46 protein-coding genes (1 of these 46 running past the window's edge) are annotated in these 57,671 nt (G+C 69.6%); 17 read left to right on the top strand and 29 right to left on the bottom strand.

All coding sequences use genetic code 11. The features are described 5' to 3' along the window. Positions 1–76 precede the first annotated feature (76 nt). The 7 genes from IPG61_05470 to IPG61_05440 all read right to left on the bottom strand — a co-directional run bounded on the left by IPG61_05470 (position 77) and on the right by IPG61_05440 (position 5,331). Complete coding sequence (locus IPG61_05470; GenBank protein ID MBK6733527.1) at positions 77–640, bottom strand: DUF4287 domain-containing protein; 564 nt, start codon at positions 638–640, stop codon at positions 77–79. Between the two features lie 16 nt (positions 641–656). Then, positions 657–1,184, bottom strand: a complete 528-nt coding sequence (locus tag IPG61_05465) for an SRPBCC domain-containing protein (GenBank protein ID MBK6733526.1) — start codon at positions 1,182–1,184, stop codon at positions 657–659. Further along, complete coding sequence (locus tag IPG61_05460; GenBank protein MBK6733525.1) at positions 1,168–1,500, bottom strand: helix-turn-helix transcriptional regulator; 333 nt, start codon at positions 1,498–1,500, stop codon at positions 1,168–1,170. Before IPG61_05460 ends, IPG61_05465 begins: the two co-directional genes overlap by 17 nt. A gap of 74 nt (positions 1,501–1,574) precedes the next feature. Beyond that, positions 1,575–2,645 (bottom strand): dihydroorotase, encoded by a 1,071-nt coding sequence (pyrC, locus tag IPG61_05455; protein ID MBK6733524.1) that lies wholly within the window; start codon positions 2,643–2,645, stop codon positions 1,575–1,577. Next, a complete protein-coding gene (locus IPG61_05450) occupies positions 2,642–3,946 on the bottom strand; it encodes a molybdopterin molybdotransferase MoeA (protein ID MBK6733523.1) in 1,305 nt (434 codons plus the stop codon). The genes pyrC and IPG61_05450 overlap by 4 nt, the downstream gene beginning before the upstream one ends. Before the next feature lie 44 nt (positions 3,947–3,990). Then, positions 3,991–5,079: a GTP 3',8-cyclase MoaA gene (gene moaA, locus IPG61_05445; protein ID MBK6733522.1), complete on the bottom strand. Its 1,089-nt coding sequence runs from the start codon at positions 5,077–5,079 to the stop codon at positions 3,991–3,993. Between the two features lie 3 nt (positions 5,080–5,082). Next, complete coding sequence (locus IPG61_05440) at positions 5,083–5,331, bottom strand: hypothetical protein (GenBank protein MBK6733521.1); 249 nt, start codon at positions 5,329–5,331, stop codon at positions 5,083–5,085. On the opposite strand from IPG61_05440, the gene IPG61_05435 reads away from it, so the two are divergent. From IPG61_05435 to IPG61_05425, 3 genes are all read left to right on the top strand, one after another. Then, a complete protein-coding gene (locus IPG61_05435; GenBank protein MBK6733520.1) occupies positions 5,305–5,973 on the top strand; it encodes an inorganic pyrophosphatase in 669 nt (222 codons plus the stop codon). The two genes, IPG61_05440 and IPG61_05435, sit on opposite strands and share 27 nt — an antisense overlap. Positions 5,974–5,976: 3 nt before the next feature. Further along, positions 5,977–6,717 carry a class I SAM-dependent methyltransferase gene (locus tag IPG61_05430; GenBank protein ID MBK6733519.1) on the top strand — a complete coding sequence of 247 codons (741 nt, stop codon included), beginning with the start codon at positions 5,977–5,979 and terminating at the stop codon, positions 6,715–6,717. Positions 6,718–6,871: 154 nt separating this feature from the next. Further along, positions 6,872–8,842 carry a methyl-accepting chemotaxis protein gene (locus tag IPG61_05425; GenBank protein MBK6733518.1) on the top strand — a complete coding sequence of 657 codons (1,971 nt, stop codon included), beginning with the start codon at positions 6,872–6,874 and terminating at the stop codon, positions 8,840–8,842. A 6-nt stretch (positions 8,843–8,848) separates the two neighbouring features. Here the strand turns inward: IPG61_05425 and IPG61_05420 are convergent, their stop codons facing one another. Then, on the bottom strand, positions 8,849–9,346 hold the full coding sequence (locus IPG61_05420) for a hypothetical protein (GenBank protein MBK6733517.1): 498 nt from the start codon (positions 9,344–9,346) through the stop codon (positions 8,849–8,851). Positions 9,347–9,661: 315 nt separating this feature from the next. On the opposite strand from IPG61_05420, the gene acs reads away from it, so the two are divergent. The 3 genes from acs (at position 9,662) to IPG61_05405 (ending at position 14,276) form a co-directional block, all read left to right on the top strand. Next, on the top strand, positions 9,662–11,626 hold the full coding sequence (gene acs / locus IPG61_05415; GenBank protein ID MBK6733516.1) for an acetate--CoA ligase: 1,965 nt from the start codon (positions 9,662–9,664) through the stop codon (positions 11,624–11,626). Between the two features lie 3 nt (positions 11,627–11,629). After that, entirely contained in the window at positions 11,630–12,139 is a 510-nt protein-coding gene (locus IPG61_05410) for a DUF523 domain-containing protein (protein ID MBK6733515.1), read from the top strand. Between the two features lie 103 nt (positions 12,140–12,242). Continuing rightward, positions 12,243–14,276, top strand: coding sequence for a hypothetical protein (locus IPG61_05405; protein ID MBK6733514.1), 2,034 nt, complete (start codon positions 12,243–12,245; stop codon positions 14,274–14,276). 27 nt (positions 14,277–14,303) lie between these two features. Here the strand turns inward: IPG61_05405 and IPG61_05400 are convergent, their stop codons facing one another. Next, on the bottom strand, positions 14,304–15,779 hold the full coding sequence (locus IPG61_05400; protein MBK6733513.1) for a glycosyltransferase family 39 protein: 1,476 nt from the start codon (positions 15,777–15,779) through the stop codon (positions 14,304–14,306). A 236-nt stretch (positions 15,780–16,015) separates the two neighbouring features. On the opposite strand from IPG61_05400, the gene IPG61_05395 reads away from it, so the two are divergent. Then, positions 16,016–17,872, top strand: coding sequence for a glycosyltransferase family 2 protein (locus tag IPG61_05395; protein MBK6733512.1), 1,857 nt, complete (start codon positions 16,016–16,018; stop codon positions 17,870–17,872). 78 nt (positions 17,873–17,950) lie between these two features. Here IPG61_05395 and IPG61_05390 read toward each other — a convergent pair whose 3' ends face one another. From IPG61_05390 to IPG61_05345, 10 genes are all read right to left on the bottom strand, one after another. Beyond that, positions 17,951–19,849: a family 16 glycosylhydrolase gene (locus tag IPG61_05390; protein MBK6733511.1), complete on the bottom strand. Its 1,899-nt coding sequence runs from the start codon at positions 19,847–19,849 to the stop codon at positions 17,951–17,953. A gap of 138 nt (positions 19,850–19,987) precedes the next feature. Beyond that, a complete protein-coding gene (locus IPG61_05385) occupies positions 19,988–20,233 on the bottom strand; it encodes a hypothetical protein (GenBank protein ID MBK6733510.1) in 246 nt (81 codons plus the stop codon). A gap of 27 nt (positions 20,234–20,260) precedes the next feature. Next, positions 20,261–21,718, bottom strand: coding sequence for a cytochrome c oxidase accessory protein CcoG (gene ccoG / locus IPG61_05380; GenBank protein MBK6733509.1), 1,458 nt, complete (start codon positions 21,716–21,718; stop codon positions 20,261–20,263). A gap of 127 nt (positions 21,719–21,845) precedes the next feature. Continuing rightward, complete coding sequence (locus tag IPG61_05375; protein ID MBK6733508.1) at positions 21,846–22,442, bottom strand: c-type cytochrome; 597 nt, start codon at positions 22,440–22,442, stop codon at positions 21,846–21,848. Further along, the gene (locus tag IPG61_05370) at positions 22,443–22,646 is read right to left on the bottom strand and encodes a hypothetical protein (GenBank protein ID MBK6733507.1); all 204 of its coding nucleotides are present in this window, start codon (positions 22,644–22,646) and stop codon (positions 22,443–22,445) included. A gap of 10 nt (positions 22,647–22,656) precedes the next feature. After that, positions 22,657–25,116, bottom strand: a complete 2,460-nt coding sequence (gene ccoN, locus IPG61_05365) for a cytochrome-c oxidase, cbb3-type subunit I (protein MBK6733506.1) — start codon at positions 25,114–25,116, stop codon at positions 22,657–22,659. Positions 25,117–25,192: 76 nt separating this feature from the next. Further along, entirely contained in the window at positions 25,193–25,447 is a 255-nt protein-coding gene (gene ccoS / locus IPG61_05360; protein MBK6733505.1) for a cbb3-type cytochrome oxidase assembly protein CcoS, read from the bottom strand. Next, the gene (locus IPG61_05355) at positions 25,438–27,882 is read right to left on the bottom strand and encodes a heavy metal translocating P-type ATPase metal-binding domain-containing protein (GenBank protein ID MBK6733504.1); all 2,445 of its coding nucleotides are present in this window, start codon (positions 27,880–27,882) and stop codon (positions 25,438–25,440) included. Before IPG61_05355 ends, ccoS begins: the two co-directional genes overlap by 10 nt. A gap of 121 nt (positions 27,883–28,003) precedes the next feature. After that, positions 28,004–29,182 carry a hypothetical protein gene (locus IPG61_05350; protein ID MBK6733503.1) on the bottom strand — a complete coding sequence of 393 codons (1,179 nt, stop codon included), beginning with the start codon at positions 29,180–29,182 and terminating at the stop codon, positions 28,004–28,006. A gap of 246 nt (positions 29,183–29,428) precedes the next feature. Continuing rightward, positions 29,429–30,181, bottom strand: a complete 753-nt coding sequence (locus IPG61_05345) for a sulfite exporter TauE/SafE family protein (protein MBK6733502.1) — start codon at positions 30,179–30,181, stop codon at positions 29,429–29,431. An 85-nt stretch (positions 30,182–30,266) separates the two neighbouring features. Here IPG61_05345 and IPG61_05340 point away from each other — a divergent pair, with 85 nt between their 5' ends. The 3 genes from IPG61_05340 to IPG61_05330 all read left to right on the top strand — a co-directional run bounded on the left by IPG61_05340 (position 30,267) and on the right by IPG61_05330 (position 34,301). Beyond that, positions 30,267–32,378: a glycosyltransferase family 39 protein gene (locus IPG61_05340; GenBank protein MBK6733501.1), complete on the top strand. Its 2,112-nt coding sequence runs from the start codon at positions 30,267–30,269 to the stop codon at positions 32,376–32,378. A gap of 501 nt (positions 32,379–32,879) precedes the next feature. After that, the gene (ispH, locus tag IPG61_05335) at positions 32,880–33,833 is read left to right on the top strand and encodes a 4-hydroxy-3-methylbut-2-enyl diphosphate reductase (GenBank protein MBK6733500.1); all 954 of its coding nucleotides are present in this window, start codon (positions 32,880–32,882) and stop codon (positions 33,831–33,833) included. 132 nt (positions 33,834–33,965) lie between these two features. Continuing rightward, positions 33,966–34,301, top strand: coding sequence for a winged helix-turn-helix transcriptional regulator (locus tag IPG61_05330; GenBank protein MBK6733499.1), 336 nt, complete (start codon positions 33,966–33,968; stop codon positions 34,299–34,301). 29 nt (positions 34,302–34,330) lie between these two features. Here IPG61_05330 and IPG61_05325 read toward each other — a convergent pair whose 3' ends face one another. The 5 genes from IPG61_05325 to IPG61_05305 all read right to left on the bottom strand — a co-directional run bounded on the left by IPG61_05325 (position 34,331) and on the right by IPG61_05305 (position 43,136). After that, the gene (locus tag IPG61_05325) at positions 34,331–37,870 is read right to left on the bottom strand and encodes an AAA family ATPase (protein MBK6733498.1); all 3,540 of its coding nucleotides are present in this window, start codon (positions 37,868–37,870) and stop codon (positions 34,331–34,333) included. Continuing rightward, positions 37,851–39,194 carry a metallophosphoesterase gene (locus tag IPG61_05320; protein ID MBK6733497.1) on the bottom strand — a complete coding sequence of 448 codons (1,344 nt, stop codon included), beginning with the start codon at positions 39,192–39,194 and terminating at the stop codon, positions 37,851–37,853. The genes IPG61_05325 and IPG61_05320 overlap by 20 nt, the downstream gene beginning before the upstream one ends. Before the next feature lie 132 nt (positions 39,195–39,326). Next, a complete protein-coding gene (locus tag IPG61_05315) occupies positions 39,327–40,208 on the bottom strand; it encodes an HDOD domain-containing protein (GenBank protein ID MBK6733496.1) in 882 nt (293 codons plus the stop codon). Positions 40,209–40,303: 95 nt separating this feature from the next. Further along, positions 40,304–41,359: a selenide, water dikinase SelD gene (selD, locus tag IPG61_05310; protein ID MBK6733495.1), complete on the bottom strand. Its 1,056-nt coding sequence runs from the start codon at positions 41,357–41,359 to the stop codon at positions 40,304–40,306. A 61-nt stretch (positions 41,360–41,420) separates the two neighbouring features. Then, the gene (locus tag IPG61_05305; GenBank protein MBK6733494.1) at positions 41,421–43,136 is read right to left on the bottom strand and encodes a glutamine--tRNA ligase/YqeY domain fusion protein; all 1,716 of its coding nucleotides are present in this window, start codon (positions 43,134–43,136) and stop codon (positions 41,421–41,423) included. Positions 43,137–43,383: 247 nt separating this feature from the next. On the opposite strand from IPG61_05305, the gene IPG61_05300 reads away from it, so the two are divergent. The 6 genes from IPG61_05300 to IPG61_05275 all read left to right on the top strand — a co-directional run bounded on the left by IPG61_05300 (position 43,384) and on the right by IPG61_05275 (position 51,877). Further along, positions 43,384–44,253: a hypothetical protein gene (locus tag IPG61_05300; protein ID MBK6733493.1), complete on the top strand. Its 870-nt coding sequence runs from the start codon at positions 43,384–43,386 to the stop codon at positions 44,251–44,253. A 100-nt stretch (positions 44,254–44,353) separates the two neighbouring features. Continuing rightward, positions 44,354–46,063 (top strand): hypothetical protein, encoded by a 1,710-nt coding sequence (locus IPG61_05295; protein ID MBK6733492.1) that lies wholly within the window; start codon positions 44,354–44,356, stop codon positions 46,061–46,063. A gap of 151 nt (positions 46,064–46,214) precedes the next feature. Then, a complete protein-coding gene (locus IPG61_05290) occupies positions 46,215–48,014 on the top strand; it encodes a hypothetical protein (protein ID MBK6733491.1) in 1,800 nt (599 codons plus the stop codon). After that, positions 48,014–49,621, top strand: a complete 1,608-nt coding sequence (locus IPG61_05285) for a hypothetical protein (GenBank protein ID MBK6733490.1) — start codon at positions 48,014–48,016, stop codon at positions 49,619–49,621. The genes IPG61_05290 and IPG61_05285 overlap by 1 nt, the downstream gene beginning before the upstream one ends. Positions 49,622–49,636: 15 nt before the next feature. Continuing rightward, the gene (locus tag IPG61_05280; protein ID MBK6733489.1) at positions 49,637–51,022 is read left to right on the top strand and encodes an NAD(P)-binding domain-containing protein; all 1,386 of its coding nucleotides are present in this window, start codon (positions 49,637–49,639) and stop codon (positions 51,020–51,022) included. 57 nt (positions 51,023–51,079) lie between these two features. Continuing rightward, the gene (locus IPG61_05275; GenBank protein ID MBK6733488.1) at positions 51,080–51,877 is read left to right on the top strand and encodes an enoyl-CoA hydratase/isomerase family protein; all 798 of its coding nucleotides are present in this window, start codon (positions 51,080–51,082) and stop codon (positions 51,875–51,877) included. Between the two features lie 28 nt (positions 51,878–51,905). Here IPG61_05275 and IPG61_05270 read toward each other — a convergent pair whose 3' ends face one another. The 5 genes from IPG61_05270 to IPG61_05250 form a co-directional block, all read right to left on the bottom strand. Continuing rightward, entirely contained in the window at positions 51,906–53,198 is a 1,293-nt protein-coding gene (locus tag IPG61_05270) for a BamA/TamA family outer membrane protein (GenBank protein MBK6733487.1), read from the bottom strand. Positions 53,199–53,256: 58 nt separating this feature from the next. Continuing rightward, positions 53,257–53,952, bottom strand: a complete 696-nt coding sequence (locus IPG61_05265) for a hypothetical protein (GenBank protein MBK6733486.1) — start codon at positions 53,950–53,952, stop codon at positions 53,257–53,259. Next, on the bottom strand, positions 53,949–54,512 hold the full coding sequence (locus tag IPG61_05260) for a hypothetical protein (protein ID MBK6733485.1): 564 nt from the start codon (positions 54,510–54,512) through the stop codon (positions 53,949–53,951). The genes IPG61_05265 and IPG61_05260 overlap by 4 nt, the downstream gene beginning before the upstream one ends. Positions 54,513–54,770: 258 nt before the next feature. Continuing rightward, positions 54,771–55,685: a fumarylacetoacetate hydrolase family protein gene (locus IPG61_05255; GenBank protein ID MBK6733484.1), complete on the bottom strand. Its 915-nt coding sequence runs from the start codon at positions 55,683–55,685 to the stop codon at positions 54,771–54,773. 141 nt (positions 55,686–55,826) lie between these two features. Further along, the gene (locus IPG61_05250) at positions 55,827–56,249 is read right to left on the bottom strand and encodes an Hsp20/alpha crystallin family protein (protein ID MBK6733483.1); all 423 of its coding nucleotides are present in this window, start codon (positions 56,247–56,249) and stop codon (positions 55,827–55,829) included. Between the two features lie 315 nt (positions 56,250–56,564). On the opposite strand from IPG61_05250, the gene IPG61_05245 reads away from it, so the two are divergent. Beyond that, on the top strand, positions 56,565–57,671 hold the 5' portion of the coding sequence (locus IPG61_05245; protein MBK6733482.1) for a hypothetical protein. 531 nt of this gene lie beyond the right edge of the window; only the first 1,107 of its 1,638 coding nucleotides appear in the window; it begins with the start codon at positions 56,565–56,567; the stop codon falls past the right edge of the window.

The raw sequence follows: 57,671 nt of genomic DNA, 5'->3' as shown, positions 1-57,671 counted from the left end.
GGCGCCAGGTGATGGGACGCAGGCGCGGCCCCGAGGTTACACCGGGGCCGCCGCCTCGCCCAGACCGATCACCGGGTTAGGCCGACCCGTAGGCCTTCTTCAGCCACGCCACCAGTTCCTTGTCGACGTCGCCCGGCTTCTCGAGCCGCACGCGATGGCTGACCATCGCGTTGAAGCTGCCGGCCGCCTCCAGGCGCGGCCCGGCCGGCTCACCCTTCAGGCAGAGGCCGACGTCGACACGCGTCTTCGTCGTCGGCTGCACCAGCGCGAACTGTTTGGAGCGGCGCAGCGAAACATACGTCTTCTTCGGCGAGACCTCGACGTCGCCGCCGAAGGCCCGCACGGCCTTCTCGATCGCGGTCCAGACCGGCAGCAGCGCCTGCTTCTCGCCGGCGAACATGGCGGCCACCAGGTCGTCGCCGCCGGGGGCGGGGCCGTCGCCCTGCAGTGCGGTCGCCGCGATGAGGTTGGCGTAGCCGTGGCCCACGCCGTGGTCGGCCTTGAGCATCGCCACGATCAGGCCATGCTTGGCCAGGCCGCTCTTCGCCACGAGCGACACCCACTCGGGCAGCGTGCGGCCGGTCTTCTCCTTGAGGTTGGCGATCATGGTCGCCATCGCGTCGTCAGGCGATTTGGCCATCTCGGTTACCTCCCGCTCAGGAAATGCGGCCGTCGAGCGGCCAGTGTTCGCTGCGGCTGCGCTTGGGCGACGTGAAGGCGGTGGCGCTCATCATCGCCAGCATCAGGCGCTGCTTCAGGGTGGGGCGGCCGGATTCGCACAGCGCCTTCAGCGTGGCGCCGATGAACTCGCTGCCCTGCTTCATGTACTTCTCGCTCTTGGTGCCGGCAGTGATGCCTTCCGAGGTGAGCGTGAACTGCACGGCGCCGTCCACCTCGACCAGCTCGTAGGTCACGCGACAGGGCGCGTCGTCCAGCGAGGTGAACTTGAAGGTGTGGCTGAAGCGGTGTGGCGGGGCGAACTCGAGCACCTCGCCGACCACTCCGGTGAACTTGCCGTCGGGCGTGCGCATGCGGATGGGGGCGCCCGGGCCCAGCGTCGTCGTGTGCATGACCGAGCCGAAGAAGAACGGCAGCGGCTCGCCGGTGCGGGTCAGGGCGTCCCACACCTTGCGGATGGGGGCATTGATGGTGATGCGGTACACCTGTTTAACGTTCGCGGTCATGTTCGGCTTCCTCCTCCTCGACCTGGAACTTGATGTCGTTGACGTGGGCGGCCCAGAAGCGGCTGTACTGCGTCGTCCAGCGGTCGTAGACCAGCTGGACCGGCGCCGCATTGAAATACATCTCGCGCAGGCGGCCGTTCTTCTGCGAGATCACCAGGTCGGCGTCACGCAGGATGCGCAGGTGCTTCATCACCGCGACCCGACTCATCGGGAAGTACTTGGCGACGTCGTTCACGCTGCACCCGGGCATGCTGATGAGGATGTCGAGCATCCTGCGTCGGGCCGGGTGGGCCAGGGCCGTGAAGACGGCGTCCATGGAGTCGGGTTTCATAGGTAACCAAAAGGTTACATGAAAACGGGAATCATGTCAATGGTCGAAATCAGGCCCGTTCAGCCCTGGAGCGGGTGCCCGGCGGCCGGGTGCAGGACCGACCAGTCCAGGGTGGTGCCTGCGCCCAGGGGCACGAGGTCGCCGGCTTCCCCGGCTGGGACCACGGCGGGCACCGGGTTGGGGCGGCGCACGAGGGTCAGCGTGCCGCGGTTGAAGGGCAGGTCATAGAAGATGGGACCGTGCCTGCCGGCGAACCCTTCCAGGCGGTCGAGGGCACCGGCCTGCTCGAAGGCGGTGGCGTAGAGTTCGATGGCTGCCGGCGCACTGAAGATCCCGGCACATCCGCAGGCCGTTTCCTTGGTGGCCCGCACGTGGGGCGCACTGTCGGTGCCGAGGAAGAACTTGGGCGAGCCGCCGGTGGCCGCTGCCAGCAGGGCCAGGCGGTGCTCTTCGCGCTTGAGCACGGGCAGGCAGTAGAAGTGCGGGTTGAGCCCGCCCTGGAACATGGCGCCGCGGTTCAGAAGCAGGTGGTGGGCGGTGATGGTGGCGGCGAGCGTGGGCGGGCCCTGCTTCACGAACTGGACACCCTGCTTCGTCGTGACGTGCTCGAGCACGACCTTGAGGTCCGGCACCTCGTCGAGCAGCGGGCGCAGGTGCCGCTCGATGAAGACCGCCTCGCGGTCGAAGACGTCGACGGCCGGGTCGGTGACCTCGCCGTGCACCAGCAACGGCAGGCCGCAACCGGCAAGCGCCTCGAAGACCGGCAGCGCGCGCTTGAGGTCGGTGAGCCCCGCATCGGAGTTGGTCGTGGCGCCGGCCGGATACAGCTTCGCGGCGACCACGAAGCCCTCGAACTTCGCGCGCTCGATCTCGGCCGGCTTCGTGGCGTCGGTCAGGTACAGCGTCATCAGGGGCGTGAAGTCGATGTCGGGCTCGAGGGCGTCGAGGATGCGGTCGTAGTAGGCCGACGCGGCCGCCGCCGTCGTCACCGGCGGCTTCAGGTTCGGCATCACCACCGCGCGTCCGAAATGGCGCGCCGTGTGGTGCAGCACCGCGCCCATCAACGCGCCGTCGCGCAGGTGCAGGTGCCAGTCGTCAGGCCGCGTGATGGTCAGGGAATCGATCTTCATCTCTCGAACCACTCCAGCCTGTGCAGGGGAACCGACGTTCCTTCCGGCAGCGATGCCGTGCCGGGCGGCAACACGACCAGCCCCTGCGCGCGGGCCAGTCCGCTGAGCATATGCGAACCCTGGCCTGCTTCGGGGACGGCCCGTACGCTGCCGGCAGTGTCCGTCTCGAGCCGGGCCCGCAGCCAGGTCTCGCGTTCACCGGTGGGGGCGGCTGCTGACGCCAGCGTAGCGTTGCCATCGGCTGCGCCGGGTCCGGCTGCCGCATCCAAAGGGGCGCCGCACAAACGCCGCACGGCCGGGCGCACGAGCAGCTCGAAGGAAACCAGAGCCGAGACCGGGTTGCCCGGCAGGCCGAACACGGGCGTTCCCGCCGGCGCCAGGCCAAACCAGTTGGGCAGGCCCGGGCGGATGGCGACACGGCCGAAGAGTTCGTTGATGCCGAGCTGCGCCCGCACCGCCGGCACGTGGTCGTGGTCGCCCACCGAGGCGCCGCCCACCGTCACCACGAGGTCGGCGCCGCGCAGGCCCTGCGCCAGGGCGCGCCGGAGCGCCGTCGGGTCGTCGGGCACGCGCACATGGCGCACCGCTCGCGCGCCGGCGGCCCGCAGCGCGGCGCAGATCGCCGGGCCGTTCGCGTCGATGACCTGCGCGCGCCCGGGCTTGACGCCGGGCTCCACCAGTTCGTCGCCCATCGTGATCACCAGCGCCGCGGGGCGACCGCCGACCTTCACGGCGGCGCGCCCGAGTTGCGCCAGCAGCCCGAGCACCGGCGGCGTCACGACGCAGCCGGACGGCAACAGCACATCACCCCGCCGGTATTCCTCGCCCACGCGACGCAGGTTGGCGCCGGCGCGCGTCGGTGCGCGGAACACGGCTGTCTCGCCCTCGGCGCCGACGACTTCCTGCACCACCACGGCCTCGGCGCCGCCGGGCAGCGGCGAGCCCGTGAAGACACGGATCGTCGCGCCCGGCTTCAGCAACTGCCGCCGCGCCGTGCCGGCCGGCAGCGAGCCGGCCACGCGCAGGGACACCGGCCGTGCGGCCGTGGCGCCGGCCAGGTCGGCCACGTGCACGGCCCAGCCGTCCATTGCCGACTGCTCGAAGCGGGGCGAATGCGAACGCGCACGCGCGGGCTCGGCCAGGTACGCGCCGAGGGCGCGGTCGAGCGGCACCGTCTCGGCGGGCAGCGGCAGCACGTGGCGCAGGACCAGGCCAAGGGCTTCGGCATAGGGCACGGGCTGGCCGGCCGGCGCGGTGGAAGTCGGGGCGGGGGGCGATACGCGTGACGTCTCGCTGGACACGGCGGGCAGATCCCTTCTCCGGGCGGCAGCGCGGCCGGGGCCGGTCAGCCGCCGATGTTGACCATGCTCTCGAGATTGTGCCGCCGGTGCTCGGTCTCGGCGGCCACGCCATCGGCCAGGCGCCCGGCCACTGCGCGACGGACCGTGGCCACCAGCGCGTCGTCGTCGGCGCCGGCGCGCATCAGCGGGCGCAGGAACGCCGACGGACGTCCGTAGAGACAGGTGCGCAGGCGGCCCCGCGCGTCGATGCGCAGGCGTCGGCACGTGCCGCAGAACGTGCGGCTGTGCCCCTCGATGATCCCGATGCGCCCGACATGGCCGGGCACGCGGAACAGTTTCTCCACGGCGCCCGGGCGCACCGGCTCGGGCTCGACCTGTTCCCTGACGGACAGGCGCGCCAGGATCTCCGGACCGGAGATGCCCGGACCGCTCAGCCGGCCCTCGCCGAGGAACGGCATCGGCTCGATGAAGCGCACGGTCATCGCGCGCTCACGCGTGAGCTCGACGAAATCATCCAGTTCATGGTCGTTCCAGCCCGGCAGCACCACCATGTTCAGCTTGAGGCCCAGGCCCCGCGCCAGCACCAGGTCGATGGCCGAGCGTGCGCGCTCGAAGCCTTCGCGACGCGTGATCGCCGTCCAGGTTCCCTGGTCCAGCGAGTCGAGGCTGAGGTTCACGCGCTTCAGCCCCGCGTCGATAAGGCCGTCCAGGTGCTCCACCAGCAGCAGGCCGTTGGTGGTCAGCAGCACTTCGGGCGACGACGGCAGCGCGCGCAGGGCCGCGATCAGCGAGACGACGCCCCGGCGTACCAGCGGCTCGCCACCGGTGATGCGGAAGCTGCGCACGCCGAGGCCCGCGAACAGGGCGCCGACACGGATCAATTCTTCGATGGAGAGGATTTCGTCGCGCTCGCCCAGGGCCACGCCGGCCGCAGGCATGCAATAGCGGCAGCGCAGGTTGCAGCGGTCGGTGACCGCCAGGCGCAGGTAGTCGAGGCGGCGACCCTGCGGATCGACCAGCGGGCCGTTCGGCGCCGGGCCCACGGTGGCGAACGCCGCCGGTCCCGGAGCCGGCAGGGCGGCGGCAGGATGGGCGGCGGGACGGGCGCCGTGGGCTTCTGGTCCTGCGGACATGGGTCAACCTCGGGCGGCGCCGGCCGATGACTGTCGGTCGGACGCCAGGCCACTGGTGGCACGGGCTTCGACAAGAAAACATGAAACCGGGCCGCTGTCCATGATGGCAAGGGCCGGGCGCAGGTCGCGGTTCTCATCCGCACGGATCGGCAGTATCTTGAACGGCGGAATCGCCCGCGGCACCTGGCCGGCCGCACCCCGGAAACCCAATGGCGGGAGCCTCGCATGGAAGTCGATATCGAACTGCTGCATCACCTGTTCCGCGCGCACCCCTGGCATGGCGTGGCCATAGGGGACGAGGCGCCCGAGCGTGTGACGGCGTATGTCGAGATCGTGCCCACCGACACGGTGAAGTACGAGCTCGACAAGCCCACCGGACTGCTGAAGGTGGACCGGCCCCAGAAGTTCTCGAACGTGTACCCGACGCTCTACGGCCTGTTGCCGCAGACCTATTGCGGCCCGAAGGTGGCTGAATACTGCATGCAGCAGGCGTCACGCAAGGGCATCGTCGGCGACGGCGATCCGCTGGACATCTGCATCCTGGCCGAGAAGACGATCACGCACGGCGACATCCTACTGACGGTGACGCCCATCGGCGGGCTGCGCATGATCGACGGCAACGAGGCCGACGACAAGATCATCGCCGTGCTGGGCACCGACGCCATCTACGGTCACCTGCGCGACATCTACGAGTGCCCGGCTTCCATGGTCGAGCGCCTGCGCCACTACTTCCTGACCTACAAGGACGCGCCGGGCGCGCGGCGCAGCGAGACCGAGATCACGCACATCTACGGCCGGGCGGAAGCGCACGAGGTCATCGAGCGGAGCCAGGCCGACTACACCGCGAAGTTCGGCCCGCTGAAGGGCCTGTTCGAGCAGCTGCGCTCGCGCTGAAGCATGGCCTTCAAGGACCACTTCTCGCGCCAGGCTGCCGACTACGCCGCGTTCCGTCCGGCGTACCCGGACGCCCTCTACGACTGGCTGGCCGTGCAGGCGCCGGCCACGCGGCTGGCCTGGGATGCGGGCTGCGGCAGCGGCCAGGCCTCGGTCGGGCTGGCCGTCCGGTTCGAACGCGTCGAGGCCAGCGACCCCAGCGCCGACCAGATCGCCCGCGCCACCGCCCATCCCGGGGTCCGTTACCATGTCGCCGCCGAGACGCTGCCGGCGCTGGCGGACCGTTCGGTCGACCTGCTCACCGTGGCCCAGGCCTGGCACTGGTTCGATCGCGCAGCCTACCTGGCCGAGGCGCGCCGCGTGGCGGTGCCGGGCGCCGTGCTCGCTGTCTGGACGTACAACCTGCACCGCGTGACCGAAGAAGTGGACGCGGTCGTCGATGCGCTCTATGCCGAACTGGACCCCTGGTGGCCGCCCGAGCGGCGTCACGTGGAGGACGGCTACGCCCGCCTGGCGCCACCGGGCGATGAGGTGCCCGCCCCGGCCTTCGCGATGACCGCCGCGTGGAACCTCGGCCACCTGCTCGGCTATCTCGCCAGCTGGTCGGCGGTCGCCGCCTGCCGGGCGGACACCGGGTGCGACCCGCTGGCCGGGTACGAACCGCAATTGCGGAGCGCCTGGGGCGAGGCCCGCGCCCGGCGTCCCGTCTCCTGGCCGCTGACCGTCCGCGCCGTCAGGCTCTGACGGGCCGGTCGACCTGCCCGATCCTGCCAGGGCAACCCATAGTGCTCAGATATCTTATTTGCAAACTATTCATCAAGATCTTCCCCGTAGTGCCGACGAATATCCCGTCGTCCATCCAACTCGCCCACGCCCGTACCGATTGTGGGAGTACAACATGTTCAGGGGTATGACCCTTCGCGGCCGCACGCTGGGCACCGGCCTGGCCCTGCTGTTGGTGCCATTGGCGATCATTTTCGGGGTCGTCGTCATCTCGCAGATGCAGATGCGCGAGGCCACCTCAGCCGAGGTACGCAAGCTCGCCATCCAGGACCTCGACCACCTGGTGCAGGGCATCGAGGCGATGTGCCTCACGCAACAGGCCGTGCTCGAGGATGCGGTGATCGATGGATTGTCGGTCACGCGCGCCGCACTGGCACGCGCAGGGGCGCCGGCATTGGGCAGCGAAACCGTGTCGTGGTCGGCGGTGAACCAGTTCACGAAGGCGACGTCCACGATCGATCTTCCGCGCCTGATGGCGGGCGAAACGTGGCTCGGCCAGAACGCCGATATCGCCGCACCCAGCCCGGTCGTGGACGAGGTGCGCGACCTCGTCGGAGGCACCGCAACCATCTTCCAGCGCATGAACGACGGCGGCGACATGCTGCGCGTGTGCACCAACGTGCAGACCAAGGACGGAAAGCGCGCGATCGGCAAGTTCATCCCGGCGACGAACTCCGACGGCCAGCCCAATCCCGTGCTGAAGTCGGTGCTCGCGGGCCAGGTCTACCGCGGCCGCGCCTTCGTGGTCGACCGCTGGTACGTCACCGCCTACGAGCCGATCCGCGACGCCGCCGGCGGCATCGTCGGCATGTCCTACTTCGGCGTGCCGCTGGAGAGCGCAACGGCCCTGCGGCAGTCGATCATGGACGTGAAGGTCGGGCAGACCGGCTACGTCTACGTGCTCGACGGCAAGGGCAACTACGTCGTCTCCAAGGACGGCAAGCGCGACGGCGAGAGCCTCTGGGAAGCCAAGGATGCCAACGGCACGACGTTCATCCAGGAGATCGTGACCAAGGCGAAGGCGCTGCCGGACGGCCAGGTCGGGGAGCAGATCTATCCCTGGCTGAACAAGGGAGACGAGGACGCGCGCAATAAGATCGCCCGCTTCGTCTACTTCGAGCCCTGGGACTGGGTCATCGGCGCCGGTGCCTACCTTGACGAGTTCGGCGCGGCCGAAGTGGCCGTGGCCTCCTATTCGCAGCGCACCCTGGTGATGATCGGCATCGCCAGTCTCGTGTCGCTGCTGATGGCCGGCGCCGTGTGGTTCCTGGTCTCCCGTCGCATCGCGCGGCAGGTCGGGCACGTGGCCGACACGCTCAGCACGGCATCGGCGCAGGTGGGCCTCTCGTCGGGTGAAGTGGCCACGAGCAGCCAGTCACTGGCCGAAGGCGCCAACCAGCAGGCCGCGTCACTGCAGGAAGTGAACGCGGCCATGGCGCAGATCCTGTCCACCACCCGGACCAATGCCGAGAGCGCCGACCGTACGAACGGACTGGCCGGAACGGCGGCCGACGCGGCCGGACGCGGCGTCGAGGCGATGCGGAACCTCGGGCGCGTGATGGGCGACATCAAGTCGTCCAGCGACGAAACGGCGCGCATCCTCAAGACGATCGACGAGATCGCCTTCCAGACCAACCTGCTGGCGCTCAATGCGGCGGTCGAAGCGGCGCGGGCCGGCGATGCCGGCCGCGGCTTCGCGGTCGTGGCCGAGGAAGTGCGCAACCTGGCCCAGCGCAGCGCCGAGGCCGCCCGCAGCACCGACAGCCTCATCCAGAAGGCACGCCAGAGCTCGGACCAGGGCGTTGTCGCCACCGGCGACGTGGGCGGCATCCTCGAGGAGATCGCCACCGGCGTCACCTCGGTGCGTGAACTGGTGGCCCAGGTAGCAGCCTCCAGCCGCCAGCAGGCGCAGGGCGTGGGCGAGATCACTGCCGCCATGACGCGGCTGGACCATGTCACCCAGGGAACGGCCGCCAGCGCCGAGGAATCGGCAGCGGCCGGGCAGGATCTGCAGGCCCAGTCGCGCGCGGTGGCGGAAGCGGTGGATGAGCTCCGACTGCTTACCGAGGGGGCGAACCGCAGCTGACGCGGGCTAGAAGAAGTCGCGTTGTTCCGGATCGGCGGCGTCGGCAGGCTCACTGCCGGCGCCGTCTGCATTGACGGCCTCGTCGGCGTTCCCGGTCACGGCGGCCGCGGGCTCCTCATCGACGACCGGCGGCGCCAGGATGCGCCCGAGAACCAGCCCGCCCAGCAACCCGTACACCCAGCCGGCGGCCGCGCCGGCGGCCATCAGGCGCGGCGCGCGCTCCAGGGCCACGCCCGTGAGCATGAGCCCGGTGCCCAGGCCGGCCAGCGAGAATACCGCCATCGCCGCCAGCGGATGCCGTGACCGGACCACGCCCCAGCCCCCCGCCGCCATCACCAGCGCCGCGAACGGGATGTAGCGGCTGAGGTAGTAGCCCAGCGCCAGACGACTGCCGTAGCCGGCCATCTGCAGGCCCATCGGCAGCACGCTCAGGCACAGGCTCGCGCCGGCGAGGGCGCCCAGGGACACGCCCAGGGCGTAGCGGGCAACGGGGGATCGCAGCATCGACTGGTACCAGCTCCTGGGATGCGGGACGGCGGGGGCGCCCGACCGGTGGTTCCTTCCCGGCCGCCGGGGCGAGCGGCAGGCACCGGCATGATGCCCGGCCCGGTCCGACATGGCAAGCCCGGGACGGTCCCTGGTGCCGGGAAGGCCCGGCCTGCCGCCGGGGAACAGTCGCCGGGCGCAGGGGCCTTGTTCTGCGCGGACAACAATGGTATGACTTCCCCGGGCGATGCCCCGATGCCACCACGTCCCGCCGCCGGGCACCCTTGCCGGTCGGCGGCCGATCCCGCGCGCACCCCCCAGGAGGGCCGGACCATGGCCGACGACAACAAGAGCGAAGTCTACGGGCCGAATCCCGATGTTGCCGCCACGTCCTACATCGGCAGCATGGCCGAGTACCAGCGGCTGTACCGGCTGTCGCTGGATGACCCGGAGACGTTCTGGGGCAAGCAGGCCGAGACCCTCTCGTGGTTCGTGCCGCCGCGGATGGTGTTCGACCACGACTATGAGAACGTCGACTTCAGCTGGTACCTGGGGGGGCGCCTGAACGCCTGCTACAACTGCGTCGACCGCCACCTGAACACGCTCGGCGACAAGACGGCCATCATCTGGGTGAAGGACGAGCCGGGCCAGTACGAGCACATCACCTATCGGCAGCTCAAGCACCAGGTGGCGCGCGTGGCCAACGTGCTGAAGGCCCACGGTGTGAACAAGGGCGATCGCGTGGCGATCTACATGCCGATGGTGCCCGAGCTGGCCTATACGATGCTGGCCTGCGCGCGCATCGGCGCCGTGCACTCGATCATCTTCGGCGGCTTCAGCGCCGACGCCATCCGCGACCGCATCCTCGACGCCCAGTGCCATGTTGTGGTCACGGCCAACGAGGGCCTGCGCGGCGGCAAGGTGGTCAAGCTGAAGGAGACGGTCGATCGCGCCGTCGACGGGCTGGAGACGGTGCGCACCGTGCTGGTGGCCCGTCGCACCGACCATGCGTCGCCCATGCGCGCGGGTCGCGACTTCTGGCTGGACGAGGAGATGAAGAAGCAGCGCTCGACCTGCACCGTCGAGTGGATCGGCGCCGAGGACCCGCTGTTCATCCTCTACACCTCGGGGTCGACCGGCAAGCCCAAGGGCGTGCTGCATACTACGGGCGGCTACATGGTCTATGCGTCGATGACGCATCGCATGGTCTTCAACTACCGCCCGGGCGACATCTACTTCTGCGCGGCGGACATCGGCTGGATCACGGGACACTCCTACATCATCTACGGGCCGCTGGCCAACGGCGCCACGACCGTCATGTTCGAGTCCATTCCGACGTATCCCGATGCCGGGCGCTACTGGCAGATCGTCGATGACCTGAAGGTCAACATCTTCTACACGGCGCCCACGGCGCTGCGCGCCATCGCCCGCGAAGGCGACGCGTTCCTGGCGAAGTCTTCCCGCGAGTCGCTGAGGGTGCTGGGCACCGTGGGTGAGCCCATCAACCCGGACACCTGGAAGTGGTACTGGGACAAGGTGGGCAAGAAGCGCTGCTGCGTGGTGGACACGTGGTGGCAGACCGAGACCGGCGGCATCATGATCACGCCGCTGCCGGGCATCACGCCGCTGAAGCCGGGTTCTGCCACGCTGCCGTTCTTCGGCGTCAAGCCGGTGCTGATGGACGCCGACGGCCAGATCCTCGAGGGCAACGGCGTCACGGGCAACCTCTGCATCGAGCGCACCTGGCCCGGCCAGGCCCGCACGGTCTGGGGCGACCACCAGCGCTTCCATGACACGTACTTCACCCAGTATCCCGGCTACTACTTCACCGGCGACGGCTGCCGGCGCGACGAGGACGGCTACTACTGGATCACCGGCCGCGTCGACGACGTCATCAATGTCAGCGGACATCGCCTCGGCACCGCCGAGGTGGAGAGCGCGCTCGTGGCGCACGAGGCGGTCGCCGAAGCCGCGGTGGTCGGGTTCCCGCACGAGATCAAGGGCCAGGGCATCTTCTCGTACGTGATCCTCAGCGCCGACGCGGCCAGCGGTTCGGGCAGCGAACTGGTGGGCGCGCTGAAGGAGCAGGTGAGGCACGTCATCGGCCCCATTGCGACCCCGGATGCCATCCTGATCGTGCCGGGGCTGCCGAAGACGCGCTCGGGCAAGATCATGCGGCGCATCCTGCGCAAGATCGCGGCCGGCGAGTACACCGGCCTCGGCGACGTGACGACGCTGGCCGACCCCGGCGTGGTCGACCAGTTGATCGAGGCGCACAAGAAGCTGCCGAAGGCCTGAGCGATGACACCGGCGCCGACGACGCTCCGCATCGCCGTCAGCGCCTGCCTGCTGGGCGAGCCCGTCCGCTACGACGGCCAGGAGAAGACCTGTGCCGCCGTGCGCGACGGGCTCGCTGCGTTGGCGGAACTGGTGCCGCTGTGCCCGGAGGTCGGCGCCGGCATGCCGGTGCCGCGCGAGCCGGTCGACCTGCACGGTGATGCCATCGCGCCCCGGATGATCGGCGGCGTGACCGGCGAGGACTGGACCGAACGCACCCTGGCCTGGATCGAGGCGGCGCTCGATCGCTGCGAGTCGCTGGGCGTGTCGGGATTCGTGCTGAAGGCGCGCTCGCCCAGCTGCGGCGTGGGCACGGCGTTGCTATACGCGGTGCCCGGCGCCGAGCCGACGCGCACCGACGGCCTGCTGGCGGCGACGATCCGCCGGCGCTTCCCGCACCTGCCGCTGGTCGAGGACGAAGGGCTGGATGCGGCGGCGTTCGTTCGTCGCGCGGCGCGGCACGCGCGGGGCTGAGCGAGGTTGCGCCGGTGGCGGAGTTGCGCCGGCGCAAGAGCCGTCGATAACCGTCCGTGGTTCCCGAAGCAGCCGGTGCCACAGGTGCCCGAGGTGGAAACCCATGCGCTACCCGATCCTCGCTCGAGTTCCGGCCGCAATCCTCGCTGCCGGCCTCTCGCTGGCCAGCGCCACAGCGCACGCCGACGATGCCACGGACTACCGCTACTACGTGGCCACCCTCGCCGCAGCCGACGCCGGCCTGCAGTTGCATGACGTGGCGGCGGCGAAGCATTGGCTCGAAGAGGCGCCGCCTGCGCATCGCGGCTGGGAGTGGAACTACCTTCGCGCGGCGCTCGATCGCAGCGCCGCGGCCTTCAACGCCCATCAGGCACCCGTCACCGACCTGTCGCCCAGTCCGGACGGAAAGCTCCTCGCTTCCTGTGGCGGCACCGACGTCATCCTCTGGGATGCGGCCACCGGGTCGCGGGTGGCGCTGTTGTCAGGGCACACGCGCGCCACCTGGAATGCGCGCTTCTCGCCGGACGGGAGCCGGATCGCGTCCGTCGGCTCGGACGGCACCCTGCGCCTGTGGGATGTCGCTACGGCCCTCGAGGCCAGGCGCATTGCCGGTATCGGGCAGGGCGTGGCGGCGGTCGCCTGGAGCCCGGACGGAACGCAGGTGGCGACCGTCTCCTGGAAGCGCAGCGATGAACGCGGCGTGTGGGGAGTCGTCGACATCTGGGATGCGGCCACCGGCGCGAATCGGCGCCATCTCGAGCACGGCGTCAAGCCCATCGGTTCGGTCAACTTCACGCCGGACGGGAGCCGACTGTGGATCGGCACCTGGGACTACGACGTCGCGGCCTATGACACCGCCACCTGGGAGCAGGTCTTCCGGAAGTTCCCGCCCGAGGATCCAGCCTACAAGCGGGTCAACGAATGTCGCCCCAGCGCGGACGGCACGCGCCTGGCCGTGGCGCACGACGACGGCGCCGTGCGGATCCATGACACGACAACCGGTGCATTGCTGCACACCTTGCACCAACAGGCCGAAGGTGCCCGGCTGCCGCAGAACGATGTCGTCTGGCTTCCCGGCGGCCATCGCGTGGCCACCGTCTCGAAGGACCTGACGTTGCGGATCTGGGACGCGGACACGGGCGAGCACTTGTCGGCCTGGCATGGTCATGAGCAGACAGTGACGGCGTTGGCCGTGACGCCCGACGGCAGTACGCTCTTCAGCGGCGACGCCGGCGGAGTCGTCCGCCGTTGGGACCTGGCAGCGCTCGCCGCCGTGCATTCCCGCTGGTCGTTGCCGGGCACCGGCTACGCGATCGCCGTCAGTGCCGACGGCTGGCATGCGGCGTCGACCGGTTGGGGCGGCTGGATCGCCATCATCGATCCGGCAACCGGCAGCACGGTGACGCAGTGGGACGGGCACGGCGAGTCCGGTGTACGCGCTGCCTGGAGTCCGGGAGACAGCCTGTTGGCCACGACCGGCAACGACGGCCTGGTCCGCGTCTGGGACCTGCGATCCACGCCGCCGCGGATGATTCGGGAGCACAGGGTGGACACGCAGAGCACGGCCGTCGACTTCAGCGCCGACGGTCGCTGGCTGGCCTCGCCGGCGAAGGGGCCGGTGCTTCGGGTCTGGTCGACACGCGATGGCTCCGACCTCGCCGCCCTGGCCGACAGTTCATCATTCAGCGATGCGGTTTGGCACCCGATGTTGCCGCTGCTGGCGGCGTGCGGCGACGACGGCGTGGTGAGGGTGTGGGAACCGTCGACTGGCGCTCTGGTGGCGCGACTCGAAGGCCATGGCGACGGCAGCCTGCGCGCGGCGTTCTCGCAAGACGGCACGCGACTGGCCGCGGCGTCGAACAGCGGGCTGGTCCGGGTGTGGGCGACGGGATCCTGGCGCCTGGAAAGGGAGATGAGCGTGGCCAACGGCGGCCAGATCGCCGTGGCCTTCTCGCCCGACGGCCGTCGCCTGGCCACCGCCGGCTCGGACGGTCACGTCCACCTGTGGGATCCGGCCACCGGTGCGCACCTGCTGAAGGCGCCGTGTCCCGGAACGCCGTACGATCTGGCCTGGTCGAACGATGGAAAACGTCTGCTGGTGGTTCCGCTGGACGGGACGATCAGGGTCTTTGAATAGCGACCCGACCCGCGACCGTGGAACCGGTCAGCGCTTTACGCGGTACACAACGGTATTGTCCCCGACGCGCTCGTAGAAGCAGGTGTGCACCAGCTCGAGCTTGTCGGCCAGCTCCGGCGCCAGCGGGCTGACCAGCAGCCCATCGAGCCCCGGCAGGTACTGGCGCACGGTCTGGACGTTCACGACGAGGTAGTCGACGTCCTGGTTCCGGGCCCACAGCGCGTATTCCAGCGCATTCCCCAGTTCGGGGTACTTCAGGAACCGCGTTCCGGCCCAGAAGGCCGCATACGGTTTGTAGTCGGCGACCAGTGATTCCCGCGTGGTCGGGCGGCGCAGCCACAGCCCCGCATCCTTCAAGCCGTAGTAGGCCTCGGTGTTGCGCCGGATCAGGGGCGCATCATCGATCGCGGCCACCGCCAGCCCGCTCGCCACCAGCACGGCCAGCGCGATGGTCGGCGCGACCCGCGGCGTGCTCGTTCCGCGTGCGCCACCGGCCGCGTTCCGCCGCGCCACCAGGTCCACCAGCGATCGCGCCCCCAGGCCCGCGCCCAGCAGCAGCACCGGCAGGTACGGCAGCCAGAACCGCACCACCATCGGGTTGATGACCAGCGGCACCGATGCCAGCGGCAGCAGCAGCCAGGCCCAGGCCCCGCGATGTCGCACGATGCCGTACGCCGCCAGCAGCGCCAGCGGCACGCCGAGCTGTCCCGTCAGCAACGGCGCCAGCTTGGCGAGGTTCGCGCCGATCAGGCCCGCGTAGTCCAGTCCCGGATGCGCGTCCACGCTCTGCGTCAGCGCCACGGTCTTGCTGCTGATGTCCCAGGCGCCGCCGGCCACGCGCAGGAAGACCAGGTAGGGGATCACGAGGACGGCGTGCCCGATCACCAGCCGCCAGGGCACGCGACGATCCGCGCGCCAGCGCCACGCGATGAGTCCCAGGCTGGCCAGCGCCGACTCGGGCCGCACCAGGTAGGTGAACCCGAGCACCAGCGCGGCAGGCAGGTCGCGCCTGCGCTCCAGCAGCAGCCAGCCGCCCAGCAGTCCGCACATGTAGGCCGGGTCCGAGAGGTCGCTCTTGGCCAGCACCACGTACTGCGGCAGCAGCGCCACCAGCACAGCTCCCGCCAGCGACAGGGCGAAGCCCAGCCGCCTCCGCAGCAGGAGCCACGTCAACCAAACGGACAACACGCCGAGCACCACGTTGGCGATGTGCGCGGCCGTCAGCATCGACTGCGGGTCGTCGGCCGGCAGGAAGCGCAGCGGCAGCGCCACCAGCAGCGGCCAACCGGGCGGGAAGCAGCTGTAGACGAGCTGGCCCCGGAAGCAGAGCTGCCAGGACTGGTCAAGGTACTGCGTGCCGTCGACGGTGGGGAACTCGTTGTGGGCGGCCGCCCACCAGCGCACGACCAGCGCGACCAGCAGCACGCCGGCCACGGCGGCAGCGTGCACCCGGCTCCGCGCACCGTCGGTCATGGCGATCAGGGACGGTTGCGCGCGATTCATGGCCGCCGGGATTCCGATCGAAGGATGAACGGGGCGATGCGGGGCGCGGGACGCAGCCCGCCCGCGATGCGGCCAACCCTAGCATCGACCGCCGGCACGGGCAAGCCGCCCGCGCGCCGCCATGGGCGGCGTGAATGCCCCGGCAGGTTCTGCCTCGCACCGGTCGCGGTCCACCGCTTGCACGGCGGAAGCAGGCGCCGAACCCATTCCGGCCATCGCTGATCAGGAGAGCCGACATGACCGCTCCCGGGCCGCTGCTGTCCGTCGTTATCGTTTGTCGTAACCAGTTGAATTCGCTGAAGTTCACTATGGCCACGCTCCGGGACCAGGCGCCTGCCGCGGCCCACGAGATCATTGTCATCGACCAGGGTTCCACCGACGGCAGCGCCCAGTTTCTGTCCAAGCTGGCCGATAATCCCCGGCTGCGCCTGGTCAATGACGACACCGACGAGGGCCGGTCGGCCGCGCGCAACCGCGGTGCGCGCGCCTCGCGTGGCCGTTTCATCGTCTTTCTGGATCCCGGCATGGTGCTCGGCCCCCACTGGGCCGAAGCGCTGGTCGACACGCTGGAGAAGGACCCGCTGGTCGGCGCCACCGCCGGCAAGGTCATCCTGCAGGACGGTCGCATCGACCACGCGGGCCTGGCCGTGATCCGCTGGGACCAGCCGCGACGCCCGCGCCTGTCGGGCCGCAGCCTGCACGCCGGGCGCCAGGCCGACTTCGGCGCGTCGTTGCGCCCCCTGGCGGTGCAGGGGCTGTCCGGCGAGGCGATCTGCGTGCGCGCCTCGGCGTTCTTCGCCGTGGGCGGCTTCGATGAGGGCATGGGGCGCGAGTTCGCGCGACCCAAGCCCATGGCCGAGGGCGAACCTGCCGGCCTGGACCTCTGCCTGCGCCTGGGCGCGCGCGGCTGGCTGTGCGTGTACCGCCCCGAGACGGTGATGACGCGCCTGCGCGCGGCCGAGAATGATCCCGACGCCGATGCGCGGCGCTATGAACTGACGACGAACGACGACCAGGTGCTGCTCACGGCGACCTGGCTCGGCCGCGCACGTCCCGACTTCGTGGCCCCGGCCGCCGGCGGCGCCGTGGCGCAGGACAACGGCGGCATCCGCCCCTGGGTGGAGCCGGGCATCGCGTTCGCCTACGGCGACTACCACCACGGCCGCAGCCCCGGTTCGCCGGTCAGCGGCGTGCTGGCGCCCGTGGCCAGCGTCATCGTGCCCACCTGCAACGCGCTGGACTACACGCGGCTGTGCGTGGAGTCGCTGCTGACGAACACCGACGTGCGCCACGAGCTCATCTTCGTCGACAACGGCAGCACCGACGGCACGCCCGAGTACCTGCAGGGGCTGGCCCGCGACCACAAGCGCGTTCGCGTGATCCTCAACGGCGACAACCTCGGCTTCGCGCGCGGCTGTAACCTGGGCCTGGCTGCGGCGCACGGCCGGCACCTGGTGCTGCTCAACAGCGACACCGTGGTCACCGGCGACTGGCTCGAGCGCCTGCTCCAGGTGGCCGAGGCGAACCCGCGCGCCGGCCTCGTGGGCCCGGTCACGAACAACATTTCCGGCCTGCAGAAGCTGGATTCGGTGGGCTACGACGAGGAGAGCCTGGCGGGGCTGGGCGAGTTCGCCGCTGCCGAGGCTTCGCGTCACGACGGCGAGATCGAGCGGACACTGCGCCTGACGGGCATGTGCCTGCTGATCAAGCGCGAGTTGCTGGCGCGCATCGGCGGGCTGGACGAGATCTTCGGGCTGGGCAACTACGAGGACAACGACTACTGCCTGCGCGCCCACCTGTCCGGCTACGAGTGCCTGGTCGCGCGCGGCGTCTTCATCCATCATTTCGGCAGCCGCAGTTTCGCCGCCGCGGGCATCGACTACCTGGCGCAGATCCGCCGGCAGTGGTCGGTCTTCAAGGCGAAGTGGGGGATCCCGGCCGAGACGCCCTTCAACGGCAACGTGGAGATGGGCGCGCTGCTCGCGGGGGGCTTCGATCCGGAGCGGCACTTCCAGCCGTTGCCGGCCGAGCCGGCAGCGGGAACCGGAGTGGGCGGATTGGCCGCCGAGCCCGCCGCCTGCGGCCAGTCCTGAGCCGCGCGCGTCCGTGAACGAACACGGGCCCGTGCCGCGCCGTCAGCGTGGCCCGGGCCCGTGGTGTCTTACGCGCGCCTACTTCAGCAGCGTCATCCGCCGGGTCTCGGAGTATCCCGCCGCATCGAGCCGGTAGAAGTACACGCCCGCCGCCATGACCTGGCCCGCTTCATCGCGACCGTTCCAGACGACCTCGTGGCGGCCGCTGCCGGTCATCTCGCCGGCCACCAGTGTCCTCACCAGTCGGCCGGACAGGTCGTGGATCGCCAGGCGCACCGCCGCCGGCTCCGGCAGGTCGAAGCTGATCGTCGTGGACGGGTTGAACGGGTTCGGATGGCACGGGTGCAGCGCGTAGCCCGCAGGCTGCAGGCCGGGCTGCACCGCCGAGGCGCCGCTGGCGAACTCGAACCAGTTGAGGTTGAAGCCCGCGGCCGTCGGTACGAACCGCATCACCTGCGTGCCGGCCTGCAGGAACACCGATTTCGAGATGGTGGTCCACGTCTGCCAGCCGGTCGTGTTGGGGACGCTGATGCTGCCCGTCTTGTCGACGCCGTTGAACTCGAGGCGGAATGCGCCGCCGCCCTGCAGCGACGAGACGCGGGCCCGGATGGTGTAGCCGCCGGCCGTCGGGGCCGTGACCGTGTACTCCATCCACTCGCCGGGATTGGTCCAGCCCGTGTTGTAGCCGCCGCCGGTGTCCGAACAGGCTTCGATGTCGACGCCCTCGGCCGGGCGGTACTGCCCGCCGTTGTTGGTGGCGTCGACGTCAAGGTAGGCGATGCCGGTCCCGCCCACGTCGTAGTCCTCGGCCTGGATCCGGCTCGGCAAGATGATCGGATTGCCCGTGTAGGCAGCCTGGCCGCAGCCTGCGCCGACCGTCACGTCGACCGCGGCGCTGCCGCTGCCGCCCAGGTTGTCGACAGCGCGGACGCCGAGCGCGTAGCAGCCCGCGGCAACGGAGGTCCAGGTGTATTCGTAGGGCGCGGTCGCATCGGTGCCGAGCAGCGTCGCGCCGTTATAGAATTCGACCAGGTCCACCGTGCCATCGGCATCACTTGCCGTGGCGGTGATGGTGATGTCGCCGGCCGGAAGCGTGGCGGCGGGCGCCGGCGCGGTGATCGTGACCACCGGTTCGGCGTTCAGGATGTCCTCGTAGACCCGGACATAATCGATGAGGTACTGCTGGGGCAGGCTCGCGGTGACGCAGGCCGAGCTGGTGCAGCCGGTGTACCAGCCGCCGACCGCGGCGTTCAGGATGATGTAGAACGGCTGGTCGAACGGGGCGCGCGCATTGCCCGGAACCGCGTTCGAGTACCACTGCGCGCTGGTGCGCGTCATGAACAGGACGCCGTCCACATACCAGCGGATCGTGTCGGGTTCCCACTCGACGGCGTAGACATGGAAGGCGTCGGCGAAGTTGGCGCCGCCCAGCGAGTACGACGAACTCGTGGATGTATTCGCGGGATAGGTGCCGCCGTAGTGCAGCGCACCGCCGACCGAGGTGGTGCCGTTCGCGGACTCCATGATGTCGATCTCGCCGCTCGACGCCCAGCCTCCGTAGACGTTGTCCTGCGGCATCATCCAGAAGGCCGGCCACATGCCGCCGCCGGTGGGCAGCTTTGCGCGCATCTCGACGCGCCCGTACAGGAACGAATGCTTGTCCCGCGTGTGGACCTTGCCCGAGGTGAAGGCGGAGCCGCCGTACGACTCGGCGCGGGTGGTCAGGACGAGGTTGCCGCCGGTGACGGCCACATTCTGGGAGCGGTAGTACTGCAGCTCGTTGTTGCCCCAGCCGCACAGGTCGGGACAGCCGTTGCCGATATCCGGCGTCCAGTTCGCGGCGTCCAGGCTGGTGCCGTTGAACTCGTCCGCCCAGACGAGCGACCACGAGGCGACCGCGCGGGTCGTCGCGCCGGCCATGGCGAGGATCGCCAGGGCTGTCACGCAAAGCAGGGTGCTGAGGCTGTGGCGTGTCACGCGGTGGTCCTCCGGCGCTGGCGCTGGCGGCTGGATCCCGGCCGCCGGGGTTGGGAGCCCAGCCCTTTGCGGGGCAGGCCCGTGCGCCACATATCATACACTATGTTCGGTTAGCGAACAAAGACAATATCGAAATGACTAAAAACCGGTCTGAAAGGTGCGCGGGGCAACCTCGCGGGCCGAGCCATCCAACGTCTTGTCCCACCGCCACATGGCGGCCTGCGAGGACGGCGTGCCGCCCCGGGACTTGCGGGGCGTCTTCGGCTTGACGATCTCCGGCTTGTTCACCTCGGCGATGATCACCGTCGCCACGCTGGCCCCGATCAGGCAGGCCAGGAACAGCACCACCCAGATCCACGGGTTGTCGTACAGCCACTTCCGCATGCCCCGTCCTTCGCGTTCCGGCGCGGCTCAGGGCCCGCGGAAGCGCACCAAGATGTCCTGGGTGATGCCGCCGATGGAATCCGTCACCGTGAACGCGAACTCCTGCGACTCCGTGTAGCTCGTCATCGGCATCGATACGAACACCGTCAACTGGCGGTCGGCCAGCGCCGGCAGCGCGATGCGGTCCTGGGGGATGATGTACTCCACGCCGGCATGTCCCGCCAGCGTGCCCGGCGAGGCGCCCAGGCGGTACACCCGTTCCGAGTCGGTCTTGTTCTGCAGGTGCAGCGTGTAGAGGTTGCGGATCACGCCGTTCTCGATCGTGAACGGCAGGCCCTGCGACCGCATCACCGTCACCTGGAACGATTCGCGCGAGGTTGCGCGCATCACGAACAGCGTCACCAGTACCGCGATGATGGCGCCGTACAGGAAGAACCGCGGCCGCAGCAGCCGCGACATGCCGGTCTCGAACCCGCGCGACGAGTCGAACCGCACCAGGCCCCGCGGCTTGCCGATCTTGTCCATGATCTCGTCACAGGCGTCGATGCAGTTCGTGCAGCCGATGCACTCCATCTGCAGCCCGTTGCGGATGTCGATGCCGGTCGGGCAGACGTCCACGCAGCGGCGGCAGTCGATGCAGTCGCCGCCCGAGTCCACGCCGTGGCTGCGCGGCTCGCCGCGCTTCTGGTCGTAGCCGATGATGATGGTATCGAAGTCCACCAGCGTCGACTGCAGGCGCCCGTAGGGGCAGATGATCAGGCACGTCTGTTCGCGGAACCAGCTGTAGTCGAAGTACAGCAGCCCGGTCCAGAACAGCGACCAGATGAGCGCCGTGGTGTTCCCTTCGAAGAACGGGATGATGCCGGCCATCGTCCGCGTCGGGATGAAGTAGCACATGAAGGCGATCGCGAAGTTCCAGCTCAGGAAGAGGAACACGGCGTGCTTGACCGTCTTGCGCCAGATCGCATCGGCGCCGCCCTGCTTGTTGCGCTTCATCCGCGTGGCCCGATCGCCCTCGAGAAGGCGCTCGATGGGACGGTACACACCTTCCATGAACACGGTCTGCGGGCAGGCGAAGCCGCACCACACACGACCGAACAGCGACGTGGCCACGAACAGGCCGATGCCCCCGCCGATCAGCACGAAGAAGAACAGGTGGAAGTCCTGGTTCGTGAACGTGGCGCCCATCAGGTACGCCGAACGCTGCGGGATGTCGATCAGCACCATCGGGTGCCCGCCGATCGTGATCCACGGCGCCGCCAGGTAGATGGCGATGAGGAAGTAGTAGATGATGTACTTGCGCACGGTCCAGCGGCCGCGCACGTCGGCGACCTGCAGGAAGTTGCGCGACCCGTCGGCGTTGATCGAATAGACGCTGTTGAGGTCGGGCTGCCGCTTCTTCGAGCGCCGGCCGGCGGCGTCGCCGCCGGTGGTGTCGGCGGGCTGCGGTGCGTCCGTGCCGCGGGAGTTGTCCTGGTCACTCATCGTTCCGTCCTTCCCCGGCGGGCCCTCGCCCCAGGCGATGTCCGAGCCGGTTCCTGTCCTTTTGCGCAAAGTAAGAGGGCGGCCGCTGAAAAGCGACCGCCCTCCTCGCGGGCCCGATGGGGCCCGTTCAGAACTGGCAAGGCTGGCCTTCGGGGGCCTTGCCCGGCACGTTCGTGCCGCGGATGGTCATCACGTATGCCACCACCGCCTGCACGCGCGACGGTCCCAGCTGGTTCTGCCAGGCGGGCATGCCCTTGGCGGGCACGCCGTCGGTCACGGTCTTGAGCATGGCCATCGGCTCGCAGCCGTGGATCCAGACGCCGTCCGTCAGGTTCGGGCCGACCAGGCCCTGCCCCTTGTCCAGATGGCAGGCCACGCAGTGCTTCACGAAGATGTCGCGGCCCTCGGTAGTCTTCGACGCGGTCTGGCTCATCATGACCAGGAAGTTGTTGTCGACGCCCTGGGCCGCGGCCCGCGCCAATTGCAGTTCCTGGGCCTTCTGCATCGTCGTCTCGAATTTCTCGACCGACAGCGGCTTCAGGCTGAGCGTGTGGAACACGAGCCAGTAGGCGAGGGCGAAGACGATCGACCCCCACATGATCCACATCCACCAGTTCGGCAACCGGTTGTCGAACTCCTTGATGCCGTCGTACTCGTGGGCCATGACCGTGTCCTGCTGGTAGTCGGCACGGTTGTCGCGAGTGTTGTCGTGGTTGTCGCTCATTTAGCCGGCCCTCCCGTTGGCATGGGCTTCGATAGTTTCCTCGTTGTCGCCGAACGGCAGCGCCGCCAATTCCGAGACGCGTCCCCGGTCGCGCAGGCCCAGGAAAACAAAGGCCAGCACCCCGACGAAGAACGCAACGCTGATCAGCAGCCCGACCAGGGGCCACACCAGCAGCGTGCTGCGCGAGAAGAACTCCTGGAACATCCCGATCCCCCTACTGACCGGCCGGCGTCGTCGCCAGCGCGGTCACTGTCGTATCCGCCGGTGCGGTCGCGGGCGCCGGCGCGGGCGCCGGGACCGGCGGTGCCGGCGGCGCCGGCTCCAGCGGCTGCGGGCCACGACCCAGGCGCTGCAGGTAGGCGATGACCGCCGCCATCTCGCTGTCGGGAGACAGGGTCACGCTCTTGGCCGCCAGGTCGGCGGTGATGAGCCGGGCCTGGCTCGCGTAGCGCTGCTCGGCCAGGGCCAGGTCCTGCTCGGTGTACGGCACGCCCAGCTTGGCCTGCACCGACATGCGATGCTTCACCGTCGCGGGGTTCACCGTCGCCGTCTTGAAGTGCTTGTACGTCGGCATGTTCGAGGCCGGCGACGTCGACCGCGGGTCGGACAGGTGCAGGTAGTGCCACAGGTTGTCGTACTTGCCGCCGACGCGCGCCAGGTCCAGGCCCGTGCGCTTGCTGCCCCACTGGAAGGGATGGTCGAGCAGCGACTCTTCCAGGCGCGAGTATTCGCCGTAGCGCAGCACCTCGTGCCGGAACGGGCGGATCATCTGGCTGTGGCAGGTGTAGCAGCCCTCGCGGATGTAGATGTCGCGGCCGGCCAGCTCCAGCGGACTGTACGGCTTCTGCACCCACTTGGCCGTCTCGGCCAGGGTCGGGTCCGCGGCGATCATCTGCTCGGTGATGTTCAGCGGCACCTTGTTGCTGGCCATGACCGTCGGGATGATCTCGACCGCGCCGCCGACCAGGATCGCCAGCAGGGCCATGATCGTGAACACCAGCGCGTTGCGCTCGACCAGCCCGTACCAGTAGCCCCAGCGCTTCTGCTGCAGGCCGTAGGAGATGATCATCGCCACGCTGATGACGATCAGGAGCGCCAGCACCACCGGGCTCAGCATGGTGCCCGAGGCGCCGAACCAGACCGACAGCACGATCAGGCCGATCATGAACATCATCGGGGCGCTGGTCAGCAGCTGCCAGGCGCCGACATTGTCGCCGGCGGGCCGCCGGGCGGGCACCTGCACGCTGACGGTGACCGGCTTGCCCTGGCGGGCGGTCATGATCAGGTTCCAGACCAGCAGGAACGAACCCAGGAAGAACAGCACGCCGCCCATCAGGCGCGTGTGGTACATGGCCGTGCTGTTCGAGAGGCCCTCGATGAAGTCCGGGTACTTCAGGAAGCCTTCGGCGTCCAGCGCGCGCCAGAACAGGCCCTGGCTCACGCCGCTGACCCACATCGAGACGACATACATCAGGATGCCGATGGTGCCGATCCAGAAATGCAGCTCGGCCAGCTTGTTGCTGTAGAGCTTCGTCCCGTACAGGCGCGGCACCAGCCAGTAGAGGATGCCGAACGTCATGAACGAGTTCCAGCCCAGCGCACCGCCGTGCACGTGGCCGATGATCCAGTCGGTGTAATGGCCCAGCGCGCTGACGCTCTTGATCGACAGCAGCGGACCCTCGAACGTCGACATGCCGTAGAAGGTGACGGCGACGACGAAGAACTTGATCACGGGATCGGTGCGCAGCTTGTCCCAGGCGCCGCGCAGCGTGAGCAGGCCGTTGAGCATGCCGCCCCAGGACGGCGCCCACAGCATGATCGAGAAGACCATGCCGAGGGACTGCGCCCAGTCGGGCAGCGCCGTGTAGAGCAGGTGGTGCGGGCCGGCCCAGATGTAGAGGAAGATCAGCGACCAGAAGTGCACGACCGACAGGCGGTACGAGTACACGGGGCGCTCGGCGGCCTTCACCATGAAGTAGTACATCAGGCCCAGGGGCGGCGTAGTCAGGAAGAAGGCCACGGCGTTATGGCCGTACCACCACTGCACCAGCGCGTCCTGCACGCCGCCGAAGATCGGGTAGCTGTGCGTCAGGCTGGTCGGCAGCTGCAGGTTGTTGACGATGTAGAGCACGGCGATGGTGACGATCGTCGAGATGTAGAACCAGATCGCCACGTAGAGGTTCTTCTCGTTCCGGATCGCCAGCGTCCAGAAGAAGTTCACGGCGAAGATGACCCAGACCACGACGACCATCAGGTCGATGGGCCAGATCAGCTCGGCGTACTCCTTGCCCTGGGTGAGCCCGAGCGGGTACGAGAGCGCGGCGCAGACGATGATGAGCTGCCAGCCCCAGAAGTTGGCCCAGCTGAGCATGTCGTTGGCCATGCGCGTCTTCAGCAGCCGCTGCGTTGAATAGTAGATGCCGGCGAACATGCCGTTGCCGACGAACGCGAAGATCGCGGCGTTCGTGTGCAGCGGGCGCAGGCGCCCGAAGCTCAACCACTCCAGGCCGAAGTTGGCCTGCCAGAACGAGAGCTGAGCGGCGACGATCACACCCAGCAGGAAGGCGACGACGCCCCAGACCACGGTGATGGTCGAGAAAGCTCGCACGATCGCATCATCGTAGACGACCGTCTTCATCTGCGTGTTCGTGGCGTCCAGATTCGAGGCTGCCATGTGGAGCACCTTCCTCCTTCTTCGCGTGCGGCAATCGGATCACTGCGGGGTGCGCGCAGCGCGCGCCGAATGCGACCTACGCCGGCGGCGTCGGCGCGCGTTCATCCCCGGCAGCATTGGAACCCAATCGGTCCAATTTGTCATCCCCATTCCGGGGGTCAACTTCTTTCGTCCTGTTGTCTTGTTTCGATCCGTCATCATCGGCCAGCGGAAGGATCGACAGACGTTCTTCGTGGTCGAAGTCGCCGTCGCGCAGTCTCGTGAAAAAGAAAATGAGACCCGCTATCACTAGCGAGAGGCTGAAGAAGACGAGAACGATAATCACATCCATGATGAACCTCGCGACACCCGCACCGCCGTCAACGTCACGACGGCGAGCGAACTGGCGGGCATGAAGATGGCCGCGGCCACGGGCGTGACCAGGCCGGCGGCGCAGCAGGCCACCGCCACGACGTTGTAGACGATGGCGATGACGAGGTTGTCGCGCACCACGCGGCGCAGGCGGCGGGCTTCCCACAGCGAGCGGCCGATGGCGGCGATGCCGTCACCGAGGAAGAAGAAGTCGGCCTTGCCGGGCAGCACGGGGCGGTCGACCGCCGGCGTGGCGGCGCACCAGGCGGCGGCGAAGCTGGGCGAGTCGTTCAGGCCGTCGCCCACCATCAACGTGTCGTGGTTGTCGAGCGCCCGGACGCGCGCCGCCTTCGCCTCGGGGTCGAGGTCGCCCTCGGCGCGGTCAGCGGGCAACCCCAGCGCGGCGGCGGCGCGATCAACCTTCACCTGGGCGTCACCGCTGAGCAGGTACAATTCATAGCCGGCGCGCTTCAGCGCCGCGATCTCGCCGGCAGCGTCGGCCTTGAACTCCTCGGCCGGCGCCAGCGTCGCCAGTGCCTGTTTGTCGCGTGAGAATACGGTCACGCCGCCGGCACCCTCGCTGCGAGCATTGTCGGCTCCGCCGGCTGCGAATGCCGGGCGCCCCAGGCGCCAGGTGCCGTCGTCGAGGCTCAGCTCCAGCCCCTGGCCTGCCACCTCGCGCAGCGTCTCGGCGTCCTCGCCCGTGAACGTCGCCTCGCCGTCGGCAACCGGGCCGAGCGCGGCCGCCACGCAGACGCTGACGGGATGGTTGCTGCGCGCGGTCATGTGGCGCAGCACCGCGCGGTCACGCGCGCCGAGGGCCGCCAGCGCCGCCGCGCCGGCCTCGTCGAGCACCAGGCGCCCCATCGTCAGCGTGCCCGTCTTGTCGAGCAGGATGCGCCGCACGGCCAGCGCCTTCTCGAGGAACGACGGCTTGCGCACGAACACGCCGGCGCGGCGCAGGCGATGGAGCGTCAACTCCTCGGCCAGCGGCGTGGCCAGGCCCAGCGCGCAGGGACAGGTCACCACCAGGATGGCAATGGTCACTTCCAGCGCGCGCGCCACGTCGCGTCCCACCCACAGCGCGAAGCCGCCGGCGGCCGCGACCAGCACGGCGGCCACGTACCAGCCGGCGATGCGGTGCCACCACTGCGGGCGGAACTGTTCGTCGGCAATGGAGGTGGTGCGCAGCAGGTCGTTCAGGCGGCTGTCGGCGAAGGCCTCGGCGGCCGCGACGGCGAACCCCTGCGAGCTGGCGTTGAAGGCGCCGGCGGGAATCGCCTCGCCGGGCTGGAACGTGACCTGGCCCGACTCGCCGGTGATCCAGTCGAGCGCGGCCTCGGTCGGCCGCCGCAACAGCAGGCCGCGCACCGGCAGCAGGTCGCCCGGCGCGATCCACAACTCGTCGCCGAGGGTGATCATGGCCGCGCCGACGGCCTCGAGGCGCCCGGCGCGCACGCGCTTGACGGTCAGGTTCTCGGCGCCGCTCGACTCCAGCAGCGAATTGCGGTTGCGCTCGAGGATGTGCTCCTGCGCCCAGCGTCCCACCAGCATCAGGGCGATGAACGCGCAAAGGCTGTCGAAGTAGGTGGCTTCCATGCCGCCGGTCACCCAGGTGTAGACCGAACCGGCGTAGGCCAGCGTCATGCCCAGGGCGATGGGTACGTCGAGGTGCAGCACGCCGCGTCGCAGGCCGGCCAGCGCGCCGCGATAAAAGACACCGCCGGCGGCGACGAGCGAGATGGTCGCCATGCCGAAGCTGAGCCAGCCGAAGAAGGTGTAGAGCAGGCCTTGGTCGAGGCCGAGGTAGACGCTGACGCTGAACATCATCACGTTCATGGCCATGGCGATGGCGATCGCCATGCGCATGATGAGCGACCGCGAATGTCGCTGCACGCCCTTGCGCGCCGGTCCCAGCCGGTAGCCGAATCGTTCCAGTTCGGCAAGGAACGCCTTCAGGTCGCCGCGCGCGGTGTCCCAGGCCATCTCGACCTTGCCGAGGGCCGGATTCAACCGCACCTGCACGCCGGCCGGCTGGCGCCGGAACAGCTCCTCGATCAGCCACACGCAGGCTGCGCAGTGCACACCCTGGATGTCGAGGTCCAGGCGCAGGACGCTGTCGCCGGGCGCGGCGGCGGCACGTTCCTCGACGATGCGGTCGAGCCAGGCAAAGCTATCCGCCCGCAGCGAGGCGGCCGGGGCCAGCGTCGACGGCTTCAGGTCGTAGAAGCGCTCGAGGCTTGCCGCGTGGATCAGTTCCCAGACGCCGGCGCAGCCGCGGCAGCAGAAGGGTCCTTCGGCGGGTTTCCAGTGGCGGCCGAGGGCGTTGCCGCAGTGCAGGCAACGGCCGGAACGCGCAGCGCGTGTCCAGTCCTCCGACCAATCGGCGGGCAGGTCGACAGGTTCCGTCTTCATGGTCGCGCCGCGAGGCTCCGGGTTCGGAAAAGCCACCGTCGCGCAAGGAGTTGCGCAGTCAGGACAGGGGTGGTCCTGTCCATATTAGGCCGCGCCGCCGAAGGGGTCAACCGTGGCGGGATCAGGGACCGACCGGGTTGTCGGGATACGGCCCGTGCCGCGAAGGGTACCGGCCGGGCTCGGGCCCGTCGCCGTCGTCCTTCGCGTGGCACTTGTTGCACAGCGAGCGCTGGCCGCCCACGAAGCTGTACCCGCAATAGCGGTTGGCGATGTCCTGCGCCGAGGCGCCGCCGTCGCCCGCGCGGGGGTGCGAGTCGGCGGCCGGGAAGGTGGCCCCGAAATCCCAGCGCCCGGCGTCGGCGAACGGCGAGGCGTGCGCACGGTGGCAGCTCAGGCACATCACCTGGTCGGCGCTCGTGGGGCCGGTCGTCATGTGGGCGGGGTCGACGGTCTCCAGGTCGATGGCCACGGCTTCGAACGGCACCAGGCCGGAGTACGAGGTGGCCGCGTTGCCGCCGTCGGGGTCGGCGGTGCTCACGTAGCGGTTGTAGTTGTCGGCGACCGACCCGGTGAGCGCGACACCGGCCGGGTGCGTGAACCAGGAGCCGTCGTTCACGTGCATCGTCGTGTGGCAGTTGGCGCACCAGGCGCTCATGCCGCTCTTGTAGACGGTGTGCCGCGTGTTGGTCTCGTCGCCGCCGCCGCCGGCCAGCGTCGTGCCGCCGGTGCCGACGGCCAGGGGCGCGTTGGCGACGAAGGTGAAGCGCTGGCCATCGCCGTAGGCCGGGCCGAGCTCCGAGCCGTACAGCATGCGGAAGTTGCCGTTGCCGTGCGGATCATGGCAGCTGGTGCAGCCGAGGCGGTTGCCGAGGAACAGGCCGCCCGGCGCCGTGTCCAGCAGAGGGTCGGGCTCGATACCGTAGGCGCCGCTGACGACGTTGTGGCCATGGCTGGAACCGGCGCTGACCGCCGCAGCGCCCGACGGCGAGGTCCAGGTGAACGTGCGCGTGAGCCAGTGGAAATCGCCGCCTGGGCCATAGCCGCTGCCGCCGGCCATCTGGCCGCGCGTCGCGTGGCAGCGCAGGCAGGTATCGGTCGCGGAGCCGTACTTGAGCAGGCCGGGGTTGCCGCCCGGTGTCCAGCCCGGGGCCGGGCCGCCGTCCTGGCTGGCGTGCATGGTATGGCAGCCGCTGCAGGCGGCGACGCCGCCGGAGTGGAAGGCGAGGGCCGGCGCGGCGACACCCAGCGTCACGATGACGATGGTGATGACGGCGAAAAGGATCGAGCGGAATACAGGCATGGAATTCCCCTGCGCGCGAATGCGTCAGTCCGTCTGGACATGTCATTCCGGAGGGCGAAATCCGAAGCGGATTGCTGTGACCGTTCGGGCCACGGAGGCAATGCGCTCGTCAAAAACTCTATCACGATGAGGGCGTATTTGCAAAATAATTGATCCCTCAGTGCATAATATAGTGAATTGATCCTGTTTCTGGAGCGTCGTGATCGAAAAGGTGCGGGCGACCCGTCAGGCCGCCCGCTGGACCGGTCAGAACAGCGGCACGAACCCCCAGCGGATCTCGCGCACCAGCCCCACCAGCTTCCCCGCGCGAAACAGGAACTCGAGGCCCATGAACACGACCAGGATGGCGGCGGCCAGGTTGAACCGCCGCTGCAGCGCAGGAGCCAGCCGGCCCGCGCCGAGGCCCACGGCGAGCAGCACCGGCACCGTGCCGAGCCCGAACATCGCCATGGTGCCGGCGCCATGCAGTGGCGTGGGCGCGGTGAGGGTCGCGGCGGCCATGGCGTAGACCGGGCCGCAGGGCAGGAAGCCGTTGGCCACGCCCAGGAAATAGCGGCCGGCCATCGACGAGGTGCCGGCCAGGGCCATGAACCTGCCGGCGATGAACTGGCCCAGCCGGTGGTTCTGCAGCAGGTGTCCGGTGGGCAGCCAGCCGCCGAGGCCCAGGCCCATGAGCACCATCAGGGTGCCGGAGAAGCCGAAGATGGCCGCGCGTATCGTCGGCGACGGGCCTTCGGTGTGGGTCACGGTCATCAGTAGGCCGAACAACGCGCCGATCAGCGCGTACGCGTTCAGGCGTCCCAGATGATAGAGCAGGAGGCCGGGCACCAGCCGCGTCAGGCGGCTGTCGGTCCTGCCCTGCGCCAGCGAGAACGTACTGATCAGCGGTCCGCACATGCCCAGGCAGTGGCCCAGGCTGGTGGTCAGGCCGACACCCAGCGCAGCCCACAGGGTCAGGGTCGCGGCGTGGACTTCGGCAACGGGACTGCAGCAATCCATGGAAGGCCTCCCAGCGTCACCAGCGGTGACGATGTCAATGACGGCGAGGAGCGTCAGGGACGGCGAGGAGCGCGAAGCATAGGCGATGGCCGCCGTGAGGGCAAAGGATGGTCGCCGCCTTGACCGTCGCGCAGCCCGGAACGTATGCTGCGCCCGCGCGGCCGTCGTGGCCGTGCCCATTCCCGACAAGACATCCAGTTCCCGAGAGGACATCGTGGCCGGCACCCCGCGCAGCAGGATCCAGGCATCGAGCCGGGCTTTTCCCTGGCAGCAGGCCGCCATCGTCGCGGCGGTGGCGCTCGTCGTGCGCGCCCTCTTCTGGCTGCCTGCCTCGCGCTCGCTGTTCATGCAGACGCCCGTGGTCGACGCCTCCTTCTTCGATATCTGGGCGCGCGCGCTGGTCGATGGTCGCGAGTTCCAGGCACAGGCCTTTTTCAAGCCGCCGCTGGCCGCGTGGGTGCTGGCCGCGCTGTATCGCCTGGGCCTGGGCATGCACGGCGTACTGGTGCTGCAGCTGGGCGTGGGTGTCGTCACCTCGGTCATCACGTTCGCCATCGCGCGGCTCGCGTTCACGCCGCGTGTCGCGCTGGCCGGCGCCATCGCCGCCGCGGCGCTGCCCATCCTGCCGTTCTTCGAGGCGCAGATGGTGGCCGAGGCGTGGACCACCGCGTTGGCCCAGGGCGCCCTGCTGCTGTTCCTGCTGGGCACACAGGAGCGCGCGCCGCGCACCGTGCAGAAACTGGCGGCGGCCGGCCTGCTGCTGGGCCTCGCTGCGCTGGGCCGGCCCAACGTGCTCGTCGTCCTGCCGGTGCTGGCGGCCTGGTTGTGGTGGCAGGGTCGTGCGGGAGCGCGTGCCGCATCGACGCCGCCGTGGTTGCGCCTCGTGGCGCCGGTCGTCGCGGGTTGCGTCCTGGCGATCGCACCGGCCACGCTGCACAACCTGCGCTACGGCGAGTTCGTGCCGGTCAGCGCGAACCTCGGCGTGAACCTGCTGACCGGGCACAGTGACCAGGCCGACGGCGTCTCCGCCATCCCCGTCGGCGTGCGCTGGGACGGGCTGCAGCTCGAGGCGCGGCAGCGCGGCGCCGTCACGCCGGGCCGATTCTCGGACCTGACGACGCGCGATGCGCTGGCCTGGGCGCTGAAGCACCCCGGTCGCGAGCTGCAGCTGCTGGGGAAGAAGGCGCTGTTGCTGTTGAACGCAGCCGAGGGCCGCAACAACATCAACCCGCGCTGGCTGGCCGAGAAGGAAGGCGTGTTCGTGCTGTCGCGCTGGTGGCCGGGCACCTGGCTGCTGCTGCCGCTGGCCGTCGCGGGGCTGGCGCTGGCGCCGCGGGGGCCGCAGGCGCGCCTGCTGGCCTGGCTCGTCGTGGTCCAGGCCGCGGCCATCCTGCCGTTCTTCGTGGCCGCGCGGTTCCGCGCGCCGCTATTGCCGCTGGCGGCGCTGTTCGCGGCCGCCTTTGTCGCGCAGTTGCCGGTGTGGCGGCGCGAGAACCGTCGCCAGTTCGCGCTGGCGATCGCGCTCGCGATGTCGCTGCTCGCGGTCGCGAACATCGACTGGTTCAGGCTGCGCGACGACCGCTGGCTGGCGCCGGACCACTTCAACCTGGCGTTGATCCACTCGCGGCCCTACGGCGGTCGCCAGCCCGATGCGGAGAAGGCGGGCGAGCACTTCCGTCGCGCCGTCGAGCTCGATCCCGCCGATGTCGATGCGCACGAGCGCTACGGCGCCTTCCTGCTCACACGCGCCCGCCCCGAGGTGGAGCGCGCCACGGCGCTGGTGGCCGCCGGTCGCGCGGCCGAGGCGCAGGCCATGATCGCGCAAGCCATGCCGCTGCTCGAACAGGCGGGTCGTCACCACGCACGCGCCATCGAGTTGTATCCCCGTTCGCACCGCTCGGCGCTCAACCTGGGCCTGTGCCGGCTCTGGCAGGGTGAACTGGCGGTACTGCATCTGGGACCCGAGCCGACGCCGGCGGCGGAGCCCGCCGCGCTGGCGGCGCTCGAAGCCTATGCGCAGGCGGTGGGCTCACTGCAGTTGGCCACGCGCATCGACCCTTCGTGGACCGAACCGAGGCAGGCGCTCGCCGATGTGCGCCGCCGCGCGCTGGCTGTACCCGCGTTGACACCGGCGGTCGAGGCCTCGCGCCGGCGCTTCGAGAGCCTGGCCGGCGCGACCGGAGCGGGGGCTCCCTGACGGATCCGTCCGCTTCGTCTGTGAAGTTGTTGTCCGGCAGGTGACATCGGGGCTCCGGAAAGCGAACCGGCCCCGCAGAGCGGGGCCGGTCCAACGGCATGCCGGTGGGGGATTGGAGGGAGATACCGACAGGCCGCGAGTCGAGGTGGTGTCGTTCTGATCACGACTGTCAATTAGGATATGATCCACGCAACAGAAATGCAATGAAATCTTGGGGTGATCTTTAGATTATTTTGGTATTTGGTATGATTCCCGATCTCAATCGTCTCGTTCTTGCGATGATTAATCGCGCCGGAATATCGATTACGGCTGAATCCACAGTGATTTGCAAGACCTTCACGCGGCCCTTCGGGGCGACGCACGGGAGCGGGGAACGCCGGGCGTTTCCACGTCGCCCGGCCGGGCCTATCTTGGGCGGCGCCACGTTCCCGGTCGTCGTCCGCGGGGGTTTCCCCGCAGGGCGGCGGAGGCGCCACCCCAACCGCCCCGAAAGCGAATCCGATGACCGCACCTGCCGAGCGCCGCCTGTTGACCGTCCAGCCGCGTGGCTTCTGCGCCGGCGTGGAGAGGGCCATCGAGGTCGTCGACCGCCTGCTCGAACTGCACGGCACGCCGCTGTTCGTGCGGCGCGAGATCGTGCACAACCGTTCCGTGGTCGAGGACTTCCGCGCGCGCGGTGTTGTCTTCGTCGACGAGCTGGACGAGGTGCCCGACGGCGCCACGGTCGTCTTCAGCGCGCACGGTATCGCGCCGACGGTGCGCGAGGATGCCGAACGCCGCGGCCTGCAGGCCATCGACGCCACCTGCCCGCTCGTGACGAAGGTGCACCAGGAAGTGCTGCGCCACGTCGATGACGGGCGTCACATGATCCTCATCGGGCACGCCGGCCACGACGAGGTGCTGGGCACCATGGGCGAGGCGCCCGGCCACATCACCCTCGTGACGAGCGTTGCCGACGTGGCATTGCTGCCCTTTCCCGACGGCACGCCGCTGGCGCTGGCGACCCAGACCACGCTCAGCGTCGACGAGACGCACGCGATCGCCGCTGCGCTGCGCGCCCGCTACCCGCAGCTGGTCGAGCCCGCGCGCAGCGACATCTGCTACGCCACCCAGAACCGGCAGGACGCGGTGAAGGCCCTCGTGGACCTGGGCATCGGCCACCTGCTCGTCGTCGGTTCGACGAACAGCAGCAACAGCCGGCGCCTGTGCGAGGTGGCGATCAACCTGGGCGTGCCCGCCACGCTGATCGACGGACCCGCCGACCTCGACCTGGCCTCGCTGGCCGACGTTGCCGTGATCGGGCTGACGGCCGGCGCCTCGGCGCCCGAGCACCTGGTGCAGGCGGTGGTCCGGGAATTGACGGCGGCCGGCTGGGCCGAGGAGCCGGTGCTGGCGATGCAGGAAAATGTGCGCTTCCAGCTGCCCCCCGAGCTTCAGGCACCGCGCCGGAACTGATCCGGTCGCCGGGTTTACGGACTGCTGTGCGCGATATATATTCATGTTAGCAGCCAATGGACCGGGCCGGATCCGGCCGGGCCGGCTGCAGTTGCGCGCGTGCCGGCAAGGCGGCGGAAGGCGAAGGGGCGCATGGATCGCAAGCTATTTGAACTCCAGGCCGAACTCTGCAAGACCCTGGCGAACCCGAAGCGTCTCGAGATCCTCGAGATCCTCAAGGAACACAGCGAGATCTCGGTCAATGAACTGGCCGAACTGCTGGAGATCCCGAAGGCGAACACGTCGCAGCACCTGGCCGTGCTCCGGCAGGCCGGCGTCGTGGCCACCCGCAAGGACGGCATCAACGTCTACTACAGCCTGCGCTCGACGAAGATCTCGGAGGCCTGTTCGCTCACGCGGCAGATCCTGCTGGAGCGGCTCGAGGCGCATGTGGGGCTGTCCGACCTGATCCGGCGCGGCGGCGACTGAGCCGTCGACGGCTGCATGCGTTTGATGCGCTAGCCCTTCGCCGCCGAGGCGGCTTCCCACCAGCGCGCCACGCAGGCGCGGATCTCGGCCACGTTGAGACGAGCCTGCGTCGGATCACCCGTCCTGCCCGGTTCAACCGTCCTGCCCAGGTCACCCAGCACCCGCACCAGCACCGCCTCGCGGTCGAACGTCGCCCGTTCGTCCAGGGCGCCGGTCTCGCGCAGGTGCTGGAGCAGTTGTTCCGCCTTCCGCTCCTGGAGCCGCTTGACGTCCGCGAGCTGGGCGGCGAACGCCACGGCATCGCCATTTACACGTTCGAGCAGTTCCAGCACGGGGCCGCGCATCGCTGTCGTCACCGCTTTCGAGTTGTCGATGTCGGTCGGCGTGACTGCGTGCCCACGCCCCACGCGCCAGTGCGCGAGAAAAGAGGCCATGGCCCGCGCCCGTTCGCGCAGCCGCGTTGCCGTCGCCTCGTCGAGTACGCCGGCGTCGATCAGGTCGTCGGCAGCGGCCAGCAGCGGGCCCACCCGGGCGGCGCCGCTCACCACCAGTCGATGCAGCAACGGGCCGTCGTCGACGAGGAGCCAGTCGATGTGCTGGGCGCCGGCTTCGTGTCGCGGGTCGAACGGCGGCACGCCGATCTCGCGGCGCCACGCCGCCAGGCCTTCGGGCCCGGGCCCCGGAACTGGCAGGTCGGCAGGCGGCGGCGGCGCCAGTTGCGCGGTCGTTGCCGCACCAGCCAGGCGTCGCGCCCTGGCCAGGTCGATGAGCTTTGCCGGCGGCAGTCCACGCTCCACGAGAGCGCGGTCCCAGGCCGCCGCATCGCCGGGCTGGCTGGTCAGGTAGAAGACCTGTCGGCCCTGTTCGCGAGCCAGTTCGCCCAGCGCGGCGGCCACGGCGGCGAAACGCCCGGGGTCGGTACTGGTCAGCGCTTCGTCCAGGAACAGGGGAAGCGGCTCGTCGTCCTCCATCGCGGTGATGAACGCCAGCCGCACGGCCAGCAGGAGCTGCACGCGCGTGCCGTCGGAGAGCTCGGCCAGCGACTGTCGACGGCCCAGCGTCTCATCGACGGCGGCAAACGTCGGCTCACCTCCCTGCCCGGACGTCACTTCGAGGCGATGGCGACCCTGCGTGAAGCGCCGCAACAGTGCTGTCGCGTTCTCGAGCACGACCGGTCGCGCCGTCGAAGCCTCTTCGGTGCGCAGGCCGGCCAGCAACCAGTCGGCCAGCGCGGCGCGACGTGCGGTAACGTGTTCCTCGGCGAGCTTATCTCTTGCGCGCTCGAGGTTCGACAGTGCCACTTCGAGTCGTCGTTCGGCGCCGGTTGCGGCGAGCTCGGTCTCGAGCGCGGTGATGCGCTGCAAGAGCTCACGCTCGCGCGCGGGGGCATCACCCGCGGCGTCGAGGCGTGCCTGCAGCGCTTCGCGCGGATGGGCCAGCAGCGCGGGATCGGCTGCCTCGGTCCGCGCAGCCAGCGACGCCCGGGCCGTGTCGCGCGCGGCGACGGCCTGCAGCCAGCCGGCATGAGCACCCGCGAGTGCCGCCAGCTCGGCGTCACCGCTGCCATCGGCAGCCATGCCCAATCTCGCGCGCAGGCGCACCAGATCGTCGGCAGCTGATCCGCGTCGCCGCATGGCCTCGGCCAGTTGCTCGCGCAACCCTTCCACGGTGCGATCAACGCTCGCCTGGTCGTCGAGCCGTTGCTGCCAGCGGCGCACGATGGCGGCGGCCGCTGCCGGGTCGGCCGCCGACTGCTCGCCCGCCGCGGCCAGTACTTCCTGCACGCGCAGGGCGCGCTCGGCTTCGTTGGTTGCGCGTTTGGCGTGTTCGGCCATGGCGCGCGCAACGTTGCCATCGGCTTCGCGCAGGCGCGCGGCTGCCTCGGCATCGTGCAGCACGCCGCGTCCGCTCAGTTCAGCGCCAAGGCCGCACTCGTGCCTGAGCTTCGTCGCTTCGGTTTCGAGTTCCCGCAGGCGGGCGTGGGCGCGCTCGCGCTCGGCCAACAGCCTGTCGCGCCAGGCCGCCACGAGTTCACGTCGCGTTCCCGCTTCCTTCAGTCGGTCTCGCGCGGCCAGGGCGGCGACGGTGTCGGAGGCGGCGACCGCACGCTCGGCTTCGACCATGCCGGCGGCGGTCAATGCGTGTCGCGCCGCGTCGGTGCGCCGGGAGTGCCGGGTGCGCGCACGCAGGGCGCCCGCGGTGCCCACGGTCCCGGCCGCGATCAGGACCATGCCCACGAGCAGGGGCAAGGGAGCGATGCCGCCCGCACGCGCCAGCGCCGCAGCGGTCAGCAGTGCGGCGCCGGCGACGACCGCGGCCAGCGGCCACCAAAGGGACGCCGGCCTTGAAACCAACCACGATTCGAGGGCCGCGACGGCGGAAGCGGTGTCGGTGGCCGTGGTGGCACCAGAGTCAGGTGTCGCGCCCGTGTTCGAGGCGGAGCCTTGGGGTGAGCCGCTCCTGCCGTCGGCGAGCAACCGCTCGCTCAGCAGCGCGTCCGCCGCGTTCAGGCGTGCCCGGGCTTCTTCCGCATCGACGAACAGCCGGGCCAGCCTGGCCAGCGACTCGCGATCCGGGCTGCCGGCCGCAGATGGGCCCTCGTCAGCCGCGCCCCGCAGCCTGGCGGCCGCGTCCTCGCGCTGGCTGTGCGCGCCCGCCAGGTCGACCGCAGACGATTCCAGCCAACCGGCCGCCTGCCGCCAGGCGTCGAGCAGGCTGTCGACAGCCGGGGGGAACGGCGGCACCGGCCCCAGGGCTTCACGACGTGCCACTGCCTCATTGAGGCGACGGGTGCAGGCCGCCAGTTCGGCCTCGGCCTCGGCCAGCCGCTGCAACGCTGACTGGTGTGCCTGCGGATCCTCCGGACGGAACGCCGCCAGCGCCGGTGGAAAGGCCGTCATTTGCGCGGTTGCCGTCGCCAGAATGTCGCGCGCATCCAGGACCGCCAGGGCCGCGCGCAGCGCCTCGGCGTCGCGCCCCTGGGCGGCGGTGGCGGCCAGTTCCGTGCGCCAGGCGTCGAGTCCGCGTTGACGCTCGTGAAGGTCGCGCTGGTGGCGTTCCTGTTCGTCGCGCACCAGTGCCGCCTGGCGCCACTCCTTCAGGCGCCGGCTCGCCAGCGCAGCGGACGAGCGGAACAGGTCATTGCCGGCCAGGTCCAGGTCCACGCCGCCGGTCATCTGGCGGCGGATCTCGGCGGCAAACGCACGGTCGCGTCCGGGGCCGCGTTGTTCGACCAGGTCCGTCAGCCCCAGTTCGTAGCGGCTGCGCAGGTGGTCGTCCGGCAGCCTTGGCGCCGCTGTCGGCTGGCCGCCGCGCAGCCACTCGAAAGCGCCGTCCGGCCGACGCACGGCGACACGCTCACCGCCGGTGTCGACAAAAGTCGCGGCGAGGAACTGTCGGGCAGCGCCCGGCGTGTTCTTCGGCCAGAGCAGTCCGTGCACGGCGCGCGCCAGCGAGCTCTTGCCCGAGGCATTGGGGCCGACCACCACGTTGATGCCGGGCGCCGGCTCCAGGGTGAAGCGGCCGTCCAGTCCGGGCAGGCTCTCGATGTCAAGCCGGGTCAGGCGCACGATCGCCTCCCTTCGACGCGCGCAGGTGCTCCAGCACCGCGCGCGCGGCGGCAAGGATCTCGCGACTGACGGTCGCATCGTCGCTGTCGGCGTCGAGCGGGGAGAACGACGGTTGCGCATCGATGTCGGCCAGTCGCCCGCGCGCCTCGCGCAGCATCGCCGCACGCCAGGCAGCGGGGTCGGCCACGCCCGGTACCACCGGGGCGCCTTCCAGGGCCAGGATGCGCCGCGCGAGCAGGCCCACCGGGTCGGCAGTCCCGGCCAGCGAGGCCAGGTCCAACCGCTCCTGCACGTCGACTTCGAGCTTCTCCAGGAAGCAGGTCGTGCTGCCGACGCTCAGGCAGGCGTCCGGACCATCGACCAGCACGGCGGCAGCCCGGCGCACCGTCGCCGGCTCGGCGACTGCGCCGCGCAGGGTCAGGCGCACGCCCACCGCCAACGCCTCGCCGGGACCGCCCGGCATGGACAGTACGGCGTCTTCCATGGCGCCGCGCACCAGCGTGGGCAGGTCACGGGCCGGCGCCTCCGCCGCGCCCACATCCAGTGTCGCTGCCAGCCAGGCGAGCGGCGCCAGCGGCAGCCGCTGCAGTTCAAGGCGGCCGTCGCCGCCGATCCGTGCCAGCACCGGGCCGTGGCGGCCGGTCTCGGTCGGATCCAGGCCGGTGAGCGAACCGAGGTAGAAGGGGCGGCCGTCGACGGGCGGCTCGTCCGGACGGTGCACGTGGCCGAGCAGCCAGGCGGTGTAGCCGGTCGCCGTGAGTCCGGCGCCGGCAACGGGGGCGTAACGGCTGCCGGGCACGTCCAGGTCGCCGTGCAGCAGGCCCAGCGTCACCAGGCCCGGCGCCGCAGGCGGCGGCGGCGTCTGCAGCGGACTCGCTTCCCAGTGCGGGGCCGGGAACGACCAGCCCACCAGGCGCACGGGCGCGCGTCCGGCCGGCGCCAGGTCGAGCGCGCTCCAGGTGCCGCCCGCACCCAGCAGCGTGATGCCGCCGCGCCGGGCCAGGTCGGGCAGCACGCGCGTGTCGTGGTTGCCGGCCACCGCCACCACGGGAATGCGCGCGGCGGCCAGGATCTCGAGTCCCTTCGCCAGTTCGTTCGCGCCCTCGAACAGGTCATTGGCCCCGTGCACGACATCGCCGGCCAAGGCCACCGCATCGACGCCCAGGCGGACGGCCTGCCCGGCCGTGCGCAACCACGCGGCACCGGGCCCGAGATCCGACAGCGGGGGCAACCGGCCGCCCATCACCTCGACGGGCACACGCGCCGGCAGGCGACCGAGGTGCATGTCGCCGACGAAGAGGATGGTGGTGTCGCGCTCGGCCAAGGAGACCCCCACCGGGGATGGAACGGGCGCGCCGCAGACAGGCGCGCCGACCCGGAACGGCCAGTATGGGGCGGGTGCGGCGGCAAGTAAAGTCCGGCTGGAGGGGCTATTCGACGGGTCTATCCGGAGGGTCTATTCGACCAGCTTGAGGATCTGCAGCGCGGATTGCATCTCCTCGCGGATCCGCTCGTGCAGTTCGGCCGTCTGCGCCAGTGTCAGGCCCACGACCTTGAGCGCCGCCGGCGAGCAGATGGACGGCGGGTATGCGCCCGGCGAACCCATGCGCATCTCGTACGCGACGTAGTCGGCCACGTGCACCAGCGCCGCCATCTGCGGCACCGTGCCGGCCTTCTCGGGCTCGTGGTGGTAGTGGATCGCGTCGACGACGGTCGAGGGGAAGTCCCAGGCGCGGAACACGGCCTTGCCGATGGTGGCGTGGTTGATCTGGAACAGCAGCTGCTCGCCGCCGAACCATGTCAGGTGCTGTTCCTGGGCGGCGCGGCAGAGGTCCTCGAAATCGTTGGCGAAGTAGCGCTTCTCGATCAGCTTGCCCACGTCGTGCAGCAGGCCGACGACGAACGCCTCCTCCTGGTTCGGCAGCTTGGCTTCCTCGGCCAGCACCTTGCAGGTCGTCGCCACGGCGATCGAGTGGACCCAGAAGTCCTGCATGTTCACGCCGCTGCTCTCGCCCTCGTCCTTGAAGTAGTCGAAGACGCTGATGGCCAGCGCCGCGCTGCGCACAGCCCGGAAGCCGAGGATGACCACGGCGCGACTGATCGTCTGGATCTGCTTGCTGTAGCCGTAGAAAGCCGAGTTGACGAGATGGAGGATCTTCGTCGACAGCGCCTGGTCCTGCGCAATGAGGTCCGAGACCTGCGGCACCGAGAAGTCGGGATCCTGCATGGCCTGGAACAGCTGCTGGTAAATGACCGGCAGCGTCGGGATGTCCTTGACCATGCCCGCGAGCTCGCGCGGGTGGACATCCATCAGCGACTTGTTCAGGAACACGGCCACGGCCGACACTCCATTGGGCGAAAGGGCCCTTTACAGGGTTCGCCGTGGATATCGACGCAGTCGCGTAGGGGTTGAGACAAATTGCGCAGCCGCGATCAGGGCAGGAATTCGAGCCACGGGCCGTCCGGGGACCGCTCGGACGCTTCGCCGATCACCGCCGCGGCCAGGGCCCCGGACTCGCGCAGAAAGGTCAGCACCCCGTCGAGCCGGTCGGCCGGCACGGCCAGCAGCAGGCCCCCGCTGGTCTGCGGATCGTTCAGCAGTCCGACCATGCCCTCGTCCAGGGCCGGGTCGAAGCGCAGGCCCCGGGCGGTGAACCCGGCATTGGCGCGCGTGCCGCCGCAGGTGAAGCCGGCCGCGCACAGCGCAGCAGCCCGCGGCAACTGGGGCAGGGCGCCGGCGTGGATGGCCAGCGCCACCTTCGAGCCGCGGGCCATCTCCAGGCCGTGGCCGGTCAGCCCGAAGCCGGTCACGTCGGTGCAGGCGTTCACGCCGAGGGCGTGCAGGCCGCTGCCGCAGCGATTCAGCGTGGTCATGCAGGTGACCAGGGCCTCGTACTCGCCGGGAAGCAGGGCGCCCTTCTTCATGGCGGCCACCAGGGCGCCGGTGCCCAGCGGCTTGGTCAGCACCAGCCGGTCGCCCGGGCGGGCGCCGCTGTTGCGCAGGATGCGGTCGGGGTGCACCAGCCCGGTGACACTGAGACCGAATTTCACTTCCTCGTCGCGCACCGAGTGGCCGCCGCCCACGGCACAGCCGGCCTCGGCGCACATCTGGCCGGCGCCGACGAGGATCTCGCCCAGCACGGCATTGGGCACGCCCGCCGGCGGGTAGCCCAGCAGGTTCAGCGCCACCAGCGGCACGCCGCCCATCGCGTAGACATCGCTCAGCGAGTTGGCGGCCGCCACGCGGCCGAACGTGCGTGGGTCATCCACCACGGGGGTGATGAAGTCGGCGGTGCAGACCATGGCGCGCTCGGCGTCCAGACGGTAGACGGCGGCATCGTCCGACGTCTCGAATCCGACCAAGAGGTCGGGCGGGGCGACGGCGCGGATAGGTGCCAGGATCTGGTCCAGGTCCCCCGGACTCAGCTTGGCGGCTCAGCCGGCGCTCTTGGCGAAGCGCGTCAGGAAGATCTTCTCGCCGAAACTCATGGCCAACACCTCCTTCCGGGGCGCCGCCTCGGGGGCGACGCCGGTTGCCGACGATCCACCGTCACTCCGACTTGCCGCCCGCTTCCAGCTTGGCCCAGCTGTCCTTCAGCGTGGCCGTGCGGTTGAACACGGGCGCGCCCGGCTTCGAGTCGACGGGGTCGGCGAAGAAGTAGCCGTGCCGCATGAACTGGCAGCGGTACCCGGGCTCGACCTGGCCCAGCGCCGGCTCGACCAGGGCTTCCTTCACGACCTCGAGCGAGTCGGGATTGAGGTTCACCAGGAAGTCCTCGACCCCTTCCTCGGGGAACGGCACGCGGAACAGGTTGTCGTACAGCCGCACTTCCACCTTCGCGGCGTGCGCGGCCGAGACCCACTGCAGCGTGCCCTGTACCTTGCGTCCGTCAGGACTGGTGCCGCCGCGCGAGGCCGGGTCATACGAGCAGCGCAGTTCGACCACGTTGCCGGCCGCATCCTTGATGACCTCGTCGCACTTGATGAAGTAGGCGTGCTTCAGGCGCACCTCGCCGCCCGGCTTCAGGCGGAAGTACTTGCGCGGGGCATCTTCGCGGAAGTCGTCCTGCTCGATGTACAGCTCGCGGGTGAACGGCACCTCGCGCGTCCCGGCAGCCGGCTCCTCGGGATTGTTCTCGCAGGTGATCTGCTCGACCTGGCCCTCGGGATAGTTGGTGATGACCACCTTCAACGGATGCAGCACTGCCATCACGCGCGGCGCCTCGCGGTTCAGTTCCTCGCGGATCGACCACTTCAGCAGGTCCAGGTCCACCGTCGAGTCCCGCTTGGCCACGCCCACCCGTTCGGCGAACCGGCAGATGGAACTGGCCGTGTAGCCCAGTCGCCGCAATCCGCTGAGCGTCGGCATGCGCGGGTCGTCCCAGCCGCTCACGTGGTTGTTCTTCACCAGCTGCAGCAGCTTGCGCTTGCTCATGACCGTGTAGTTCAGCTTCAGGCGCGCGAACTCGATCTGCCGTGGCTTGTAGGGTACCGGCAGGTTCTCGATGAACCACTCGTACAGCGGGCGATGCACCTCGAACTCGAGGCTGCACAGCGAATGGGTGATGCCCTCGATGGCGTCGCACTGCCCGTGCGCGTAGTCGTACATGGGATAGATGTTCCACTTGTCGCCGGTGCGGTGATGCGGCACGCGGCGGATGCGGTACAGCAGCGGGTCGCGCATCTTCATGTTCGGGTGCGCCATGTCGATCTTCGCCCGCAGCGTGTACCTGCCCTCGGGGAACTCGCCCTTCCGCATGCGCTCGAGCAGGTCCAGGCTCTCGGCCGCCGGCCGCTCGCGGTCGGGACTCGGACGTCCCGCCTCGGTCACGGTGCCGCGCCACAGGCGGATCTGCTCCTCGTCCAGCGAGCAGACGTAGGCCTTGCCTTCGCGAATGAGGTACTGCGCCCAGGCATAGAGCTGGTCGAAGTAGTCCGAGGCGTGGAACTCGCGGTCCTCCCAGTCGGCGCCCAGCCAGCGGGCGTCCTTCTTGATGGACTCGACGTACTCCACGTCCTCCTTCTCGGGGTTCGTGTCGTCGAACCGGAGGTTGAACTTGCCGCCGAACTCCTGCGCCAGCGTCCAGCTGATCATGATGGCCTTGGCGTGCCCGATATGCAGGTAGCCGTTGGGTTCGGGCGGAAAGCGCGTGTGCACGCGCCCGTCGTTGCGGCCGGCCGCCAGGTCCTCGCGCACGAAGGCGCGGATGAAATCGGAGCGTTCGGGGTCGGCGTCGGTGCCGGCGGCAGGGATGTCTTCGTTCATGCGGCGACAGGCCTTTCCGGGTCGAAACGGGGCGCGCCCGCAGCGCGGGGACTCGGGCAGAAGCTAGCGGGAGGCGGCGGGAATGTCCACCGTGCGCGCCCCGGGCCGTCGCGCGCCGGAGCACAGCCTCAAGGCTGGCGCGATAATTCCGATCTTTTCTTATCGGATTGAAGGTGCTATGTAGGCCCTGACGCCCTGACGAGGAAGGATCCTCGCCACGGGGAGTCGGGGGGCTCGAGGAGAGGGTATGGAGACCAGGAGCACGAAAGTCCACGCCGCCGTCCTGGCGGTTTTTTCCGTTGCCGTGGCGGTGCTGGTCGGCTGGACCGTCTGGAACGGCTGGGACTATTTCACGACAGGGATGGCCGAGCGGCCGCATCACCCCGATTTCCGCGAATTCCGCGCCGCCGGCCGCGTCGGCCACGGCGTGGGCATCCTCGGCAGCGTCATGATCGTGCTGCTGCTGCTGTATTCGCTGCGCAAGCGGATGCGCGTGCTGCAGCGCGCCGGCCAACTGCCCATCTGGCTGCGTTACCACATCTTCCTGGGCGTTGCGGGGCCGATCCTCATCACCCTGCATACCGCGTTCAAGGTGGGCGGGCTGGTCTCGGTCAGCTACTGGTCGATGGTGGCCGTGGCCCTCAGCGGCTTCTTCGGCCGCTACCTGTACCAGCAGATCCCGCGCAACGTGCTCGGTGAAACGCTTGACGTGGCCGAGATCGAGGCGCGCAATGAAGCCCTGCTCGTCGAATTGTCGATGAACCACAACATGGACGATCGCGCCGCAGCGGTCCTCGAGGACCTGGCCCTGCGGAAGCTCGAGCATCGCGCCGCCCCGATGGCGCTCCTGATGCTGCCCTTCCTCAACGGCACGCTGGTCCGTCAATTGCAGAGATGGTCGCTCCGGCATGTGGACGGCGACCGCGCGGTGGCCGTCAGGTTGGCGAAGGAATGGGTGTTGCAGACCAGGCGACTGCGGTTGTTCCACCTGATCCGCGACCTGTTCCACTACTGGCACGTGTTCCATAAGCCCTTCGCGTTCATCATGATCCTCGTGATGATCGTGCATGTGGCGGTGGCTGTCGCGTTGGGCTACGTCTGGGAATTCGGTTCCTGAGAAACGCAGGGTAATGTCGATTCGTCACGGTCTCGTGATTCGCAGAATGTGGTCAATCCGTGGAAAAATCCGACCATTTTGCTTCTTGATATTGCAACTCATGATCGCTTGGCCGGCCCTGGCCCAGCTTTCGCCGGGTCCGTTGACGCGCGCGCACTCGCAGCTCGAGGGCCTCAAGAAGTGCAGCGAGTGCCATGAGCTGGGCAATCGCGAAGTGCAGGATCGTTGCCTCGGCTGCCACAAGGAGATCTCGGCCCAGCGCACCGCCGGCAAGGGACTGCACAGCCGGCAGGAGTACGCGCGGTGCGCCGACTGCCACACCGAACACCACGGCACCGACTACGAACTGATCCACTGGCAGGGCGGGCCGGAGAAGTTCGACCACAAGCAGGCGGGATGGGAACTGACCGGCGGCCACGCGAAGCTGGATTGCCGCAAGTGCCACAATGCGGGCAAGGTCACGGATCCGGAGGCGCTGCGCGCCGACAGGAAGGATCCCGACCGCACGTACCTGGGACTGCCGGTCGCCTGCCTCGATTGCCACGGTGACCATCACCGCGGCCAGCTCAAGACCGACGGCGTCGTGCGTGCCTGCACCGGGTGCCACAACACGGCAGGCTGGAAGCCGACGGTGGGCTTCGACCACGCGAAGACCGTCTTCCCGCTCAGCGGCCGCCACCTGAAGGCCGATTGCGCCAAGTGTCACCCGGCCCTGCCCGTGCGCGCCGAGGACGGCAAGCTGCCGCCGTCGCCGAAGTTCACGCCCGTGGCTCATGCGCTGTGCACGGACTGCCACAAGGATCCGCACGTGGGCCAGCTGGGTCCCGACTGCACGAAGTGCCACGTCACCGACAGCTGGAAGAAGATCAGTGGCGACGGCTTCGACCACAGCCGCACCAAGTACCCGCTGCTGGGCAGGCACAAGGGCACCGCCTGCGCCGACTGCCACGGCGGCGGCAAGCAGAAGCCGGCATTCGCGGCCTGCAGGGACTGCCACCGCGATGCGCACCAGGCCGACGCCCGCAAGCGCCCGGAATGGATGACCTGCGAGAACTGCCATACCGTCGACGGGTTCACGCCCGCCCGCTACGGGCTGGACAAGCATGCGAAGTCGGCCTACCCGCTGCGCGGGGCGCACCAGGCGGTGCCCTGCCTGCTCTGCCACAAGCCGCTGAAGGAAGCCGCCGATCGCAAGGCGCCCTACGCGCGGGCGGCCGACCTGAAGCCGGCGTCTGCCCGGTGCGTCGACTGCCACCGCGACCCGCACGAGGGCCAGGGCGACCGCTTCGCCGTCGATGCTGCCGCCGGCGCCTGCGTCGTCTGCCACAACGAGACCAGCTGGCGCCAGGTCGCGTTCGACCACAACCGCTCCGAGTTCAGGCTTGACGGGCGGCATGCGAAGGTCGCCTGCCTGGCCTGTCACAAGCCGGTGGTCGCCGCGAAGGCCAAGAAGTCCGGGGCCCAGGCCGGGGCAGCGCAGACGAAGGTGCCCTTCAAGGTCACGGACAAGTACTGCGCCGCCTGCCACAAGGACGTGCACCGCGACCAGTTCGCCGACAAGCCCGTGGCCGGCACGAAGGCCGCCGATTGCGCGCGTTGCCACGTCGCCACCGACTGGCTCGCCGAGAAGTTCGACCATGAGAAGGACAGTCGCTTCCCGCTGCGCGGGGGACACGAGAAGGTCGCCTGCGGCAAGTGTCACCTGCCGATCAGCGCCGACCAGCCGCGACTGCTGCACTACAAGCCGCTCCAGATCGAGTGCCGGGCCTGTCACGTCAACCCGCCGGCAATCCAGAAAGGCCAGTCATGAACAGGCGAAGCTTTCGCATCGCGGTCCTCTGCTCGGCGCTTGCCCTGCTGGCGCTGCTGATGGCTGCAGTGACCGGCGCTGCGTCTGCGCCCCGGCCCCCGCTGCCCCTGCCCCGGCCCCGACGCCCACGGCGGTCAACCCGCACGGCGACATGAAGCTGGATTGCCGCCTGTGCCATGCCGAGCAGTCCTGGGCGGCCGACGCGAAGTCGGTGCCCTTCGACCACGCCACGACCGGCTTCAACCTGGAGGGCCAGCACGCGATGGTCGCCTGTCGCGACTGCCACAAGCAGCCGCAGTTCTCCCACATCGGCACGCGTTGCGCCGACTGCCACCTCGATGCGCACAAGAATCGCCTCGGTCCCGCCTGCGAGCAGTGCCACACGCCCGCCGGATGGGTCGAGCGTTCGCAGGCGCAGCGCGAGCATGACACGACGCGCCTGCCGCTGGTCGGCGCCCATGCCAGCGTCGATTGCGATGCCTGCCACACCGGCGCCCAGCGCGGTGAGTACCTGGGCACGCCGTCCGACTGTTTTGCCTGCCACCAGCCCGACTACGAGGCAACGCGTGACCCGGACCATCGGCTGGCCGGGTTCACCACCGACTGCGATCGCTGCCACGGGGTCTTTGCGGCCAACTGGGGCCGCGGCGACTTCATCCATTCGCTCAGTTTCCCGCTGACGGGCGCTCATGCGACGACGGCGTGCGCCTCGTGCCACGCGGAAACGTTTGTGGGCACGCCCACCGACTGCTACGCCTGCCACCAGCCGGACTACGATGCGTCGGCGAACCCGCCGCACGCGACGGCCGGCCTGGGCACCACCTGCGTGTCGTGCCACGGCACCAGCGACTGGCAGCCGTCCACCTATGACCACGCCCTGGCGCCGGCCAACTACCCGCTGCAGGGTGGACACCGCGGCGTCGACTGCGCCTCCTGCCACACGGCGGGGTACGTGGCGACATCGACGGAATGCTATGCCTGCCACCGCCCCGACTTCGAAGCGGCGGCCGACCCCAACCACGTCTCCGGCGGGTTCCCGACCGACTGCACGGCCTGCCATGCGGTGACGACCTGGGACGATTCGAACTTCGACCATGCGCGTACTGCGTTCCCTCTGACGGGCGCGCATGCGGCGCAGAGCTGCATGGAGTGCCACGCCGGGGGCTACACGGGAACGCCGACGGACTGCTTCGCCTGCCACCAGGCGAACTATGCGGCGACGACGGCGCCGAACCACGCCACGGCGAACATCCCCACGACCTGTGTCGTGTGTCACTCAACGACAGCCTGGACGCCGGCGCAGTTTGACCATGGGACCACGTCGTTCCCGCTCACCGGTGCGCACCGCAACGCCACCTGTGAGGCCTGCCACGCCATGGGTTACACCGGTACGCCGTCCGATTGCTACGCCTGCCACCAGGCGGATTACACCGGCGCGACCGACCCGAACCACGTGGCTTCGGGATACCCGACGGCCTGCGCGTCCTGCCATTCGACCACGGCCTGGGAGCCGGCGCAGTTCGACCACAACACGACGGCGTTCCCGTTGACGGGTGCGCATCGCAATGCCACCTGCGCCGAGTGCCACGGCGCCGGGTACGCGGGCACGCCGACCGATTGCTACGCCTGTCACCAGGCGGACTACGCCCAGACGAACGACCCGAGCCACACCGCAGCGTCGTTCCCGACCACCTGCGTGACGTGCCACTCGACGACGGCCTGGACCCCGTCCACCTGGGACCACGAGCCGCTGTTCCCGATCGAATCGGGCGCGCACCGCAACATCGACTGTGCGCAGTGCCACGTGACGCCGAGCAACTACGCGCACTTCGAGTGCATCCTGTGCCACGAGCACAACCAGACCGACATGGCCAACGATCACGAGGGCCGGCGCGACTACCAGTGGGTGAGTACCGCCTGCTACACGTGCCACCCGGACGGGCGCGATTGATGCTGAAGACAAGATCGGCGACCATCATCGTCATCCTGGCCCTTGCGATGGGGCTGGCCTGGCCGCGTTCGACCGCCGCCGCCGAGGCTGAATGCCACGTCCGCTTCGTCTCGGCGGAGAGCGTCTACCTGGACGAGGGCAGCGCCGCCGGCCTGGACGTGGGCGTCAAGGTGCGCGTCGTTCGCGGCGGCAAGGCGGTGGCCGAACTCGAGGTGGCCTATGTCGCCGAGCACTCGGCCTCGTGCCGCATCATCAGCGGCGCGGGCGCCATCAACACCGGCGATCGCGCCCTCTACGAGCCAGTCGCCGGCGGCGCGGCGCCAGCGGTGGCGGACACGCTCGTCTCGCGCGTCCGCACGGTGGACGGCACGGGCGGAGCCTCGCGCTCGCGCCCGCGCGAACGCCTCGACGGCTGGGTGGCGCTCCAGTGGGACCACACATCGGAGTCGACGGACCGCAACCTCTCGACGGACCTGTTCAGCCTGCCGTTCCGCGTGCGTGCGCGCGAGCTGGGCAACGGCTTCGAGTTCCACGGTCGCGGCAGCCTGCGCCGCATCACGCGCAGCGGCTTCGGCGAGAGCACGCCAGCTTCCGAGTGGCGCAACCGCGTGCTGGAGGCGGCGCTCGTGCGCGAAGGTCGTGACCTGGGCTGGCAGTTCGCGTTCGGCCGCGTGGGTGGGCGCCGGACTGCCGCCGCCGGTCCGTTCGACGGCCTGGCTGTCACCCGGCGGCTGGGCGCCGCAACGACGTTCGGTGTCTTCGGCGGCTTTGCCCCCGCCTGGGGCGACCTCGGCTTCAGCACCGACGACCACCTGGCCGGCGCCGTCCTCGAATACGATCGCGCGGGCGCGAACGGGCGCTATCTCGACGTGACCCTGGCCGCCGTGGGGCGCTATCGCGAAGGCGAGATCAGCCGCGAGTACCTGTCGCTCGTCACCAGTTGGCGCGACGGGAACCGGCTAAGCCTCCTGCAGGCAGCCGAGGTGGATCTCTACCGCGGCTGGCGCAAGGAAGAGGGTGGGCGCAGTGCCGCGCTGACCAGCACCGCGTTGACCGGACGCTACCAGGTTACGAAGCCGCTGGCGCTCACGCTGGGCTATGACGGGCGCGAACCCGTCCGCACCTGGGAGACACGTTCGCTGCCGGACAGCCTGTTCACCGAGGCCGGTCGTAACGGCTGGCGCGCAGGCGCCGCCTGGCGCGGGCCCGGGGGCGCCAGCCTCGACGTGTCGGGTGGCCTGCGCCACGAGCAGCGTACCGGCGAGGACGTCAAGTCCTGGCACGTGATGGCGCGCGTGCCGGCGCGCACGTTGCGCGTGGCCGACGTCAGCCTGTTCGCACGCGGCTTCGACGGCCCGTGGCTCTCGGGCTGGTCGCCCAGCCTGCGCCTGATGCGCGCGACCGGCCGTTCGCGCTGGACCTTCGAAGTGGGACGGTTCTCGTACACGGGCAACCTCGTCGATGCCTCACGCGAGAACACCTGGGCCGAGCTCGGGTTGACACGCGACCTGTGGCGCGGCTGGGACATGGCGGCCTCTTACCGCAACGACTGGGGTGACGACATCACCGGCAGGCGATTCTTCGTGGAGCTGGCCCGGCGATTCTAGGGCGGAAGGGTTGACGTGGAAGCGGTCCTCATCTGGATGACGATGTTCGGCCTTGGCGGGCTGAGTGTCTGGTTCTACCTGCGACAGTTCCGGAAACGCCGCACCAGCGATTCCGAGCGCCTGAAGCAGAACCAGGACCTCGGCATGGACCGACCGGTGGGCCAGTATCCGCTCATCGACGCCGCCGCCTGCATCGGTTGCGGCACCTGCGTCGCGGCCTGCCCCGAGCACGATGTGCTGGGGATCGTCATGGGCCGCGCCATCGTGATCAACGGCGCCCGCTGCATCGGCCACGGCAAGTGCGCGGAAGCCTGCCCTGTCGGCGCCATCAGGATCGGTCTCGGCGACATCACCAAGCGGGACGACATTCCCGTGCTGACGCCCCAGGGCGAGACCACGGTGCCCGGCATCTGGATCGCCGGCGAGCTGAGCGGCTACGCACTCATCAACAACGCGGTCTCGCAGGGGCAGGCCGTCATGGACGCGATCGCCGCCGCGCGCGGCCCGCGGCTCGAGGGTCCGTCTGAGATTGTCGACGTGGTCATCGTCGGCGCCGGTCCGGCGGGCATGAGCGCCGGTCTGGTCGCCGCGGAGCGCGGGCTGACCTGCGTCATCCTCGACCAGCAGGGCGCCGGCGGCACGATCCTGCAGTACCCGCGCCGCAAGCTGGTGATGGTGCAGCCGGTGGTGATCCCGCGCCTGGGCCGGCTGCCGAAGCACGAATACCTCAAGGAGGACCTGCTCGAGATCTGGGAGCAGCTTCACAAGGACTACGGGCTGGACATCCGCATCGGCCCGCGCGTGACCGGCGTGAAGGGCAAGCGTGGCGACTTTACCGTCGAGACCACCGCCGGGAACTGGCGGGCGCGGCACGTGCTGCTGGCGCTGGGGCGTCGCGGCTCGCCGCGGCGGCTGAACGTGCCGGGCGAGGACCTGCCCAAGGTGGCCTACAAGCTCATCGACGCCGAGGCCTACAAGGGCAGGCGCGTGCTGGTGGTGGGCGGCGGCGATTCCGCGGTGGAAGCGGCCATGGGCCTGGCGCACCAGGACGGCTGCACGGTCACCCTTTCCTACCGCAAGCCCGAGCTGATGCGCATCAAACAGCGCAACGCCGAACGCTTCGGGGAGCTGGTCGCGGCCGGACGCGTCGACTTCCGCGGCGACACCAACGTGAAGACGATCCAGGCCGATCGTGTCGTGCTGGACGGGCCTTCCGGGCCCATTGTCCTGCCCAACGACGAGGTCTTCATCCTGGCCGGCGGCGTACCGCCGTTCGGGCTCCTGCGCGACATCGGCGTCGCCTTCGGCGGCGACCAGAACGACACCGAGCGGCTGGACGTGGCCAGGGCCGGCGGGATGCATCCCGCGTTCACGGTGGTCGGGGGCCCTCCGGTCGCTTGATCGCGGCGCCTTTTCCGTTATCCTGACGGCCGTGCCCGTCACGCGAAAGGCCCCGCCATGTCCGTCGAGATCCGCGATACCGGTCCCTGGACCGAGCTCTGCCTCGATCGTCCGCCACGCAACGTGCTCGACCCGGCGCTGCTTGCGGCGCTGCGCGATGCGTTGGACACCCTGGCCGCCAACGGCGCGCCGCTGCTGCTGCTGCGCGCGCGCGGGCGCCACTTCTCCACCGGGTACGACATCGCCGACATCCCCGCCGAGATCTTCGATCCCGACCCCGAGGTCCGTTCGGCGCACCCGTTCGAGCAGGTGATGGCGCGCCTGGTGGCATACCCGTCGCCGGTGGTGGCGATGGTCGGGGGCGATGCGTACGGCGGCGCCGTCGAACTGCTGGCCTGCGCCGACCTGCGCCTGGCCGCCGATCACGCCCGCATCGGCCTGCCGCCGGTGCGCCTGGGCCTGGTCTACAGCCACACCGGCCTGCGGCGACTGCTGCGTGCGTTCGGGCCCGCACTGGCGCGTGAGATGCTGCTGACCGGCGAGGCGATCAGCGCCGCGCGCGCGCAGGCGGCCGGATTCTACTGCCGGGTGGCGGCGGCGGACGAACTGGAGGACGAGACGCGCGGACTGATGACGAGCATCTCGCGCGGGGGGCCGCAGGCCTTGCGCGGTACGCGCCGTGTGCTGCACCTGCTGGAGGAAACGGAGATGCTGCCGGCGCCGGCCCTGGCCGAGATCGCCGAGCTGCGCCATGCCGCGCGGCATTCGGAGGACTTTGTCGCGGCGCAGGCGGCGTTCCTGGCGCGGCGGCCGTCGCCGTTCGGGCCGCCGCGTCACGGCAACAGCGACGCTTGAGGCACCCGCGCGCGGGCTGTCGCGAAAACTAGAAGGCGAACCGGTCCGCGAATTCGAAGTGCCAGTCGCCGGCCTCGTCCCGCGCCGCCTCGAACCGCAGCTGCCACGTATCCAGGCTCAGGTGCGTGCCCGCGCCCCACGTCACGACCGGATTGCCGGGATCGGCGCCGTCGTACCAGGCCTGGCCGCCGTCGACGAACGCATGCAGGCCCAGGCCCACCGATTCCCCGCCCGGCGCGATCGGCACCAGCACCAGCGGCAGCCGGTACTCGGCCGTCAGCAGCCAGCCTTCCTCGCCTTCCAGCGAACCGAACCCGGCGCCGCGGATGGTCTCGGGGCCGCCCAGGAAGATCACGTTGTCGAGCTGGGTGGGACCGCTCACGCGCCGGCCCCAGCCGCGCAGCGCCAGCAGGTGCTTGCCGGCAGGCAGGGGGATGAAGGCGCGCGCATCGCCGGTGTACTCGTCGTAGTCGGCGAAGCCGTCGCCGTACCAGCGGGCAGCTTCCACGAGCACCTGGGCACCGCTCAGCGGATAGAAGGGGTTGTCGCGCGAGTCCAGGCCCACGCCGCCGGCCAGGCGCCAGTGGTCCTGGTTGCCGGCCGGGTGCTCCACCAGCGCGGCGATGACGGCGCCGCCGCGCGAGGGCGGCGTCCAGTCGTAGTTGTCGCGCTGGCTGAAGCGGCCGTGTCGCACATCGGTCTGCACGAACAGCGGGCCGCGGAAATTCCAGCGCGCGCCGAGCGAGGCGTCCCACTTGCGGTAGCGGGTGGGGCGGTACACGAAGTCCGCCTGCTCGCCGCGCAGGCCCACGGTGCCGGTCAGGCCGCGGACGCCGGCCAGCCAGGGCACGCGCCACTCGGCGCCCGCCATCTGCAGCCGCCAGGCCGAGAGTTCGAAGCGCAGCGTCTGGCCGCTGCCCCGCAGGTTGCGCTCCTCGAGCCAGCCGCCCAGCAGGTACTTGTGGCGGCGACTGTGACGCAGCAGCGGACCGTAATAGGTGGTCATGTCCTCTTCGACCAGCACGCTGAGAACCATGCCGCCGTTGTCGTCCGGCTCGGAGGCCAGGTCCACGTAACTGAACCAGCCGCAGTCCTCCAACGCATCCCAGGCGGCGTCCATGCGATCGGCGTCCAGCGTGTCGCCCTCGGCCAGGTTCATCACGCGGCGCAGCATGATCTCCTGCGTTCGCTCGTTGCCCTTGAATTCGATGCGGCTGATGGGGCCCTTCTCGCCGACGCGCGCGTGGGCGGCCGCGGGCACGGCCACGGCAAGCGTCAACAACAGGCGGGTGAGCAGGAGCCTGAATGCGGAAGTCGACATGGGCGTGGACACATCCCGGTTACGCGGACCATCGGGGGCCTCGAGGCGCTGCCGAAGGTCAATGTCGCCGCAATGTCTCCGAATGTCCAGACATGGGGACCGACTCGCCCGACACGCGCGAGGCCAGCGCACGCCTTTCCTGGTCGACCGGCGGCTGCGCCGTGTAGAGTGCCAGCTGGCGGCAGACCAGGCCACAGGGGGCCAGTTCGTCGGCCAGGTCGGAAGCGCCCAGGCTCGTCAGGCGGGCCTGGACCGAGGCGGGCGTCCAGTTGTCGGCGCCGGCCGATGACGCCAGGCGTTCGGCGACCGTGGCCTGGACCAGGCGGTCGATCAGCACCAGCACGAACGTCGCATCGACGGTCTCGACCCCGGCCAGGAAGGTGTCGTGGAAGGCGCGTGCATCGGCGATGGCGAGTCGGCACAGGCCGATGAGCGCCAGTTCCGCGTCCTTGCCGCAGCGCAGCGGCGCCGCGGCGGTCCAGCGCACGGCCAGGCCCTTGCCGGGCGCCAGGAACAGCAGGCGCCAGTCGGGGTCGATGCCCCCCGGCCCGATCGCCAGTTCATGTTCACCGGCCGGGAATGCCGCCTGCAGGCGCCCGTCGCCGAGCAGCAGCGCCACCTGATTCTCGCCGAGGGTCAGCGCCAGGCGCCGTCCCAGCAGGAAGGCGAGCGCGAGCGGCCCCTGGATGGGACCATCGGTATCGTCCACCGACCAGTTGATGGGCAATGCGGCGTCGAAGTGCTCGTTGCTCATGATACGTGCCTGGCCTTGGGCCTGAACTCGGATTCCCAGCCCAGCCCCAGCAGGTAGTTGCGCTCCTCGGTCAGCTTCGAGAACTCGGCAAGGCCGCGGGCCAGCCGCGCCGCGTCGGTCTTGAACCAGGCGGCGGCCGGCACATCGGTGCCGAGGTTGTTCACCAGTTCCAGCGATTCCTCGATCAGCAGCACCAGCCTCGAGTCGATCAACTCGATCTCGGCGATGGTGCGCGCCGAACCGCCGACCAGCGTGACCACGCCCTCGCGATCGAGCTTGCGGAAGATCTCGCCGATGCGATCGACCAGCACGTCGATGGTCTGTTCCATCTCGCCGCTCATGATCTGCGCCTTCTTCTCGACGACGCCCAGCAGGCGGTCGCCGCATTCCTTCAGGCGCGCACCCATGGCGCGGCGGAACACGCGCTCGGCAGCCACCGCATGGGCATGCGAGGTGTAACGCGTATAGGTCGGCATCTTCTGCATCAGCGTGCCCATGGCCGCAAAGTTCAGGCTGGCCGCCGTGGGTCTCGGTTCGCCGGGCTGACGGTGTCGTTCCATGGTGCGTGGCTCTCCGGGTGCGATCGACCTTGCGACGTGCCCGATGAACGGGCTTCGGGACAGGAAACGGCAAGGAACATTCCACCCTTGGCGGGAGCGACAGGACGATTCCCGGCACGGCGGGAAGTGGTTCTGTTAGCAGGAAGTTAGCGGAGCGTGGAGGCCGTCGCCGGAGAGTCAAAGGAGTCTGGAAAACGGCCCGGGGCGGGCACCTTGCAAGGGCCGCCCCGGGCGTCGATTGCGGTGCTGCAGGCCCGCTTAGGCGGGTTCGCGCCAGCGCCGGACGGGATTCGAGAGCGTGCCAAGGCCCTCGATCTCCACGGTCACGCGATCGCCCGGCTTCAGGAACACGGGCGGGTCGCGGAACACGCCCACGCCGCCGGGTGTGCCCGTCGTGATGATGTCGCCGGGCAGCAGCGTCATGTGGCGGCTGATGTAGCTGACCAGGAAGTCGGGCGTGAAGATGAGCTGGTTGGTGTTGCTCTCCTGCATCACGACGTCGTTCCACAGGCAGCGGATGCGCAGGCCCAGCCCGAGGTCGGGCAGTTCGTCGGGCGTCACGAGCCAGGGGCCGCACGGCCCGCCGGTGTCCAGGCTCTTGCCGCGGAAGAACTGCTTGTCGCTGTACTGCGCCTCGCGATCGCTGATGTCGTTGAAGCACATGTAACCGGCGATGTGCTCGCGCGCGCGTTCGCGCGCGATGGCGCGGCCCGGCTTCGAGATTACGAAGGCGATCTCCGCCTCGGCATCGACCTGTTCGAGTCCCTCGGGCAGTTCGATCGGCCCGCCGGGCGCCTGCAGGCAGGTGCTGGCCTTGCTGAACAGCAGCGGCCTTTCCGGCAACGGCTTGTTCTGCTCGGCGGCGTGGTCCTTATAGTTCAGGCCCACGGCGACGATCTTCGAGGGCAGGATGATCGGTGTCGTCAGCGCACAGCGCCGCAGGTCGACGAACGGCAGGCTCACCTCGCCGCCGCCGGCCAGCACCGTGGCCGCCTTCGCCGCCGCCGGCAGCAGCCGGTCGCAGATGGCGCGCACCGTGTCCAGGCGCGGCAGCAGCCCGTGCCAGTTGGGGAGCAGCGACGGGTCGGCGGCCAGCAGGTCCAGGACCAGGTTCTCGCCGACGACCAGGCCGGGGCGGGGCCCGGCGCCTTGGGTGTACGTGATGAGTTTCATGGGCGGCAGTATGCCCTGCCCGGCGGGGCGCCGTCCACCCGAAATGCCACCCGAAATGACGCGCCCCGCCGGCGGGGGGATGCCGGCGGGGCGCTCGCTCCGGGCTCGACGGCACAGCCCGTGGGTCAGGGGTCTTCGTACCTAGCGGACTTCGATCCGGCGCGGCAGGCTGCGCTGCGTCTTGGGCAGCGCCAGGCGCAGCACGCCGTCGGCGAATACGGCGGTGATGCCGTCGGCATCGACCGTCTGGCCGAGGGTGAACGAGCGGCTGAACGAGACCGGTCCCGGGCGCTCATGACGGCGCAGCGTGAAGCCTTCCTCCTGGCTGGAGCCGCGCTGCGCCTTGACGGTCAGGGTCTGGCCCTCGTGGCTGATCTCCAGGTCCTTCGCCGCGACGCCGGGCAGGTCCATCAGGATGCGGTATTCCTTCTCGCCCTCGAGGATGTCCGCGCGCGGGCTCAGCCACACGCCGGTCTCGGCGGGGTTCGAGGTGTCCAGATTGCAGGCGTCGAAGTTGCAGGCCAGGGCGTCGAGCATGCGGGTCACGGGCAGCAGGTTGTTCATGGTATTCCTCCCGGGGCAGCTGTGTTATCTGTTGTGCCGGCTTCCGTGCCGGCGGGGATCACTCGTGTGCCCGCCTATGATCAACCCGCGTGCCCAATCTTCGCGGCCTGGTGGCGTGATACTTTGAACTTCTTGTCATTCAGCAAATTAGACGGATTTGACGCGCCCCGTCGGCGTCCGACTGCGCGCTGCGAAGCCTCGCCGCTGTCAGGAAAAGCGTGCCAATTTGGCATATATGACAAACACTTTGTCCGGCTTGTCATGACAGTCGCCCTGTTGGTGGGCGCAACCGGCGCGAAGGCCGGGGCCGAGCCCATGCCGCCCCGCCTGGTCGTCGGGGACGTGGTGCTGGAACGCGAGAACATCTTCGCCCGGTCGGAGGTCGACTCGGCCACAGGCATGGGCGGGTTCCTGAAGCGCCTGTCGAACCGCCTGCACGCCACCACGCGGCCCCATGTGCTGCGCCACGAGTTCCTCTTCCGCGAGGGCGACCCGTTCCGCGCCGACCTGCTGGACGAGACCGAGCGCAATCTGCGCGCCCTGGGCATCCTCGCCGAGGTGGTGGTGGCCCCGATCGACACCACCGCCGACGGCCGCGTCGCCGTGCGCGTGGCGACGCGCGAGTCGTGGACACTCGAGACCGACGTCACCTTCTCGCTGGACGCCGGCGGCCAGTCGCGCTGGACCGTGCAGATGGCCGACAAGAACTTCATGGGCTACGGCGTGACGGCGGGCGCCGGCCTGGGTCGCGACCTCGCGAGCGAGTACTGGAACCTGTGGTACCGGCAGCGCCGCGTGGCGGGCTCGGGCCTGACGCTGGGACTCGACTACGCGAAGCGCAGCGAGGGGCACCTGCGCCAGCTCGAACTCTCGCGTCCGTTCTACGCGCTCGATGACGCCGTCGGCATGGAGAGCCGCGCCTGGAGCAGCGGCTGGCGCAACCGCTATTACCTCAGCAACGGCGGCCCGGCCGGCGGCGCCGATCCCGCGCGCGAGGCCAGCCTCTACGCCGAGATCCCCTACGAGGACATCGGCACCCAGTTCGGGGCTCAGCATCGCCTCAGCGGCGAGGGGCGCGGCCGCATCTGGCGACTGGGCGTGGGCGCCCGCGTGCAGGAGCGCCGCTTCAACCTCGACGACGAGTCGCGCTTCCTGAGCGACGGCCGCGACGTGGCGCTCGACTGGCTGCTGGAGCCCGGCCGGCCCTTTGCCCGCGAGCAGGGCACGACCGTGTTCCCGTACCTGTGGCTGCGCACCATGAGCCGACGCTGGGTGAAGGAGCATCACCTGCTGCAGTACGGCGGCCTGGAAGATGTACAGCTGGGCTGGGACGTGGACCTGAAGGTGGGACCGGCGGGCGGCTTCATGGGCTCGAACACCGCCGACGGCCGCCAGCGGTGGCGCTTCGAGACCGTGCTGCAG

Source organism: bacterium, assembly GCA_016703265.1.
Classification (GTDB): domain Bacteria; phylum Krumholzibacteriota; class Krumholzibacteriia; order LZORAL124-64-63; family LZORAL124-64-63; genus CAINDZ01.
This window is presented reverse-complemented; position numbering and strand designations above follow the sequence as displayed.

What these genes read in the sequence shown, in the direction of transcription:
- IPG61_05470 (MBK6733527.1), bottom strand. Translation starts at nt 640, where the DNA reads ATGGCCAAATCGCCTGACGACGCGATGGCGACCATGATCGCCAACCTC.
- IPG61_05465 (MBK6733526.1), bottom strand. Translation starts at nt 1,184, where the DNA reads ATGACCGCGAACGTTAAACAGGTGTACCGCATCACCATCAATGCCCCC.
- IPG61_05460 (MBK6733525.1), bottom strand. Translation starts at nt 1,500, where the DNA reads ATGGACGCCGTCTTCACGGCCCTGGCCCACCCGGCCCGACGCAGGATG.
- pyrC (MBK6733524.1), bottom strand. Translation starts at nt 2,645, where the DNA reads ATGAAGATCGATTCCCTGACCATCACGCGGCCTGACGACTGGCACCTG.
- moaA (MBK6733522.1), bottom strand. Translation starts at nt 5,079, where the DNA reads ATGTCCGCAGGACCAGAAGCCCACGGCGCCCGTCCCGCCGCCCATCCT.
- IPG61_05435 (MBK6733520.1), top strand. Translation starts at nt 5,305, where the DNA reads ATGGAAGTCGATATCGAACTGCTGCATCACCTGTTCCGCGCGCACCCC.
- IPG61_05440 (MBK6733521.1), bottom strand. Translation starts at nt 5,331, where the DNA reads ATGCAGCAGTTCGATATCGACTTCCATGCGAGGCTCCCGCCATTGGGT.
- IPG61_05430 (MBK6733519.1), top strand. Translation starts at nt 5,977, where the DNA reads ATGGCCTTCAAGGACCACTTCTCGCGCCAGGCTGCCGACTACGCCGCG.
- IPG61_05425 (MBK6733518.1), top strand. Translation starts at nt 6,872, where the DNA reads ATGTTCAGGGGTATGACCCTTCGCGGCCGCACGCTGGGCACCGGCCTG.
- IPG61_05420 (MBK6733517.1), bottom strand. Translation starts at nt 9,346, where the DNA reads ATGCTGCGATCCCCCGTTGCCCGCTACGCCCTGGGCGTGTCCCTGGGC.
- acs (MBK6733516.1), top strand. Translation starts at nt 9,662, where the DNA reads ATGGCCGACGACAACAAGAGCGAAGTCTACGGGCCGAATCCCGATGTT.
- IPG61_05410 (MBK6733515.1), top strand. Translation starts at nt 11,630, where the DNA reads ATGACACCGGCGCCGACGACGCTCCGCATCGCCGTCAGCGCCTGCCTG.
- IPG61_05405 (MBK6733514.1), top strand. Translation starts at nt 12,243, where the DNA reads ATGCGCTACCCGATCCTCGCTCGAGTTCCGGCCGCAATCCTCGCTGCC.
- IPG61_05400 (MBK6733513.1), bottom strand. Translation starts at nt 15,779, where the DNA reads ATGAATCGCGCGCAACCGTCCCTGATCGCCATGACCGACGGTGCGCGG.
- IPG61_05395 (MBK6733512.1), top strand. Translation starts at nt 16,016, where the DNA reads ATGACCGCTCCCGGGCCGCTGCTGTCCGTCGTTATCGTTTGTCGTAAC.
- IPG61_05385 (MBK6733510.1), bottom strand. Translation starts at nt 20,233, where the DNA reads ATGCGGAAGTGGCTGTACGACAACCCGTGGATCTGGGTGGTGCTGTTC.
- ccoG (MBK6733509.1), bottom strand. Translation starts at nt 21,718, where the DNA reads ATGAGTGACCAGGACAACTCCCGCGGCACGGACGCACCGCAGCCCGCC.
- IPG61_05375 (MBK6733508.1), bottom strand. Translation starts at nt 22,442, where the DNA reads ATGAGCGACAACCACGACAACACTCGCGACAACCGTGCCGACTACCAG.
- IPG61_05370 (MBK6733507.1), bottom strand. Translation starts at nt 22,646, where the DNA reads ATGTTCCAGGAGTTCTTCTCGCGCAGCACGCTGCTGGTGTGGCCCCTG.
- ccoN (MBK6733506.1), bottom strand. Translation starts at nt 25,116, where the DNA reads ATGGCAGCCTCGAATCTGGACGCCACGAACACGCAGATGAAGACGGTC.
- ccoS (MBK6733505.1), bottom strand. Translation starts at nt 25,447, where the DNA reads ATGGATGTGATTATCGTTCTCGTCTTCTTCAGCCTCTCGCTAGTGATA.
- IPG61_05355 (MBK6733504.1), bottom strand. Translation starts at nt 27,882, where the DNA reads ATGAAGACGGAACCTGTCGACCTGCCCGCCGATTGGTCGGAGGACTGG.
- IPG61_05350 (MBK6733503.1), bottom strand. Translation starts at nt 29,182, where the DNA reads ATGCCTGTATTCCGCTCGATCCTTTTCGCCGTCATCACCATCGTCATC.
- IPG61_05345 (MBK6733502.1), bottom strand. Translation starts at nt 30,181, where the DNA reads ATGGATTGCTGCAGTCCCGTTGCCGAAGTCCACGCCGCGACCCTGACC.
- IPG61_05340 (MBK6733501.1), top strand. Translation starts at nt 30,267, where the DNA reads ATGGCCGCCGTGAGGGCAAAGGATGGTCGCCGCCTTGACCGTCGCGCA.
- ispH (MBK6733500.1), top strand. Translation starts at nt 32,880, where the DNA reads ATGACCGCACCTGCCGAGCGCCGCCTGTTGACCGTCCAGCCGCGTGGC.
- IPG61_05330 (MBK6733499.1), top strand. Translation starts at nt 33,966, where the DNA reads ATGGATCGCAAGCTATTTGAACTCCAGGCCGAACTCTGCAAGACCCTG.
- IPG61_05305 (MBK6733494.1), bottom strand. Translation starts at nt 43,136, where the DNA reads ATGAACGAAGACATCCCTGCCGCCGGCACCGACGCCGACCCCGAACGC.
- IPG61_05300 (MBK6733493.1), top strand. Translation starts at nt 43,384, where the DNA reads ATGGAGACCAGGAGCACGAAAGTCCACGCCGCCGTCCTGGCGGTTTTT.
- IPG61_05295 (MBK6733492.1), top strand. Translation starts at nt 44,354, where the DNA reads ATGATCGCTTGGCCGGCCCTGGCCCAGCTTTCGCCGGGTCCGTTGACG.
- IPG61_05290 (MBK6733491.1), top strand. Translation starts at nt 46,215, where the DNA reads ATGAAGCTGGATTGCCGCCTGTGCCATGCCGAGCAGTCCTGGGCGGCC.
- IPG61_05285 (MBK6733490.1), top strand. Translation starts at nt 48,014, where the DNA reads ATGCTGAAGACAAGATCGGCGACCATCATCGTCATCCTGGCCCTTGCG.
- IPG61_05275 (MBK6733488.1), top strand. Translation starts at nt 51,080, where the DNA reads ATGTCCGTCGAGATCCGCGATACCGGTCCCTGGACCGAGCTCTGCCTC.
- IPG61_05270 (MBK6733487.1), bottom strand. Translation starts at nt 53,198, where the DNA reads ATGTCGACTTCCGCATTCAGGCTCCTGCTCACCCGCCTGTTGTTGACG.
- IPG61_05265 (MBK6733486.1), bottom strand. Translation starts at nt 53,952, where the DNA reads ATGAGCAACGAGCACTTCGACGCCGCATTGCCCATCAACTGGTCGGTG.
- IPG61_05260 (MBK6733485.1), bottom strand. Translation starts at nt 54,512, where the DNA reads ATGGAACGACACCGTCAGCCCGGCGAACCGAGACCCACGGCGGCCAGC.
- IPG61_05255 (MBK6733484.1), bottom strand. Translation starts at nt 55,685, where the DNA reads ATGAAACTCATCACGTACACCCAAGGCGCCGGGCCCCGCCCCGGCCTG.
- IPG61_05250 (MBK6733483.1), bottom strand. Translation starts at nt 56,249, where the DNA reads ATGAACAACCTGCTGCCCGTGACCCGCATGCTCGACGCCCTGGCCTGC.